48 protein-coding genes (1 of these 48 cut by a window edge) are annotated in these 57309 nt (G+C 67.2%); 26 read left to right on the forward strand and 22 right to left on the reverse strand.

The genetic code is table 11. The features are described 5' to 3' along the window. Positions 1 to 248 precede the first annotated feature (248 nt). Positions 249 to 1034: a histidinol-phosphatase gene (hisN, locus tag AC6HZP_RS20810; RefSeq protein ID WP_497524375.1), complete on the forward strand. Its 786-nt coding sequence runs from the start codon at positions 249 to 251 to the stop codon at positions 1032 to 1034. A 378-nt stretch (positions 1035 to 1412) separates the two neighbouring features. Here the strand turns inward: hisN and AC6HZP_RS20815 are convergent, their stop codons facing one another. The 3 genes from AC6HZP_RS20815 to AC6HZP_RS20825 all read right to left on the reverse strand — a co-directional run bounded on the left by AC6HZP_RS20815 (position 1413) and on the right by AC6HZP_RS20825 (position 3772). After that, complete coding sequence (locus AC6HZP_RS20815; protein WP_497524376.1) at positions 1413 to 2150, reverse strand: SDR family oxidoreductase; 738 nt, start codon at positions 2148 to 2150, stop codon at positions 1413 to 1415. Positions 2151 to 2249: 99 nt separating this feature from the next. Continuing rightward, entirely contained in the window at positions 2250 to 3194 is a 945-nt protein-coding gene (locus AC6HZP_RS20820; protein ID WP_497524377.1) for an alpha/beta fold hydrolase, read from the reverse strand. A gap of 185 nt (positions 3195 to 3379) precedes the next feature. Next, a complete protein-coding gene (locus tag AC6HZP_RS20825; protein ID WP_201400841.1) occupies positions 3380 to 3772 on the reverse strand; it encodes a hypothetical protein in 393 nt (130 codons plus the stop codon). 319 nt (positions 3773 to 4091) lie between these two features. Between AC6HZP_RS20825 and AC6HZP_RS20830 the strand changes: the two genes are divergently transcribed. Further along, on the forward strand, positions 4092 to 4556 hold the full coding sequence (locus tag AC6HZP_RS20830) for an Hsp20 family protein (RefSeq protein ID WP_497524378.1): 465 nt from the start codon (positions 4092 to 4094) through the stop codon (positions 4554 to 4556). A 60-nt stretch (positions 4557 to 4616) separates the two neighbouring features. Here the strand turns inward: AC6HZP_RS20830 and AC6HZP_RS20835 are convergent, their stop codons facing one another. After that, entirely contained in the window at positions 4617 to 5678 is a 1062-nt protein-coding gene (locus AC6HZP_RS20835; RefSeq protein WP_497524379.1) for a threonine aldolase family protein, read from the reverse strand. Positions 5679 to 6263: 585 nt separating this feature from the next. On the opposite strand from AC6HZP_RS20835, the gene gltB reads away from it, so the two are divergent. Together gltB and AC6HZP_RS20845 are read left to right on the forward strand one after the other, a co-directional pair. Beyond that, a complete protein-coding gene (gltB, locus tag AC6HZP_RS20840; RefSeq protein WP_497524380.1) occupies positions 6264 to 10982 on the forward strand; it encodes a glutamate synthase large subunit in 4719 nt (1572 codons plus the stop codon). Between the two features lie 10 nt (positions 10983 to 10992). Further along, a complete protein-coding gene (locus AC6HZP_RS20845; RefSeq protein WP_497524381.1) occupies positions 10993 to 12414 on the forward strand; it encodes a glutamate synthase subunit beta in 1422 nt (473 codons plus the stop codon). Between the two features lie 320 nt (positions 12415 to 12734). On the opposite strand, the gene AC6HZP_RS20850 is transcribed toward AC6HZP_RS20845, so the two are convergent. The 3 genes from AC6HZP_RS20850 to galE all read right to left on the reverse strand — a co-directional run bounded on the left by AC6HZP_RS20850 (position 12735) and on the right by galE (position 16406). Then, positions 12735 to 14021 (reverse strand): SGNH/GDSL hydrolase family protein, encoded by a 1287-nt coding sequence (locus AC6HZP_RS20850; protein ID WP_497524382.1) that lies wholly within the window; start codon positions 14019 to 14021, stop codon positions 12735 to 12737. Positions 14022 to 14080: 59 nt separating this feature from the next. Continuing rightward, positions 14081 to 15334 (reverse strand): lytic murein transglycosylase, encoded by a 1254-nt coding sequence (locus tag AC6HZP_RS20855; protein WP_497524383.1) that lies wholly within the window; start codon positions 15332 to 15334, stop codon positions 14081 to 14083. A 79-nt stretch (positions 15335 to 15413) separates the two neighbouring features. Then, positions 15414 to 16406 (reverse strand): UDP-glucose 4-epimerase GalE, encoded by a 993-nt coding sequence (gene galE / locus AC6HZP_RS20860; RefSeq protein WP_497524384.1) that lies wholly within the window; start codon positions 16404 to 16406, stop codon positions 15414 to 15416. Positions 16407 to 16554: 148 nt separating this feature from the next. On the opposite strand from galE, the gene galU reads away from it, so the two are divergent. Beyond that, positions 16555 to 17433: a UTP--glucose-1-phosphate uridylyltransferase GalU gene (galU, locus tag AC6HZP_RS20865; RefSeq protein ID WP_201400849.1), complete on the forward strand. Its 879-nt coding sequence runs from the start codon at positions 16555 to 16557 to the stop codon at positions 17431 to 17433. 374 nt (positions 17434 to 17807) lie between these two features. Here galU and AC6HZP_RS20870 read toward each other — a convergent pair whose 3' ends face one another. The 6 genes from AC6HZP_RS20870 to AC6HZP_RS20895 all read right to left on the reverse strand — a co-directional run bounded on the left by AC6HZP_RS20870 (position 17808) and on the right by AC6HZP_RS20895 (position 24015). Then, complete coding sequence (locus AC6HZP_RS20870; RefSeq protein WP_497524385.1) at positions 17808 to 18395, reverse strand: NAD(P)H-dependent oxidoreductase; 588 nt, start codon at positions 18393 to 18395, stop codon at positions 17808 to 17810. Between the two features lie 55 nt (positions 18396 to 18450). Beyond that, entirely contained in the window at positions 18451 to 19866 is a 1416-nt protein-coding gene (locus AC6HZP_RS20875) for an FAD-binding oxidoreductase (protein WP_497524386.1), read from the reverse strand. Positions 19867 to 19868: 2 nt separating this feature from the next. Beyond that, the gene (locus tag AC6HZP_RS20880) at positions 19869 to 21182 is read right to left on the reverse strand and encodes a cytosine deaminase (protein WP_497524387.1); all 1314 of its coding nucleotides are present in this window, start codon (positions 21180 to 21182) and stop codon (positions 19869 to 19871) included. A 1-nt stretch (position 21183) separates the two neighbouring features. Then, positions 21184 to 21975: an ABC transporter permease gene (locus AC6HZP_RS20885; RefSeq protein WP_244670003.1), complete on the reverse strand. Its 792-nt coding sequence runs from the start codon at positions 21973 to 21975 to the stop codon at positions 21184 to 21186. 83 nt (positions 21976 to 22058) lie between these two features. Further along, positions 22059 to 22880: an ABC transporter ATP-binding protein gene (locus tag AC6HZP_RS20890; RefSeq protein ID WP_201400856.1), complete on the reverse strand. Its 822-nt coding sequence runs from the start codon at positions 22878 to 22880 to the stop codon at positions 22059 to 22061. Positions 22881 to 23007: 127 nt separating this feature from the next. Further along, positions 23008 to 24015 carry an ABC transporter substrate-binding protein gene (locus AC6HZP_RS20895; protein ID WP_244669587.1) on the reverse strand — a complete coding sequence of 336 codons (1008 nt, stop codon included), beginning with the start codon at positions 24013 to 24015 and terminating at the stop codon, positions 23008 to 23010. A 364-nt stretch (positions 24016 to 24379) separates the two neighbouring features. Between AC6HZP_RS20895 and AC6HZP_RS20900 the strand changes: the two genes are divergently transcribed. The 9 genes from AC6HZP_RS20900 (at position 24380) to AC6HZP_RS20940 (ending at position 33949) form a co-directional block, all read left to right on the forward strand. Further along, positions 24380 to 24769, forward strand: a complete 390-nt coding sequence (locus tag AC6HZP_RS20900; protein WP_201400857.1) for a RidA family protein — start codon at positions 24380 to 24382, stop codon at positions 24767 to 24769. Between the two features lie 17 nt (positions 24770 to 24786). Further along, a complete protein-coding gene (locus tag AC6HZP_RS20905; RefSeq protein WP_497524388.1) occupies positions 24787 to 26169 on the forward strand; it encodes an 8-oxoguanine deaminase in 1383 nt (460 codons plus the stop codon). Between the two features lie 193 nt (positions 26170 to 26362). Continuing rightward, on the forward strand, positions 26363 to 27169 hold the full coding sequence (locus AC6HZP_RS20910) for a creatininase family protein (RefSeq protein WP_244669588.1): 807 nt from the start codon (positions 26363 to 26365) through the stop codon (positions 27167 to 27169). 104 nt (positions 27170 to 27273) lie between these two features. Then, positions 27274 to 28200, forward strand: coding sequence for an NAD(P)-dependent oxidoreductase (locus tag AC6HZP_RS20915; protein WP_497524389.1), 927 nt, complete (start codon positions 27274 to 27276; stop codon positions 28198 to 28200). A 142-nt stretch (positions 28201 to 28342) separates the two neighbouring features. After that, positions 28343 to 29932: an ABC transporter substrate-binding protein gene (locus tag AC6HZP_RS20920; protein ID WP_497524390.1), complete on the forward strand. Its 1590-nt coding sequence runs from the start codon at positions 28343 to 28345 to the stop codon at positions 29930 to 29932. Positions 29933 to 30044: 112 nt separating this feature from the next. Then, complete coding sequence (locus AC6HZP_RS20925; RefSeq protein WP_497524391.1) at positions 30045 to 31055, forward strand: ABC transporter permease subunit; 1011 nt, start codon at positions 30045 to 30047, stop codon at positions 31053 to 31055. Then, on the forward strand, positions 31045 to 31956 hold the full coding sequence (locus AC6HZP_RS20930) for an ABC transporter permease subunit (protein ID WP_201400862.1): 912 nt from the start codon (positions 31045 to 31047) through the stop codon (positions 31954 to 31956). Before AC6HZP_RS20925 ends, AC6HZP_RS20930 begins: the two co-directional genes overlap by 11 nt. A 2-nt stretch (positions 31957 to 31958) precedes the next feature. Then, positions 31959 to 32966 carry an ABC transporter ATP-binding protein gene (locus AC6HZP_RS20935; RefSeq protein WP_497524392.1) on the forward strand — a complete coding sequence of 336 codons (1008 nt, stop codon included), beginning with the start codon at positions 31959 to 31961 and terminating at the stop codon, positions 32964 to 32966. Next, positions 32963 to 33949: a dipeptide ABC transporter ATP-binding protein gene (locus AC6HZP_RS20940; protein WP_497524393.1), complete on the forward strand. Its 987-nt coding sequence runs from the start codon at positions 32963 to 32965 to the stop codon at positions 33947 to 33949. The genes AC6HZP_RS20935 and AC6HZP_RS20940 overlap by 4 nt, the downstream gene beginning before the upstream one ends. A 15-nt stretch (positions 33950 to 33964) precedes the next feature. Here AC6HZP_RS20940 and AC6HZP_RS20945 read toward each other — a convergent pair whose 3' ends face one another. After that, on the reverse strand, positions 33965 to 34468 hold the full coding sequence (locus AC6HZP_RS20945; protein WP_497524394.1) for a cytochrome b: 504 nt from the start codon (positions 34466 to 34468) through the stop codon (positions 33965 to 33967). A 187-nt stretch (positions 34469 to 34655) separates the two neighbouring features. On the opposite strand from AC6HZP_RS20945, the gene AC6HZP_RS20950 reads away from it, so the two are divergent. Further along, positions 34656 to 35732: a CobW family GTP-binding protein gene (locus AC6HZP_RS20950; RefSeq protein WP_497524395.1), complete on the forward strand. Its 1077-nt coding sequence runs from the start codon at positions 34656 to 34658 to the stop codon at positions 35730 to 35732. A 117-nt stretch (positions 35733 to 35849) separates the two neighbouring features. Beyond that, positions 35850 to 36833: a WD40 repeat domain-containing protein gene (locus AC6HZP_RS20955; RefSeq protein ID WP_497524396.1), complete on the forward strand. Its 984-nt coding sequence runs from the start codon at positions 35850 to 35852 to the stop codon at positions 36831 to 36833. A 113-nt stretch (positions 36834 to 36946) separates the two neighbouring features. Here AC6HZP_RS20955 and AC6HZP_RS20960 read toward each other — a convergent pair whose 3' ends face one another. The 5 genes from AC6HZP_RS20960 to AC6HZP_RS20980 all read right to left on the reverse strand — a co-directional run bounded on the left by AC6HZP_RS20960 (position 36947) and on the right by AC6HZP_RS20980 (position 41567). Further along, entirely contained in the window at positions 36947 to 37327 is a 381-nt protein-coding gene (locus AC6HZP_RS20960) for a hypothetical protein (RefSeq protein WP_201400868.1), read from the reverse strand. 391 nt (positions 37328 to 37718) lie between these two features. Beyond that, positions 37719 to 37871, reverse strand: coding sequence for a DUF1127 domain-containing protein (locus AC6HZP_RS20965; protein WP_201400869.1), 153 nt, complete (start codon positions 37869 to 37871; stop codon positions 37719 to 37721). A 415-nt stretch (positions 37872 to 38286) separates the two neighbouring features. Then, positions 38287 to 39726, reverse strand: a complete 1440-nt coding sequence (locus tag AC6HZP_RS20970) for a homospermidine synthase (RefSeq protein WP_201400870.1) — start codon at positions 39724 to 39726, stop codon at positions 38287 to 38289. 125 nt (positions 39727 to 39851) lie between these two features. Then, entirely contained in the window at positions 39852 to 40424 is a 573-nt protein-coding gene (locus AC6HZP_RS20975; RefSeq protein WP_497524397.1) for a GNAT family N-acetyltransferase, read from the reverse strand. 12 nt (positions 40425 to 40436) lie between these two features. Next, a complete protein-coding gene (locus AC6HZP_RS20980; RefSeq protein ID WP_497524398.1) occupies positions 40437 to 41567 on the reverse strand; it encodes a type III PLP-dependent enzyme in 1131 nt (376 codons plus the stop codon). Positions 41568 to 42309: 742 nt separating this feature from the next. Between AC6HZP_RS20980 and AC6HZP_RS20985 the strand changes: the two genes are divergently transcribed. From AC6HZP_RS20985 to AC6HZP_RS21005, 5 genes are all read left to right on the forward strand, one after another. Next, complete coding sequence (locus AC6HZP_RS20985) at positions 42310 to 43899, forward strand: gamma-glutamyltransferase family protein (RefSeq protein WP_497524399.1); 1590 nt, start codon at positions 42310 to 42312, stop codon at positions 43897 to 43899. A 111-nt stretch (positions 43900 to 44010) separates the two neighbouring features. Continuing rightward, on the forward strand, positions 44011 to 45195 hold the full coding sequence (locus AC6HZP_RS20990) for an amidase (RefSeq protein ID WP_497524400.1): 1185 nt from the start codon (positions 44011 to 44013) through the stop codon (positions 45193 to 45195). Between the two features lie 111 nt (positions 45196 to 45306). Then, positions 45307 to 46215: a LysR family transcriptional regulator gene (locus tag AC6HZP_RS20995; RefSeq protein ID WP_497524401.1), complete on the forward strand. Its 909-nt coding sequence runs from the start codon at positions 45307 to 45309 to the stop codon at positions 46213 to 46215. 125 nt (positions 46216 to 46340) lie between these two features. Further along, positions 46341 to 46985 carry a DUF1007 family protein gene (locus AC6HZP_RS21000; RefSeq protein WP_201400876.1) on the forward strand — a complete coding sequence of 215 codons (645 nt, stop codon included), beginning with the start codon at positions 46341 to 46343 and terminating at the stop codon, positions 46983 to 46985. Beyond that, positions 46985 to 48070 carry a nickel/cobalt transporter gene (locus AC6HZP_RS21005; RefSeq protein ID WP_497524402.1) on the forward strand — a complete coding sequence of 362 codons (1086 nt, stop codon included), beginning with the start codon at positions 46985 to 46987 and terminating at the stop codon, positions 48068 to 48070. Before AC6HZP_RS21000 ends, AC6HZP_RS21005 begins: the two co-directional genes overlap by 1 nt. Before the next feature lie 326 nt (positions 48071 to 48396). Here the strand turns inward: AC6HZP_RS21005 and AC6HZP_RS21010 are convergent, their stop codons facing one another. Next, on the reverse strand, positions 48397 to 49182 hold the full coding sequence (locus tag AC6HZP_RS21010; protein ID WP_497524403.1) for a gamma-glutamyl-gamma-aminobutyrate hydrolase family protein: 786 nt from the start codon (positions 49180 to 49182) through the stop codon (positions 48397 to 48399). A gap of 249 nt (positions 49183 to 49431) precedes the next feature. Between AC6HZP_RS21010 and AC6HZP_RS21015 the strand changes: the two genes are divergently transcribed. Then, positions 49432 to 50568 (forward strand): TRAP transporter substrate-binding protein, encoded by a 1137-nt coding sequence (locus AC6HZP_RS21015; protein WP_497524404.1) that lies wholly within the window; start codon positions 49432 to 49434, stop codon positions 50566 to 50568. A 272-nt stretch (positions 50569 to 50840) separates the two neighbouring features. Here AC6HZP_RS21015 and AC6HZP_RS21020 read toward each other — a convergent pair whose 3' ends face one another. Continuing rightward, positions 50841 to 52343: a bifunctional metallophosphatase/5'-nucleotidase gene (locus AC6HZP_RS21020; protein WP_497524405.1), complete on the reverse strand. Its 1503-nt coding sequence runs from the start codon at positions 52341 to 52343 to the stop codon at positions 50841 to 50843. 182 nt (positions 52344 to 52525) lie between these two features. On the opposite strand from AC6HZP_RS21020, the gene hemH reads away from it, so the two are divergent. Next, positions 52526 to 53572: a ferrochelatase gene (gene hemH, locus AC6HZP_RS21025; RefSeq protein ID WP_497524406.1), complete on the forward strand. Its 1047-nt coding sequence runs from the start codon at positions 52526 to 52528 to the stop codon at positions 53570 to 53572. Positions 53573 to 53826: 254 nt separating this feature from the next. Here the strand turns inward: hemH and AC6HZP_RS21030 are convergent, their stop codons facing one another. Continuing rightward, a complete protein-coding gene (locus tag AC6HZP_RS21030; RefSeq protein WP_497524407.1) occupies positions 53827 to 54825 on the reverse strand; it encodes a KpsF/GutQ family sugar-phosphate isomerase in 999 nt (332 codons plus the stop codon). A 188-nt stretch (positions 54826 to 55013) separates the two neighbouring features. Here AC6HZP_RS21030 and AC6HZP_RS21035 point away from each other — a divergent pair, with 188 nt between their 5' ends. The 3 genes from AC6HZP_RS21035 to AC6HZP_RS21045 all read left to right on the forward strand — a co-directional run. After that, the gene (locus AC6HZP_RS21035; protein ID WP_497524408.1) at positions 55014 to 56459 is read left to right on the forward strand and encodes an outer membrane beta-barrel protein; all 1446 of its coding nucleotides are present in this window, start codon (positions 55014 to 55016) and stop codon (positions 56457 to 56459) included. 53 nt (positions 56460 to 56512) lie between these two features. Further along, complete coding sequence (locus tag AC6HZP_RS21040) at positions 56513 to 57037, forward strand: MarR family winged helix-turn-helix transcriptional regulator (protein ID WP_201400884.1); 525 nt, start codon at positions 56513 to 56515, stop codon at positions 57035 to 57037. A 90-nt stretch (positions 57038 to 57127) separates the two neighbouring features. Then, positions 57128 to 57309, forward strand: the 5' end (the start) of a protein-coding gene (locus AC6HZP_RS21045; RefSeq protein ID WP_497524409.1) for a DMT family transporter. Its footprint extends 718 nt past the window's final position; the window shows 182 of its 900 coding nt (coding positions 1–182); the start codon lies at positions 57128 to 57130; its stop codon lies beyond the right edge, outside the window.

Consider the following 57309-nt stretch of genomic DNA (forward strand, 5'->3'; position numbering starts at 1 on the left):
ATCGACGCCAATCGACGTACCGCACCGCAATAAATTGCGCTTGCAGTGCAAAAAGATCAAGACCTCTTTCCCCATCCGGCCTTTCCCCGCGACAATTCGGCAACATCCGACGAAATCGCCCCGATGCCGCCTTCAGGGCAGATAAAAATAGACTTTTAAAATCAACCTGTTAGATAGCCACCTCTGAACGGGACGGAGGCATGCACAGAATGCATGCCCCGCATGCAGAAGCCTCTGGAGCCGCCATCATGACCGATTCCGCCCTGATCGCCTTCCTCGACCAGCTGGCCGATTCTGCCGGAAAAGCGATCATGCCGCATTTTCGGGCACTCGACGCGGTGGAGAACAAGGCGGCGTCCGGCTTCGATCCGGTGACGGTGGCGGACCGGGCTTCGGAACAGGCGCTGCGGGCGCTGATCAACGAGCATTATCCGGATCACGGCATCCTGGGCGAAGAATTCGGCGACGAGAACACCGAAGCCGAGAATGTCTGGATCCTCGACCCGATCGACGGCACCCGCGCCTTCATTTCCGGCCTGCCGGTCTGGGGCACGCTGATCGGCCTCGTCTCCGGCGGCAAGCCCGCGCTCGGCATGATGGCGCAGCCCTTCACCCGCGAGCGCTACGCCGGCGACGGCAGCCGCGCCTGGTATACGGGGCCGGACGGCGACCGGGCGCTCAAGACGCGCGCCTGCGCCGAGATCGCCGACGCGGTGCTGTTCACCACCACGCCGGCGTTGTTCAAGGGCGCCGATCGCGAGGCCTATGACCGGGTCGAGAGCCAGGTCCGGCTCGTCCGCTATGGCTGCGATTGCTACGCCTATTGCATGGTCGCCGCCGGCTTCGTCGATGCCGTCATCGAGGTCGGCCTGCACCCCTACGACATCGTCGCGCTGATCCCGGTGATCGAGGGCGCCGGCGGCCGCGTCACCAACTGGGAAGGCGGCCCGGCCACCAGCGGCGGCCGCGTGGTGGCGACCGGCGACGCCCGCCTGCACGAGAAGATACTCGAGACGCTGAACCGCTCCGCCTGACGGCGACGACCGCCGCTCGCTCGCGTCTCCCTGAGTGTCTGGCTCATGAGTCACTGTGGTTGAGATAGGTGTAGGGGCGGCACAGCCATCATCCTGAGGTGCCCGGCGCAGCCGGGCCTCGAAGGAGGGTCCAGTGAATGCCGTGAATGGACACTGCGGGCCGGATCTCGCCCGACTTCGTATGCAAACTGGAGTACTTCGCTGGATCCTCCTTCGAGGCTTCGCTGACGCGAAGCACCTCAGGATGATGGCGGAGCCTTAAGGCAGGAGTATCGGCAACACCGCCTGCGTGCTTCGAGACGGCCCTTCGGGCCTCCTCAGCATGTTGAGAGCGGTGTTGCGGCGCGATCTCCCGCCGGGATGAGGCGAAAGCCGCACTCAGATCGACTGCAACAAACCGCCGTCGACGGCGATCGCCTGGCCGGTGATGTAGCTGGCGCGCTCCGAGGCGAGGAAGGCGGCGAGTGCGGCGAACTCTTCCGGCTCGCCGATCCGGCCGGCCGGGATCTTCGGGCCGACCGTGGCGCTGGTGACGCCCAGCTCGGCCATGCGGTCGGTATTGGTGAAGCCCGGCAGCAGCGCATTGACGGTGATGCCGGCCGCCGCGACGTCGCGGCTCAGCGCGTTGACGAGACCGAGCAGGCCGGCGCGCAGGCCGTTCGAGACGACGAGGCCGGGCATCGGCTCCCGCGCCGCGACCGAGGTGACCGCCAGGATGCGGCCGAAACCCTTGGCGCGCATGGCCGGCAGGGCGGCGCCGACGCTCTCGACGAAGCTCATCCAGAGGTTGTCGAAGCCGGCCTGCCAGGCGGCATCCGTGATCGCTTCGAAATTGCCGGGCGCCGGGCCGCCGGTATTGGTGACCAGGATGTCCGGGCCGCCGCCGAGAAGCTCGGCCGCCTGCTGCACCAGTACGCGGCTCGATCCCGGCTTCGAGACGTCGCCGGCGAGGCCGATCGCGCCGATCTCCGCCGCCACCTTTTCCACCCGCGCCGCGTCGCGCGCGACGATGACGACCTTGGCGCCCTCGGCCGCCAGTTCCGCCGCGACCGCCCGGCCGAGGCCGCGCGATCCGCCGAAGACGAGTGCGGTCTTGTCGTTGAGTTTCAGATCCATGGCGATGCCCTGTTGTTCGAGGATGGCGGAGGCTCGCAAATCCCCCGGAGAAAAACCAGCCGTCGAAACAGAGACTTGGGGCGGCGAGCGTCGGGAGGTCTAGTCGTTCGAGCCCGGAATGAAGGCGTCGAAGGCGGCCCAGAACAGCCCGCGGATCGGATCGCGCTCCATCAGGATCTCGTGCCGCGATCCCGGAATGACGATCTGCGCGCCGATCCGCATCTCGCGGGCGAAGCGCTCGATCGCGAGCGGCGACACCACGCGGTCCTCGCCGGCCGCGATCAACAGCGTCGGAATGCGGATGCCGGCGGCGAAGGCCGGATTGGCGGCCTCGTTCATCGCCCGGCAGGCGGCATGTAGCCAGGCGATCGTCGGCGCGCCGACCCCGAGTTCGGGCTGCGCCTTGCTGACGGCGAGGGTGCGGGCGAAACGGCGGGGATCGCTGGTCAGCGGATTGCCGGTGAAACCGCGCTCCTCGACCTGCGCGATCTTGGCGCCCGGCGGGAAGGCATCGCCGAGGCCGAGCAGCGAGAAGGCGCCGGCGGTGAAATTGATCACCCGGCGCGACGGCGCGAAGCCGCCGAAATCGAGCAGTGGCGCGGCGAGCACCATGCGCGAGAAGACCTGGCGCGAGCGGCGCGCGACGCGCAGGCAGACGAGACCGCCGGTCGAATGCGCCAGGGCGAAATAGGGCGGCGGGCAATCCGGCAGCGCGACCTGCTGCATGAACGCCTCGAGATCGCGCTCATATTCGGAGAAATCGTCGACATGGCCCTTGAGAGGGTTCGGAAGCCGGCGCTCGGACCCGCCCTGCCCGCGCCAGTCGAAGGTCGCGACGGCAAAGCCGCGCGCCAGCAGTTCGCCGACCACCTCGTAGTATTTTTCGATCGCCTCGGCCCGGCCGTGAACGAGACAGACCGTGCCCTTGCGCTGGCCCGACGGCCGCCAGACCGCGGCCCGCAGGCGGACGCCGTCCTCGGTCGTCACCGTCTGCTCGACCGCGCCGGCCGGAATCGGATTTTCGGAAAGGGTGATCAGGCTCATCCGCCGCGCAGGTCCGCTTTCGAGGGTCTTTCGGGTTTAACCGAGCCGCCCGGGGGCCACAAGCAAAGCGAGCAAATGAAAAGCCGGCGGCACCTTGCGATGCCACCGGCTGTCGGGCCGTTCTCGTGCGGGGGGCGGATCGAGACCGGCCGACGGTCGAAAGCCGAGGGAACCCGGCGATACGACTACCAGCGGCGCCAGTCGTCGCCCCAGCCGCCATGCCAGCCGCGATCGCCGCGCCAGCCATTGTCGACCACACGGCGGCGGAGGATGTCGCCGCTATAGGCATCGACCACCAGGATGAAGTCGCGGCCGCGCGCCGAGGCGCGGACGATCGACACGTCGCGCCGGTCGCGGATGATGTTGACGTCGTAATAGCCCTGCGAGCGGACCGCGCGGAAGATCTGGCGCGGGCTGAGCGGATAGCGCCGGTCGTCGCGATAGACCGGACGCGGGCCGCCGCGTCCATCCTCGTAGCCGCCGCGGCCGCCTTCGAATCGGTAGTCCTGGGCCTGCGCCGCCATCGGGGCGGCGAGCGATCCGATCAGGACTGTCGTGGCGAGAAGGACCTTGATCATGTTCTGTCTCCGGGGTGGGCCGCACGACCAGGTCATAAAGACCAAGTCATCGCCGGCATTGAGGTGAGCTTGCCACCGGGCGCCTGAACACCATCCGAATTGGTCGTTCATGTGGCGTTCAGCGAGCCGGCGCACCGAATTCCGGGCGGGCCGAGGCCGGCGCCGGCGCGGGGCCGCCTAGCCTCTTGAAGACGTGACGGAAGGTTCCCACATCCAGTCTGCGGATGCCGATAGCGGGTCCGCGAGACGCGTGATGCCGGCCGGAAATGGCGGCAATGCGTGAGTTTCGATCCTATGTCGCTCTGAAGGAGGACACCCCATGCGTACGTTTGATCTGAGCCCCCTGTATCGCTCCACCGTCGGTTTCGACCGTCTCTTTTCGCTGCTCGACCAGACCACCGGCGTCGAAGGCGGCGTGCCCGGCTATCCGCCCTACAATATCGAGCGCACCGGCGAGAACGCCTACCGCATCACCATGGCGGTCGCCGGCTTCAACGACAGCGAACTCTCGATCGAGTCGCGTGAGAACACGCTGACCGTCAAGGGCGAGAAGAAGGTCGAGGACGGCCAGGACTCCGAGGTGCTGTATCGCGGCATCGCCGCGCGCTCCTTCGAGCGCCGGTTCCAGCTCGCCGACCATGTCGAGGTGAAAGGCGCCCGACTCGAAAACGGACTTCTCCACGTCGAACTCGTCCGCGAGATTCCGGAAGCGATGAAGCCGCGCACCATCGCGATCACCAGCGGCAAGTCCGGCGGCCAGCAGATCGAGGCGAAAGCCGCCTGACCCGACTTGGCGATACAAGCCTGTTGATGGGGCGCCCCACGAAAGTGGGGCGCCTATTTTCTAGGCGTCGACTGCTGAAATTATTCGCACGAAATTCTCGACTTCCTCGACACGGGTCCGGAAGCTGGTGACCAGGCGAATGGCGACGAATTCGCCGCGCCGGTCGCGCTCGACCAGCCCTTCCGGCGACCACTCGTAATAGATGGCCCCGGCCGCCCGCAGCCGCGCGTCCAGTTCGCGCGGGATCACCACGAACAGCTCGTTGCCGTCCGGCTCGAAGGCGAGCGAGGCTCCCGGCGTCGCCGTGATGCCGGCCGCCAGCCGGCTCGCCATCGCATTGGCGTGCGCCGCGAGTTCGAGCCAGTGACCGTCGGCGAGATAGGCGGAGAACTGGGCGGAGACGAAGCCGCTCTTCGAGAACAGGTGGCCGGCCCGCTTGCGGTGGAATTCGAAGCCGCGCGCCTGCGCCTTGTCGAAGAAGATCACGGCCTCGGCGGCGAAGCAGCCATTCTTCGAGCCGCCGAAGGAGAGCACGTCGACGCCGGCACGCCAGCTGGCCTCCGCGGGCGAGACGCCGAGCCCGGCGATCGCATTGCCGAAGCGCGCGCCGTCCATGTGCAGCGGCAGGCCCGCGCCGTGCGCGACGGCCGCCAAAGCGGCGATTTCCGTGGGTTCGTAGGCGGTGCCGGCCTCGGTCAGCTGGCTAATCGAGACCGCCACCGGCTGGCCGTGATGCACCGCCTCGGCGGGATAGAGCGCGATCGCCGCGGCGAGATCCGCCGGGTGCAGCTTGCCGTCGGCGCCGTCGATCCGGTGCAGGCGGGCGCCATTGCCGAAGAACTCCGGCGCCCCGCCCTCGTCAACCGCGATGTGGGCGTCGCGGTGGCAGAAGACCACCCCGCCCGGCCGGCCGAACTGCGCCAGCGCCAGCGCGTTGGCGGCGGTTCCCGTCGCCACGAAGAAGACGGCGACGTCGCGCTCGAAGACGCGCGCGAAGGCCGCTTCCACCGACGCCGTCAGCGGATCGTTTCCATAGGCCGGCGCGCGGGCGCCGGCGGCTTCGACGAGGGCGGCCGCCACGCGGTCGGAGGCCCCTGTCCAGTTATCGCTTGCGAAGATCATCGCGCCATATCGCGGCGGAGCGGCACGAAGCGCAAGCCCCCTTATGCGGCGAAGTGGCTCGAATGGCGCCGCCTATTTCCACGGCGACCGATGCCTAAAAATGCAGCAAGAAATGCGCCCAAATCGACCAATCCGATGACGCAGCGTCAGACACACGTTTCGCAATTTTGTTACGTTCGGGGCCGACATTCATCAACGAAACTGTGATGGCCACGTACCTTTCGAAACAAACATAATGCGTGATCATCAGCGCGCTTGCCGTGGGGAAAGAGTTCTGGCATTTTGGCGCGCCGTCAATTAGGACAGCCTTACTGTCCCATTATCGAGTGCAACGCCAAGCGATCATGGGCATTGGGAGACGGGGCAAGCGGGGGTCGGAATGAACCTTGCTTGCGACACGGACGCGGCCCGGAAGGGTCGTCGTCGCGCCCCTTCCGGCGCGGCGGAGGATTTGGACGCGAAGCGTCTCAAGTATCGAATGCGGCGGGTACGCCGGTTGGTCATCCAAACGTCCCAAGGGACGGGCGGGAGAGCGGCCGGTCGAGACGTCGAATGATGAACCATAGAGGATGAGAGGGCACTCAGATGCCGAAGGTCTTACGCGAAGCGGAAATGCAGATGGCAGCAGCGGCAACGGCCCGCGCGGCCAAAAGCACGGCCGCCCGCAATAAGGCCGGCGGAATCGGCGCCCAGGGCCTTTATGATCCGCGCAACGAGCACGACGCCTGCGGCGTCGGCTTCATCGCGAACCTGAAGAACGAGAAGTCGCACCGCATCGTCCAGAGCGGCCTGCAGATCGTCCGCAACCTCGAGCATCGCGGCGCGGTCGGCGCGGATCCGCTGATGGGCGACGGCGCGGGCATGCTCGTGCAGATCCCGCATCGCTTCTTCGCCGAGGAAGCGACCCGGCTCGGCTTCGCCGTCGGCGAGCCCGGCTCCTATGCCGTCGGCTTCCTCTTCCTGCCGCAGGACGCGGAAGTCCGCGCCGGCATGGAGAAGATCGTCGAGGAAGTCGTCGCCTCCGAGGGCCAGGAGCTGCTCGGCTGGCGCAACGTGCCGGTCGACAACTCGTCGCTTTCCAAGGCGCCCGAGATCGCGGCGACCGAACCGCACCATCGCCAGGTCTTCATCGGCCGCGGCAAGGGCATCGCCAACGAGGCCGAGTTCGAGCGGCGGCTGTTCATCATCCGCAAGGTGATCTCCAACCGCATCTACGCGGCCTATTCCGGCCTCGACAACGACTTCTACGTCGTGTCGCTGTCGGCGCGGACGATCGTCTACAAGGGCATGTTCCTGGCGGAGCAGCTCGGCGCCTATTATCTCGACTTCCACGACGAGCGCTTCGAAAGCGCGATCGCGCTCGTTCACCAGCGCTTCTCGACTAACACCTTCCCGTCCTGGCGGCTGGCCCACCCCTACCGCATGGTCGCGCATAACGGCGAGATCAACACGGTTCGCGGCAACGTCAACTGGATGGCGGCGCGGCAGGCCTCGGTCGACAGTGAGCTCTACGGCAACGACATCTCGAAGCTGTGGCCGATCTCCTATGAGGGGCAGTCGGACACCGCCTGCTTCGACAACGCGCTCGAATTCCTGGTCCAGGGCGGCTATTCGCTGCCGCACGCGGCCATGATGCTGATCCCCGAGGCCTGGGCGGGCAACCCGCTCATGGACGAGCAGCGGCGCGCCTTCTACGAGTATCATGCCGCCCTGATGGAGCCCTGGGACGGGCCGGCCGCCGTCGCCTTCACCGACGGCGTACGGATCGGCGCGACGCTCGACCGCAACGGCCTGCGGCCCGCGCGCTACCTCGTCACCGAGGATGGCGACGTGCTGCTGTCGTCCGAATCCGGCGTGCTGCCGATCCCCGAAGAGAAGATCATCACCAAGTGGCGGCTGCAGCCCGGCCGCATGCTGCTGATCGACCTCGAGCAGGGCCGCATCGTCTCCGACGAGGAGATCAAGACCGAGCTCGCCACCAAGCTCCCCTACCAGGAGTGGCTGGCGCGCACCCAGATCGTGCTGGAAGACCTGCCGCCGGTGCCGCCGCGCGCGCCGCGCACCGACGTGACGCTGCTCGATCGCCAGCAGGCCTTCGGCTACACCACCGAGGACCTGAAGCTCCTGATGGCGCCGATGGCCACCACCGGCCAGGAAGCGGTCGGCTCGATGGGCACGGACACGCCGATCTCGGTGCTCTCCGACAAGTCGAAGCTGCTCTACACCTACTTCAAGCAGAACTTCGCCCAGGTGACGAACCCGCCGATCGATCCGATCCGCGAGGAGCTCGTCATGAGCCTCGTCTCGTTCATCGGGCCGCGGCCGAACCTGTTCGACCTGTCGGGTGCCGGCCGCCGCAAGCGGCTGGAAGTGCGGCAGCCGATCCTGGAGAACCCGGATCTCGAGAAGATCCGCGCCATCGGCGAGCTGGACGACAACCCGTTCCAGTCGAAGACGCTCGACATCACCTATGCGATCGCACAGGGCGCCGAAGGCATGGCCGACGCGCTGGAGCGGCTCTGCGAGCGCGCCGAGGCGGCCGTCCATGGCGGCTACAACATCATCATCCTGTCGGATCGCATGATCGGGCCGGACCGGATCCCGATCCCTGCCCTGCTCGCCACCGCCGGCGTGCACCATCACCTGATCCGCAAGGGTCTCAGGACCTCGGTCGGTCTAGTCATCGAGACGGGCGAGGCGCGCGAGGTGCATCATTTCTGCGTGCTGGCCGGCTTCGGTGCCGAGGCGATCAACCCCTATCTCGCCTTCGAGACCCTGACCGACATGAAGAAGGACTTCCCCGAGGAGGTCGACGACGAAGAGATCGTGCATCGCTACGTCAAGTCGATCGACAAGGGCATTCTGAAGGTCATGTCCAAGATGGGCATCTCGACCTACCAGTCCTATTGCGGCGCGCAGATCTTCGACGCGATCGGTCTCGCTTCGGAATTCGTCGACCGCTACTTCTTCGGCACCGCCACCACCATCGAGGGCGTCGGCCTCAAGGAGATCGCGGAAGAGACGGTCCGCCGCCACGCCGCCGCCTTTGGCGACGGCGCGATCCTGCGCAACACGCTCGATATCGGCGGCGAGTACAACTACCGCATCCGCGGGGAGAAGCACGCCTGGTCGCCGGACTCGGTGGCGACCCTGCAGCATGCCGTCCGCACCGGTTCGTGGGAGCGCTACGACGACTTCGCCAAGGCGATGAACGAGCAGTCCAAGGCGCTCTTGACGCTGCGCGGCCTGTTCGAGATCAAGATGGCGGAGGATGTCGGCCTGACGCCGGTGCCGCTCGACGAAGTCGAGCCGGCGGCGGACATCGTCAAGCGCTTCGCCACCGGCGCCATGTCGTTCGGCTCGATCTCGCGCGAGGCGCACACCACGCTCGCCATCGCCATGAACCGGATCGGCGGCAAGTCGAACACCGGCGAGGGCGGCGAGGAGGCCGAGCGCTTCGTGCCGCTGCCGAACGGCGACTCGATGCGTTCGTCGATCAAGCAGATCGCTTCCGGCCGCTTCGGCGTGACGACGGAATATCTCGTCAACTCCGACGTGATGCAGATCAAGGTGGCGCAGGGTGCCAAGCCCGGCGAAGGCGGACAGCTGCCCGGCCACAAGGTCGACGCGACCATCGCCAAGGTCCGGCATTCGACGCCGGGCGTCGGCCTGATCTCGCCGCCGCCGCACCATGACATCTACTCGATCGAGGATCTGGCCCAGCTGATCTTCGATTTGAAGAACGTCAACCCGGAAGCCGACGTCTCGGTCAAGCTCGTCTCGGAAGTCGGCGTCGGCACGGTCGCCGCCGGCGTCGCCAAGGCGCGCGCCGACCACATCACGGTCTCCGGCTTCGAGGGTGGCACCGGCGCGTCGCCGCTGACCTCGCTCAAGCATGCCGGCAGCCCGTGGGAGATCGGCCTCGCCGAGACCCAGCAGACGCTGGTACTGAACGGCCTGCGCTCGCGCATCGCCCTGCAGGTCGATGGCGGCTTCCGCACCGGTCGCGACGTCATCATCGGCGCGCTGCTCGGCGCGGACGAGTTCGCCTTCTCGACGGCACCGCTGATCGCGGCCGGCTGCATCATGATGCGCAAGTGCCATCTGAACACCTGCCCGGTCGGCGTCGCCACGCAGGACCCCGTCCTGCGCAAGCGCTTCAAGGGCGAGCCGGAGCACGTCATCAACTACTTCTTCTTCGTCGCCGAGGAAGTGCGTCAGTTGATGGCGGCGATGGGCGCGCGCAGCCTCGAAGAGCTGATCGGCCAGTCCGACCGGCTCGACAAGGTAGCGGCGGTCAATCACTGGAAGGCGTCAGGTCTCGACTTCACCAAGCTGTTCCACAAGGTCGAGGCGGGCCCGGACGAAATTCGGCACACGCAGCGGCAGAAGCACCCGATCGAACATGTGCTCGATCGCAAGCTGATCGCCGAGGCCCAGCCGGCGCTTGCCACCGGCAAGCCGGTCCAGATCGAGGCCGCGATCCACAACACCGACCGCTCGGCCGGCGCCATGCTCTCGGGCGAAGTCGCCAAGCGCTATGGCAATGACGGCCTGCCGGACGACACGATCGCGATCACGCTGCGCGGCACCGCCGGGCAGAGCTTCGCGGCGTTCCTGGCGCGGGGCGTCTCGATCGACCTGATCGGCGAAGGCAACGACTATGTCGGCAAGGGCCTTTCCGGCGGCCGCATCGTCGTGCGCCCGGCCGAGAACAGCCGCATCGTGCCGGAGAAGTCGATCATCGTCGGCAACACCGTTCTCTACGGTGCGACCGAGGGCGAGGCCTATTTCCGCGGCGTCGCCGGCGAGCGCTTCTCCGTCCGCAACTCGGGCGCGATCGCCGTCGTCGAAGGCTGCGGCGACCATGGCTGCGAATACATGACCGGCGGCATCGTCGTCGTCATCGGCAAGACCGGCCGCAACTTCGCGGCCGGCATGTCCGGCGGCATCGCCTATGTGCTCGACGAGGACGAGACCTTCGCCGAACGCTGCAACCTGTCGATGGTCGAGATCCAGCCCGTCCAGGAAGAGGACGACCTGCTCGAGAAGCTGCACCACCATGGCGGCGACATCGAGCACAAGGGCCGGATCGACATCACGTCGAACATGAACCGCTTCGATGACGAGCGCCTGCACCGCCTGATCTCGCAGCATCTCCACTACACCGGCTCGAGCCGGGCCAAGGAGATCCTGGAGCACTGGGAAAGCTATCGTCCGAAATTCCGCAAGGTCATGCCGGTCGAGTATCGGCGCGCACTGATCGAGATGGAACGCGCGCGCTACGGCGTGGCGGCGGAGTGAGGGGAATAAAATGGGTAAGGTAACGGGCTTCCTCGAAATCGACCGCCAGGACCAGAAGTACCAGCCGGCTGCGGACCGCATCCGGCACTTCCGGGAATTCACCCTGCCGCTCAGCGACCAGGACGTGTCGCGGCAGGCGGCGCGCTGCATGGATTGCGGCGTTCCCTTCTGCCATGGCGACACCGGCTGTCCGGTGCACAACCAGATCCCGGACTGGAACGACCTCGTCTATTCCGGCGATTGGCAGGAGGCCGCGCGCAACCTGCATTCGACCAACAACTTCCCGGAGTTCACCGGCCGCATCTGCCCCGCCCCGTGCGAGGAAGCCTGCACGCTGAACCTCGAGAACATTCCGGTCGCCATCAAGTCGGTCGAGCAGTCGATCGCCGACAAGGCGTGGGATCAGGGCTGGATCAAGCCCGAGATCGCCGCCGTCAAGACCGGCAAGCGGGTCGCGGTCGTCGGCTCCGGCCCGGCGGGCCTGGCCGCCGCGCAGCAGCTCGCCCGCGCCGGCCATGACGTCCATGTCTTCGAGCGCGAGCCGAAGGCCGGCGGCCTGCTGCGCTACGGCATTCCGGACTTCAAGATGGAGAAGCACTTCATCGACCGGCGCGTCGCGCAGATCGAGGCCGAGGGCGCGACCTTCCACTACGGCCAGAACATCGGCGTCACCAGGAAGATGGCCGAGCTGGTCGCCGATCACGACGCCGTCCTGCTGACGGGCGGCGCCGAGGCGCCGCGCGATCCGAAGCTGCCGGGCGCGGAACTGGAGGGCGTGCACTACGCCATGCCGTTCCTGGTCCAGCAGAACCGCCGCGTCGGCCGCGAGGAGATCCACGAGGAGCCGATCATCGCGACCGGCAAGCGCGTGGTGGTCATCGGCGGCGGCGACACCGCGTCGGACTGCGTCGGCACCTCGTTCCGCCAGGGCGCCCTCGCCGTCACCCAGCTCGACATCCGCCCGATGCCGCCGCTGCAGGAAGACAAGCTCGCGGTCTGGCCCTACTGGCCGACCAAGTTCCGCACGTCTTCCTCGCAGGCCGAGGGCGCCGAGCGCGAGTTCGCCTGCGCGACGCTCGGCGTCGTCGGCAAGAACGGCAAGGTCACGGGCGTCCAGTGCGCCCGCGTCGACGAGAAGCGCCGGCCGATCGAGGGCACGGAGTTCATCATCCGCGCCGACTTGGTCTTCCTGGCGATCGGCTTCGCCCATCCGCTGCACGAGGGCATGCTGACCGAACTCGGCGCCGATCTCGACAAGCGCGGCAACCTCGCGGCCAACACCCGCGACTACCGCACCTCGGTCGACAAGGTGTTCGCCGCCGGCGACATGCGCCGTGGCCAGTCGCTGGTCGTCTGGGCGATCCGCGAGGGTCGCCAGGCCGCCCACTCGATCGACAAGCACCTGATGGGCGCGACCAACCTCGCCTGGTAGGCGCGTTCCTGAAACGAAGAAGCCCCCGCCGGTCGCCGGCGGGGGCTTTTTTCATGTCCGAGGGGCGCCGAGAACCTCTCTCCCCGACTGCATTCGCAAAGCTCGACCATCATCCTGAGGTGCCCGGCGCAGCCGGGCCTCGAAGGAGGGTCCAAGAAGCTCCCTTCGGGGGCAAACGGCCATGCGCGGGAGTTTCGGAGCTCCACTGGATCCTCCTTCGAGGCTTCGCTGACGCGAAGCACCTCAGGATGATGGCGGAGCCGATCGATGGGCTTGGAAGGGCTGTCTGGCGGCTCCTCACCCTACCCAGCCAAACCGCCCTATCGCAGCGCCGGCGCCAATTGCGGCACGCCGGCGGTCGGGGCCGGCAGGATGACGATGCCGTCGACGATGCTGCCCGGCGCGTCGGCCGTTTCGTCCTCGGCATGCGGCGGCTTCCAGGCGAAATCGTCGACGCGGCCCGGCTGGGCGGCGGGCGACTTGCCCTCGACGGTCAGCTTGTACTGGAGACTGTCCGCCGCCGGCCCCGGCACGGTCTGGTCGCGCGCGCCGATCAGCTTGCCGTCGGCCGCGCCCGGCTCCGGATCGGTCAGCGAGATCACCGGGCCGACCTGGCGCTCCTTGCCGTCCGGGCCGATCTCCATCGTCGCGTTCGGATTGGTCGGTGTCACCGAGCTCATCGGCAGGCCGAAGCCGCTGCCCTGACGGATGTCGCGCTCGACGAAAAAGGCGAGCTTGCGCCGTCCCGCCTTGGTGAAATTGATGCCGTCGCTGCCGCGCAGCGTCCGCGTCTGGCCTTCGACATCCGGCCCGCGCGCGACGAACTGGCCGCTCTCGTCGGCGAACCCGTCCCAGATGTCGATGAAACTGCCGCCGACGGCCTCGACCCGGCCCTTGAACAGCGTGTTGAGGAAGGCCATGTCGGCCGAGGCGTCCTTCGAGCGCATCGGCGGCACGCCGACCCAGTAGACCGGCTTGCCATAGGCCTGCAGCGCCAGCAGGAAGCGCTCGACGCGCTGCTGGTAGGCCTTCTGCCATTCGTCCGAACGCGGCGCGAAGCGGCCGTCCTTGGTCCGGATCTGCTGGCGGTCATTGGTTCCCATCAGCACGACCACCATGTCCGGCTTGTCGGCGACGAGCATCTCCGAAATCTTGCCGGCCCAGTCGAAATGATCGTCGCGGACGAAGCCGGACGGACCGTCCGAGCGGTCGACGACGGCGAGGCGCGGTTCCTCGGCGAAGGCCTGGTCGAGCCCCCAGGCGAGGCCGCCGGCGACGAAATCGCCGACGACAAGCACCTTCTTGGCGTCCGGGTTCTTGGGCTGGATCTCCAGCGCCGGATAGACCGGCTCGGCCGGCGCGGCCGGCCGCTTCTTGCGCGGCTGCTCGTCGCGCGGCGCCCTCTGGGCGGAGGGCGGCCGCTGACGGCCGATCTCGCCCGGCGGCACGGGGTAAGCCCCCGGCGGTGGCGGCCGCTCGATGCCGAACAGGCGATCGAGAAAGCCGGCGGGGCCCCTAAACTGTGCCGAGGCCGGCTCCATCACGCCAACCAGGGCAAAGGAAACCAGCAGGACGACGGCGACGGCGCGGAAGAGACGAACCAGCATGGCGATATCCGGCGGGAAGGACCGCCTGCCCTCGGCGGCCTTCCCTTGAGGAAAGGATCTTAACTGCCGGAGCGCAGGCGCTGCAACAGCCCCGTTGAGGCATAGCCGTCCGGGATCATGCCGGCCGACGCCTGGTAGGAGCGGATCGCCCGCTTGGTCCCGGCGCCGATCTTGCCGTCAACCGCGCCGGAATAATAGCCGTGCCGGCCGAGCAGCGACTGCAGTTCGGCCCGCTCGGACGCCTGCAGCGGCCGTGCGTCGCGCGGCCAGCCGGAGACGAAATCATTGCCGCCGCGCAGCCGGTCCGACAGGTGGCCGACCGCGAGCGCATAGGCATCGGCGTTGTTGTAGCGCTTGATGACGCGGAAATTCTGCAGGAGCAGGAAGGCCGGGCCGCCGGCGCCCGCCGGCGCATAAAGCCGCGCCGGCTCGGTCGAGGCCGGGAACGGCCGGCCGGCGACGCGGTGCAGGCCGAGCTTGCGCCACTGGTCGAGCGACAGCGTCTCGCCGGAATCGGCATGGCGCCAGTCGAAACCGGCCGGAAGCTCGACCTCGTAGCCCCAGGTCTGGCCGTGCCGCCAGCCCATCTTGGCGAGATAGTTCGCCGTCGAGGCGAGCGCGTCGACCTCCGAGGTCCAGATGTTGCGCTTGCCGTCGCCGTCGAAATCGACCGCATAGGCCTGGTAGGTGGTCGGGATGAACTGGGTGTGGCCCATCGCGCCGGCCCAGGAGCCGACCATGCCGCGCGGCGTCACGTCGCCGTTCTGGATGATCTTCAGCGCCGCGATCAGCTGCTGGCGGCCGTACTTGGCACGCGAGCCGCCCTGATAGGCGAGCGTCGCCAGCGAGCGGATGGTGTTCTTGACGATCTTGTCGTTGGTCAGCACCTGGCCATAGGAGGATTCCATCCCCCAGATCGCCACCACGACGCTGCGGTCGACGCCGAAGGCCTGCTCGATCTGGCGCAGCTGCCGGTCATATTGCTTGAGCATGTCGCGGCCGTTCTCCAGCCGCTTGGCCGAGACGGCGCCGTCCAGATATTCCCAGAGCGGCTTGACGAATTCGGCCTGCGACTGCGCCTTGGCCAGGACGTCGGGGTCGGGCGTGAAATTGCCGAGGGCGGCGTTGTAGACGCTGCGCGAGATGCCGGCCTTCTGCGCCGTCGGCCAGAAGCTCGCCACCCAGCGCTGTCCGGCGGCGTCCGCCATGGCCGGCAACAATCCGGCCAACAGCATCAAGACCAGCAGGAAGGCGCGGGTTCCGGCAGCGCGGATCGGCTGCATCGCGGAAACGGGCGGGCTCCAAAATGCCATGTCGCAGAATTCTCCTCAGGTTCGCTTGCTATCCGCTCCGGATCGGGGGGACCGGAGCGCTCCACGCCGGGGGGCGCGTTCAATCGCGCTGGTTTCGTCTTCCCAGCGCCTCTTCCCATGCCAGCGCCGTCGCGACGCACTGGTCGAGGTCGTCATGTTCGGGTCGCCAGCCGAGCTTTGACCGGGCGCGTGTCGAATTTGCGACAACCGCAGGCACGTCACCTGCGCGTCGCTCGCGCGTCGTCACTTCGAAGTCGCGGCCGGAAACCCGGCGCACGGCGTCGATCACCTCGCGGACGCTATAGCCATGGCCATAGCCGCAATTGGCAACCAGGCTGTCGCCGCCGGCACGCAGATAGGCGAGCGCGTCGGCATGCGCGTTGGCGAGGTCGGAAACGTGGATGTAGTCGCGCACGCAGGTGCCGTCGGCGGTGTCATAGTCGGTGCCGAAGATCTCGATCCGCTCGCGCTTGCCGAGCGCGGTCTCGCAGGCGACCTTGATCAGATGCGTGGCGCCCTTGGTCGACTGGCCGGTACGGCCGCGCGGATCGGCGCCGGCGACGTTGAAATAGCGCAGCGCCACATAGCGGAAGTCATGCGCGCGCGACGCATCCTCCAGCATCATCTCGGTCATCAGCTTGGAGCGGCCATAGGGCGACAGCGGCGAGAGCGGCGCGCCCTCCTCGACCGGCTCGGTGCCGGTATCGCCATAGACGGCGGCGGTCGAGGAGAAGATGAAATGCTTGACGCCGGCGCGGATCACCGCCGCCATCAGCGCGCGCGATTTGACCGTATTGTTGAGATAATAGCCAAGCGGGTCGGCGACGGAGTCCGGCACGACGATCGAACCGGCGAAGTGGATGACCGCATCGATGGCATGTTCCGCCACCAGCCGCTCGACCAGCGCCTCGTCGGCAATGTCGCCTTCAACAAACACCGCCTCGGGCGCCACGGCCCACTGGAAACCGGTGGACAGGCGATCAAGAACGACAACGGCCTCATGAGCGTCAACAAGACGCCACACCATGTGGCTACCGATATAGCCAGCACCGCCCGTCACCAGAACAGCCACTTTGAAACTCCCAACAGATTCGTATTGTTAATGAACTATGAATAGGTGAACGAAGTCTTGATGCGGCCGAAATTCACACTTTTCCATTAGCGTTATCGATAGAAATCTGCCGATATGCTCCCCGTACCGATGCATCCGTGAGGCGTCTATGAACCCGAAGATTCGCAAGGCCGTTTTCCCCGTCGCCGGTCTTGGCACCCGCTTCCTGCCTGCGACCAAAGCCATGCCGAAGGAAATGCTGACGGTCGTCGATCGTCCGCTGATCCAGTACGCCGTCGACGAGGCGCGCGAAGCCGGTATCGAACACCTGATCTTCGTCACCGGCCGCAACAAGGCGGTCATCGAGGATCATTTCGACGTCCAGTACGAACTCGAAGCCACGCTCACGGATCGCGGCAAGAAGGAGGCGCTCAGCCTCCTCGCCAAGGATCTGCCGAAGCCGGGCTCGACCTCCTTCACCCGCCAGCAGGTGCCGCTCGGTCTCGGCCACGCCGTCTGGTGCGCGCGCGAGATGATCGGCAACGAGCCCTTCGCCGTGCTGCTGCCGGACATGGTGATGAAGGGCGAGCCGGGCTGTCTGAAGCAGATGGTCAAGGTCTATGAGGAATGGGGCGGCAACGTGCTCGCAGTCGAGGAATGCGACCCGGCGCAGACGCACCAGTACGGCATCGTCGGCATCGGCGCCGAGATCGGCGGCCCGGCCTTCCGCATCAACGCCATGGTCGAGAAGCCGAAGCCGGAAGTGGCGCCTTCCAACCTCTACATCAACGGCCGCTACATCCTGCAGCCGCAGATCTTCGATCTGCTCTCGAAGCAGGAGCGCGGCGCCGGCAACGAGATCCAGCTGACCGACGCCATGCTGCGCCTGATGGACCGCCAGTATTTCTACGGCTGCCGCTTCGACGGCCAGACCTATGACTGCGGCAACAAGGTCGGCTTCCTGGCGGCGAACGTCGCCTTCGCGCTCGACCGCCCGGATATCGCCGACGAGTTCCGCCCCGAGCTCGAAAAGCTGCTGGCGCGCTGAGGCAAGCCCGTCCGGACAACCAAACGGCGGCTCCAAGGGGCCGCCGTTTCTTTTTTGGCGGACGGTGCTTCGCCCCTGCTGCCCCTTGTGGGGAGGGAATGCTTCTCGTCCCGATGCCGGCAAGCAGCCCACCTCCCCCCGGGAAGTGTCCGTTGTCGTGTCGAAGGCGCTTGGATCAGGACGCTCCGTCATCCCGGGCGGAGACCCGGGATCCATTCCGCCGGGTTGCCCGGTTTCCCGCGGCGAGGCTTCGGCGGCATGGATCCCCGCCTGCGCGGGGATGACGGCGAGCTTGGAGCAGCGCTGGCGCCCCCACTCATTGTTGGGTCGCGTTCTCTGAAAGCGAACCGGTAGCCGCTTCGCTCGGAGGTGAGCTACAGCCTGCCGATCTTGCGGCGGACCTTGGCCAGATAGCGCGCCCGGCTTTCGGGCGTCGAGCTGTCCATCTTGTAGTGCGCGAGATAGAGCGTGCGGCAGAACGGATGGCAGAGCGAGCGAATGCCGCGTAGCAAGATCCGCCGGCCCGGCTCGCCGATGAACTTCGACAGGATCCAGCTGGCGCCGCAGCTCGTCACCACGGCGAGCTTGCGGATGTTCTGCATGGCCGGCCGCGAGCCGCGCGTCGCCGTCGGCATGACGAAGGTCGCATGCGGCACCCAGACCCGCTCCAGCCAGCCCTTCAGCATGGCCGGCGGGCTGAACCACCAGGTCGGATAGACGAAGACGAGGATCTCGCACCATTTGATCAGCGCGAGATGCTCGGCGATCGGGATCTCGTTGACCACCGGCTCGTTGTAGACGCGCCGTTCGTCGGCGCGCATGACGGGATCGAAGCCGGAGGCGTAGAGGTCGAGCAGCCTGACCTCATGCCCCGAGGCGCGGAGCGCCTCGAGGGTGGTGTCGCGGAGCGCGGCGCCGAAACTCTCCGGCACGGGATGAGCGTAGACCACAAGCGCGCGCATGGCTCAGCGCGCCGCCGTGATCATGTGAAAAAGCGAGAGGCCCCCCCGAGCCATCTCAGCCGACTGCCCGGATGCCGGGGAACAGGAAGGTCTTGGTCGACGTGAAGTCGAAATCGGGATCCTCCCAGGCGATCATCTTGCCGGGGTTGAGCAGGCCGTTCGGATCCGCCTCGCGCTTGAAGGCGAGCTGGGCGAGATCGGTCTGCTTCATGCCGCCCTCCTCCAGCGTGTAGCGATGCGGATTGAAGATCGGGCAGCCATGCTCCTCATGGATGCGGATGATCTCGTCCAGGCGCTCTTCCGTCGTGTAGCGCACCATCGGCAGGCCCATCGGCGTGATCTTGCCGTCGAAGCGGACGAATTCGAGATGGCCGGGCACCTCGTCGCCGAACAGCTTCGTCAGCGTCTCGATCTTCTCGATATGGTGCGGCGGCGGATACATCGACTGCAGATAGGTGATCGACGGGTCGACGCGGATGGCGCGCAGCGTGGTGTGGTTCCAGCCGAGCTCGTAGTTCGGCGGGATGCCCTTCAGATCCTCGGCCGTATCGGAACGGAACACCACCTCGCCCTTGCTGCGCGAGGTCAGCGCCAGGAAGGCGTCGACCGCATGCGCCGCGACCGTGACGATCGCCAGCGACTGGCCGGGCTTCAGGAATTTCTGGTGGCGCAGGAAATAGTCGTACGGGATCGGCGCCGCGACGGTCGCGAGCTCCTTGATCAGCAGGCCGTCGGAATTGCCGACGCTGTCGGCATAGCGGACCGCGTCCATGTAGTCGTCGAAGCCGACCAGGATGTCGACCCAGTCATAGGCTGTGGTCAGCGGCATCTCGACTTCGGTGATGATGCCGTTGGTGCCATAGGCGTGCATCACCTTGTGCAGTTCCCAGCCGGTGAGCTCGAGGATGCGCGGCTCGGCCTCCATGGTGACGACGCGCAGGCGCAGCACGTTGCCGATGTCGCGCAGGCCGCCCCAGCGGATCGAGCCGACGCCGCCGGAACCGCCGGCGATGAAGCCGCCGATCGTCGCGGTCTTGGCGGTCGAGGGATGCAGGCGCAGTTCCTGGCCGGAATGGGCGCGCGTCTCGGCGTCGAGCTGGGCGATGACGGCGCCGGGCTCGGCGATGACGCGGCCGGGATGGATCGCCTTGACCTTGTTCATCTCGGCGAGGTTGAGGATCAGGCCGCCGGAGAGCGGCATCGCCTGGCCGTAATTGCCGGTGCCGGTGCCGCGCGGGGTCACCGGGACGTCATGCTTGAAGGCGGCCTTCAGGATGCGGATCACCTCCGCCTCGTCCTTCGGCGTCGCGACCAGGTCCGCGGTGACGTGGTCGAGCTGGGCCTTCAGGACCGGCGAATACCAGAAGAAGTCGCGGCTCTTCTGCTTCACCAAAGCCGGATTGTCTTCGAGCGCGATGCCGTCGAGCTCGGCCCTCAGCGCTTCGAAGTCGTTTCTGAATTGATGAGCCATGATCAGTGTCCAAACAGGGAATCGAGTTCACGATAATCGGGCAATGTCCGGTCGATCGCCTTGCCCTGGCGCAAAACGATGCGGTCGGATTGCGGGCGCGACAGGAATTCGGACCAGCTGCGGGCCCGGAACAACACCAGATCGGCGGGATCGCCAGCCCGGATCCGCCCGAGATCGGAGCGGCGCAGGATGGCGGCGGGGTTGGTGGTGACGACGCGCGCGGCGCCGTCGAGCGGGTGGTCGAGATGCAGGATCCGAACCGCCTCGCGAAAAACCTCGACGGCGTCGAGGTCGCCATAGGCGTAGAACGGGTCGCGCGTATTGTCGGAGGCGACCGCCACGCGGATGCCGCGCTCCTCCATCTCGGAGAGCAGCGTCACGCCGCGCCAGCGCGGCGTGCGGCCGGGATGGCGGTCCTGCAGATAGAGATTGCACATCGGCAGCGAGACGACGGCGAGACCCGCCTCGGCGACGAGATCCATCGTCCGGTCCGCCTCGCTCTCGTCCTGGCGGGCGAGCGAGCAGCAATGGCCGACCGTGACCTGCCCCTCATAGGAGGTGCGGATCGCCGCGTTGGCGATCGCCGCCAGCGAGCGGGCGTTGGGATCGGCGGTTTCGTCGACATGCAGGTCGATGTCGAAGCCGTTTTCCGACGCCATGGCGAAGAGATGGTCGAGCGCGGTGTCGAGGCCCGGCGTCATGTAGGTGAAGCCGCCGAGTACGCCGCCATAGGAGGCGACGACATTGGTGAGCCGCGCGCGCACCGTCTCGTCGAGATAGAGCTCGATCGGCGACAGCGCCACGCCCTGCAGGTCGACACGGCCGGCCCAGGCGTCGCGCGCCTCGGCGAAGGCCGGCCAGGACGCGGGAAACTGCGGCGGCACGCAGTCGATATGGGTGCGGATCAGCCTTGTGCCATGCGCATAGGCCGAGCGGAGCGAGAACTCCATCCGCGCGCGAACATCTTCCGTCGTCCAGTGCGCCTCGCGGTCGGCGTCGACCGCGGCGAGCGCGTCCGCGAAGCTGCCGGTCGGGTTCTCGCGCCGCGCCCAGATATGGCCCTTGTCGAGATGGGTGTGCATGTCGACGAAGCAGGGCCAGACCTGGCCGGCATCGAGATCGAAGACGGGTGCGTCGTCGACGCTGCCGGCAGGCCGCAGCGCCTCGATCTTGCCGTTGGCGACGACGATGTCGGCCCGCATCAGCCCCTCGCCGACGTCGCGGCCGTCGAAGCCGTCGACGGTCACGGCGGGCAAGGTGGCGTTGGCGAGCACATAGCGATCCGCATCCGGAAGCGCAGCAAAACCCTTCGTCATCTCAATTCTCCCGCCGGATCGCGCTTTCGTGCCAGCGGCGCAGCAGCAGATGCGAGATCAGGCTGGTCGCGCCATAGATCACGACGCCGGTGGCGCAGAGCAGGATCAGCGCGGCGAACAGGCGGGGGATGTTGAGACGGTACTGCGATTCGAGCAGGCGGAAGGCGAGGCCCGAGCCCGCGCCGGCGGAGCCCGCGGCGAATTCGGCGACGACGGCCGCGATCAGCGCGAGACCGCCGGCGATCCGGAGACCGGCGAGAAAATAGGGCAGCGCTGCCGGCAGCTTCAGGTGGATCATCGTCTGCCAGCGGCTGGCGCCGTAGAGCTCGAACAGGTTGAGCAGATTATGGTCGGTGCTCTTCAGGCCCTGCGTCGTGTTGGAGAGCACGGGGAAGAAGGCGACGATCCAGGCGCAGATCAGAAGCGCCGACTGCGTCGACGGCGCATAGATGAGGATGAGCGGCGCGATGGCGACGACCGGCGTCACCTGCAGGATGACCATGTAGGGCGACAGCGCCAGCTCGATCCATTTCGACTGGGTGAGCAGGATGGCGAGCGCGACGCCGCCGACCAGCGCGATGGCGAGCGCCAGGAAGGTGATCTTCAGCGTCACCAGCAGCGCCGTGCCGAGGATCGGCCAGTCCTTGATCAGCGACTGCGCGACGAGATCGGGCCCGGGCAGGATGTATTTCGGGATGTTGTAGGCGGCGACATACCAGGCCCAGAGGCCGATCAGCATGGCCAGCATCACCAGCGGGATGAGGACGCGGAGGATGCGCTCGCTGACGGGCATGGTCGGGATCGGCGCGGGCGGCGTGTCTTCATGGGCGGCGGCCTGCGCGGTCGGGGTCGCGGCGGGGCCCTGGTCGATGCTGGTCATAGGTGGTCTGCCGCTCCGATGGCGGAAAGAAGGGATTCCGAAGTCCGGCGGCAATACTCGCCATAGGCCTGCGAGGTGCGGAAGCCGATGCCGCGCGGATGCGGCGCATCGACCTCGATCTCGTCGATGACGCGGCCGGGGCGCGCGGCCATGACGACGATCCGGCTCGACAGGTAGACGGATTCGAAAACCGAATGGGTGACGAAGACGATCGTCCAGCCGAACTGCTCCCAGAGCCGGAGCAGGTCGTCGTTGAGCTTCTGGCGGGTGATCTCGTCGAGCGCCGCGAAGGGCTCGTCCATCAAGAGGATGCGCGGCCGCGTCACCAGCGCGCGGGCGATCGAGACGCGCATCTTCATGCCGCCGGAAAGCTCGCGCGGATAGGAATCGACGAACTTGTCGAGGCCGACCATCTCGAGCGCTTCCATGACGCGCGGCCGCGCTTCGGCCTGCGAGACGCCCTTCAGACGCAGCGGCAGCCAGACATTCTTGAACACCGTCGCCCACGGCATCAGCGTCGGCTCCTGGAACACGAAGCCGATCTCGCCCTCGCTGCCCTTCTTCGCCGCCTTCGCGCCCTCGTCCGGCCAGACGATGCTGCCCGAGGACGGCTCGCCGAGGCCGGCCAGCATCCTGAGCGCGGTCGACTTGCCGCAACCCGACGGACCGAGAAGGCTGATGAACTCGCCGCCGCGGATCGTCAGCGACATGTCCTTCAGCGCGATCGTCCCGTTCGAAAACGTCTTCGAGATGTGTTCGAGACGAACGATGGGCCGTCCGGACGCGGCGGATGGCGGGCTACTGGTTGCGAGAGACAAGAAATCCGTTTCCTCAACTTAAGTGGCGAAACGCGCCATCAAACTGGCGATGGCCAAATGGGCGATGGCCAATCAGGCAATGGCATTGCCGGGCCGGAGCCCGGCAATGCCTGGAGGCGTGACGCCCTTACTTCTTCAGTTCCTTGCCGACGCCCTTGCAGGTGAACTTGGTCGTGTAGACCTTCGACAGGTCGAGATCGGCCTTGGTGACCTTGGCCTTGACCATCTTCTCGTAGAAATCCTTGACCCGCGCGTCGGTGATGCAGCCGATGCCCTTGTCGAGCGTGTCGCCGGAATCGACCAGGCCATAGTCCTTCATGGTCTGGATCGTGTAGGCAATCTGCTCATCCGTGATTTCCGGATTATCCTTCTTGATCAGGTCGTTGGCAGCCTTGTTGTCGCCGTACAGGTAGTTGTACCAGCCGACAATCGAGGCATCGACGAAGCGCTGCACGATGTCGGGATTGGCGTCGGCATATTCCTGCGTCGCCTCGATCAGGGTCGAATAGGTGCTGAAGCCTTCATCGGCGAGGAGGAACAGCTTCGGCTTGAAATCGGCCTGCTTGGCGATCTCGAACGGCTCGGAGGTGATGTAGCCCTGCTGCGCCGACTTCGGATCGGCAAGGAACGGCGCCGGGTTGAAGGTGTAGGGCTTGAACTGCTCGTCGCGGAAGCCCGGGAAAGCCTCCTTCATCCACTGGAAGTAGGAGGCGTAGCCGTCCTTCGACAGAAGCAGCGTGTCGAGCTTGGCCAGATCCTCGAACTTCTCGACGTCCGGATGGGCGATGATGACCTGCGGTTCCTTCTGGAAGATCGCGGCGACCTCGACCAGCGGAATGCCCTCGTCGGCGGCGGCGAAGGTCTCAACCAGGTTGCCGGCCATGTTGAACTGCGTCTTGCCGGCGAGCATCAGCTGGCGGTTGGCCGCCTGCGGTCCGCCCTGCACGATCGTCACCTTGAGGCCGTACTTCTCGTAGGTGCCGTCGGCGACGGCCTGGTAGAAGCCGCCATGCTCGGCCTGGGCCAGCCAGTTGGTGCCGAAGGAGACCTCATCGAGCGCGAAGGCCTGGCCGGAAAAAGCCACTGCCGCCGCGCCGGCCGCCATGCCGATGAACCTTGTCTTGAGCGATGTCATGTCGTCTACGCCTTCCCCTTGTCGCGACAGCCTCGGCGGTCGCCCCCAGTTTTTTCCCCGAACCGATGCGCCCCGGTTCCTTGCTTCCCGGCGCTTCGACCGGCCTTCGTCGTCGCAAAACGCATGCCACGCCGGCCGCTTGTGCGCCTGCGCCGATAGTGCCGTCCGCTCAGACGTCGGGAAGTGCCCGCATATTATGCGACGAAGCCTGCCCAAGATAGCGGCAGAGGCCGAGAAATTGAGCGCTTCCGTCGAAACGTCGCGGTGGAACATGCGCTACCGGCGAAGCGGCATGGCCTTGCCAGCGATGCTATCGCCCCCCTACCCTTTCCATTCCCTTACGCCGAACCGGAGCCCCGCGCGGATGAACGATTCCCTGACCCCGAAGACCATCCGCCCGCCCTTCGGCCGCTACAGCCACGGCGTCCAGGCGCCGGCGGGAAGCCGGTTCATCTTCACCTCCGGCCAGCTCGGCATCCGAAGCGACGACAGCGTGCCGGAGGACATCGAGGAGCAGGCGGAGATCTGCTTCGAGAACATCCGCGCGATCCTCGCCGAGGGCGGCATGGATCTTTCCGACATCGTCCGCCTCAATGCCTTCGTCACGCGGCGCGAGGACATGCGCCGCTACATGAACGTGCGCGACCGCTATGTCGTCGAGCCGCTGCCCGCCTCGACGCTCTACATCGTCTCGGGCTTCACCCGGCCGGAATTCCTGGTCGAGATCGAAGCCGTCGCCGCCAGGGTCGACTGAGAAGGACGGAAGCGGTCATGAGCAATACCGCGACGAACGCCGGGCGGGTCTGGCTCCGCGATCCGATCGCCGTGCTGGCGGACGGCGCCGAACGCGGCGTCGTCATCGCGGACGGCCGGATCGTCGAGCTCGTCGGCAAGGGCGCCGAGCCGCTGCACCCGGTGCAGAAGATCTTCGACGCCTCGCGCCACGTCGTGACGCCCGGCCTCGTCAACACGCATCATCACTTCTTCCAGACGATGACGCGGGCGCATCCGGCCGGGATCAACAAGTCGCTCTGGCCCTGGATCACATCGCTCTATCCGATCTGGACCAAACATGTGAACGCCGACAATTTCCGCCTCGCCGCCCGCCTCGCGGCGACCGAGCTGATGCTGTCGGGCTGCACCTGCGCCTCCGATCACCACTACATGTTCCCGGCCGGGCTCGAGCATGCGCTCGACATCGAGGCGGAGGAAGCCGCCGCCGTCGGCCTTCGGATGACGCTTTCGCGCGGCGCGCTCGACGTCGTCGGCGATACGGCCGAGGCCGACAGCCAGGCGGTCGCGCCCGGCGGCGCCATCCAGGACACCGACGCCATCCTCGCCGATTGCGAGCGCGTCATCGCCCGCTATCACGACCGCGCCGACGGTGCGATGACCCGCGTTGCGCTCGCCCCCTGCGCCCCCTTCGACGTCTCGCTGCGGCTGATGCGGGAGACGGCGGCGCTGGCCGAAAAGCATGATTGCCGGCTGCACACCCATCTCGTCGAGACGAAGCAGGAAGCGGACTTCGCCCGCGAGAAGCACGGCATGTCGGCGGTCGACTATCTCGAGGAATGCCACTGGCTCTCGGACCGGACCTGGCTGGCGCATGGCATCCATTTCGACGATGCCGAGGTGAAAAAGCTCGGCCGGCACGGCGTCGGCATCTGCCATTGCCCGACCTCCAACATGGTGCTCGCCTCCGGCATCTGCCGGACCAAGGAGCTGGAAGCGGCGGGATGCCCGGTCGGCCTCGGCGTCGACGGCTCCGCCTCCAACGACAATTCGAACCTGATCGAAGCCGCGCGCCACGCGCTGATGATCGGGAGGCTCCGCTACGACGCCGAGGCGGTGACGGATCGCGACGTGCTGCGCTGGGCGACGGAGGGCTCCGCCCGCTGCCTCGGCCGCGACGACATCGGCGCCATCGCCGTCGGCAAGCAGGCCGATTTCGCCTTCTGGAACCTCGACGAACTGCGCTTTTCCGGCGCCGGCGACCCGATCGCCGCCCTCGTGCTCTGCGGCGCGCATGCCGCCGACCGCGTCATGGTCCAGGGCGAATGGCGGGTCGAGGACGGCCAGCCGGTCGGCGTCGACCTGGCGCGCCTCCGTCACGAACACCACCAGGCCTCCAAACAGTTCCTGGAGGCTCTCTAAAGCCGAGGAAGGCGCAGGCGGATTCCCTTCCCCTTGTGGGGAGGGTTAGGGAGGGGGTACCTCCTCCCCCCTTGAAAGACTGACCTGCGCTTGCTCAGTATCGCCAACGCCCGAGGCCGGCGCTGGTACCCCCACCCCGCCCTCCCCACAAGGGGGAGGGAGCAGAACAAGCCACCGAGAAAAGAGACTTCCGATGTCCCTTCCCCGCCCCTACTGGCATGAAATGCAGGCGCCCGACTTCCTGGGCGGCGACAAGGACTGGATCGCGGTCCTGCCGATCTGCGCCATCGAGCAGCACGGCCCGCATCTGCCCGTCTTCACCGACGCCTGCATCGGCGAAGGCATGGTCAAGCGCGTCGTCGAGCTGCTGCCCGAGGGCCTGCCGGCGACCTTCCTGCCGGTGCAGTCGATCGGCAAGTCGAACGAGCACATCTCGTCGCCGGGCACGCTCACCTTCACCTGGGAAACCGTCATCCGCATGTGGCTGGAGATCGGCGACAGCATCGCCCGGGCCGGCGTGAAGAAGCTCGTCCTCGTCACCTCGCATGGCGGTAACATCCCGGCCTCCGAGATCATCGCCCGCGAGCTGCGCATCAAGTACGGCATGCTGGTGGTCTCGACCGGCTGGACCGCCGTCGGCGAGCCGGAGGGCCTGGTGCCGGAGGAGGAATATCTCTACGGCATCCATGGCGGCGACGTCGAAACCTCGATCATGCTGCATTTCCGGCCCGACCTCGTGAAGATGGACAAGGCCGAGGATTTCCGCTCGACCCAGCTCGATTTGCTGAAGGAATTCAAGCGCCTGCGCTTCCACGGCGCCCCGGCGCGCGCCGCCTGGAAGGCGCAGGACCTGAACCCGCATGGCGCCGTCGGCAACGCCTCGCGGGCCACCGCCGAGCGCGGCAAGCTGATGGTCGACTACCAGGCCGCCGCCTTCGTCGAGCTGCTCGAGGAGATGGCGCGCTTCGACCTCGGCCGGCTCTGGACTTCGCCTGCCTGACCGGTCGGCAGCCTTTCGGAAAACGCTTGGGAAAGCCGGCCGTCTGTTGCTAGCATGCGGGGCATTGCGACAGCATTGGCCTGAGCGCATGTCCGGGGGCGGGCGTGGTCGACATCGTAATTTCCGAGTTCATGCACAAAAACGCGGTCGCGGATCTCTCCCGCGACTTCGAGGTCCTGTACGAGCCGACGCTGGGGATGGACCCGCCCGGCCTGACGAAGGTCATCCGTCAGGCCAAGGCGCTGCTGATCCGCGACCGGACGGTCGTCGACATTCCGCTGCTCGCCAAGGCGGCCGATTTGCGCGTGATCGGGCAGATCGGCGCCGTCTCCGACAATATCGATCTTCTCGGCTGCGAGGCGCGCGGCGTCTCGATCGTCCGCTCGCCCGACATGATGGCCGACGCCATCGGCGAGTATGTGATCGCCAGCGCCATGATGCTGGTGCGCGGCGCCTTCTTCTCGGCGCGTGACGTGATGGCCGGCAAGTGGCCGCGCGGCCATCTCGTCGGCCGCGAGATCGGCGGCCGCACGCTCGGCCTCGTCGGCCTCGATTTCGGCGCCCGCGCCGCGGCGACGCGGGCGCGCGCGCTGGGCATGCGGGTCATCGCCTGGGACCCGTTCCTGAAGCCGACCCATCCGGCCTGGAACGACATCGAGCGGGTGGAGTTTGAGCCGCTCCTCGCCGAGGCCGACGTCGTCAGCGTGCATCTGCCGGCGCGGCCGGAATTCATCGGCAAGCTCGGCACGACGGCGCTGTCGCGGTTGAAGTCCGGAGCCGTGCTGATCTCGGTCGGCGGCGGCGGCATCGTCGACGAGGCGGCCGTCGCCAACATGCTGTCGATCGACCGCCTGCGCGGCGCCGCCTTCGACGGCTTCGAGACCGAGCCGTTGACCTTCGAGGCCGGCTCGATCTTCGCCGCCGTCCCCAATTTATTGCTGACGCCGCGCATCGCCGACCTGACGCTCGAATCCCACCACCGCTCCTCGGCGGCGATCGTCGCCAAGGTGCGCGGCGCGCTCAATCTTTGATCAACCGGCAAAAATCCCTCTTGCAATAGCGCTTCGGCTCGGCTCGACTGTGGCTTTCCGCCCACGAGAGGTTCCAGCAAGGAATCCAGCTGCGGGGCGGGCTTAAAGCGCTTTGGAAAGCGCAAGCCAGGGGAGTTCCGGAATGAAGAATTATGTCCGCCTGTTGGCGGCGACCATGCTTGTCACGGGTCTCGCTTCCGCCGCCGGGGCCAAGACTTTGGTCTACTGTTCGGAAGGCAGCCCGGAGAACTTCAATCCGCAGATCAATACGACCGGCACCTCGCTCGACGCGGCGCGGCCGGCCTTCAACCAGCTGGTCCAGTTCGAGCCCGGCACGACGAATGTCGTCCCGGCGCTGGCCGAGAGCTGGGACATCTCGCCCGACGGCACGGAAGTCACCTTCCACCTGCGCAAGGGCGTCAAGTTCCACTCGACCAAGACCTTCACGCCGACGCGCGACTTCAACGCCGACGACGTGCTGTTCTCGTTCGAGCGCCAGTGGAAGACGGACAACCCGTACCACAAGGTCTCCGGCGGCGCGTATGACTACTTCAACGACATGGGCATGCCGGACCTGCTGAAGTCGATCGAGAAGGTCGACGACCACACGGTCAAGTTCACGCTGAGCCGCCCCGAGGCACCCTTCCTCGCCAATCTGGCGATGGATTTCGCCACCATCTTCTCGGCCGAGTTCGCCGACGCGATGCTGAAGGCGGGCACGCCGGAACAGCTCGACCAGGTGCCGGTCGGCACCGGTCCCTTCTCCTTCGTCACCTATCAGAAGGATTCCGTGATCCGCTTCAAGGCGTTCGCCGACTATTGGGGTGGCCAGCCCAAGATCGACGGCCTCGTCTTCGCGATCACCAAGGATCCGACGGCGCGCTGGTCGAAGCTGCAGAAGGGCGAATGCCAGATCATGGCCTATCCGAACCCTGCCGACCTGGAGGCGATCGGCAAGGACCCGAACGTCAACCTGTTGCAGCAGGCCGGCCTCAACATCGGCTACCTCGCCTTCAACGTGCAGAAGAAGCCGTTCGACGACAAGCGCGTCCGCCTGGCGATGGCGCATGCCATCGACAAGGACACGATCCTCAAGGACGTCTATCTCGGCGCCGGCCAGTCGGCCAAGAACCTGATCCCGCCGACGATCTGGAGCTACAACGACAAGGTCGTCGACTACGACTACGATCCGGAAAAGGCCAAGGCGCTCCTGAAGGAAGCCGGCCTCGAGGGCGGCTTCGAGACGGATCTCTGGTGGATGCCGGTGCAGCGTCCGTACAACCCGAACGCCAAGCGCGTCGCCGAGATCATCCAGGCCGACCTCGCCAAGCTGAACATCAAGGCCAATCTGGTCTCCTATGAATGGGGCGAGTACCGCAAGCGCATGCAGGCGGGCGAACACCAGATGGGCCAGCTCGGCTGGACCGGCGACAATGGCGATCCCGACAACTTCTTCTTCCTGCTCTCCTGCGAGGCGGCGCGCCCCGGCGGCCAGAACCTCTCCAAGTGGTGCAACAAGGAGTTCGACGACCGGCTGAACAAGGCCAAGACCCTGTTCGACAAGGCCGAACGCACCAAGCTCTATGAAGAGATGCAGGTCATCCAGCACGATGACTATCCGGTGATGCCGATCGCCCACTCGGTCGTGTTCGAACCGACGCGCAAGGAGGTCAGCGGCTACAAGGTGAGCCCGCTCGGCCGGCACGAGTTCACGGATGTCGAGCTGAAGTAACGGCTCTCAGGCGATACCGGAGCGGGCGGCGGCGACACCGCCCTCCGCTTCGGTCATCTGTTTCTGGACCAGGCGGCGCAGTCTCTGCGCTCGCCCACCACGGGTCCCCAAAATGCTCGGTTTCATTGTTCGACGGGTTCTGCTCGTCATCCCGACCTTCATCGCGATCGCGTTCCTGACCTTCATCGCCATCCGCCTGGTTCCCGGCGACCCGATCGAGGTCCGCACCGGCGAGCGTGGCATCTCGCCGGAACGGCTCGCCCAGTTCCGCCACGAGCTCGGCCTCGACCAGCCGGTCTGGAAGCAGTTTCTCGATTATCTCTGGCAGCTCGCGCACGGCAATTTCGGCACCTCGACCTCGACCCACGCGCCGGTCCTGACCGAGTTCCTGACGCTGTTCCCGGCGACGCTGGAGCTCGCCATCAGCGCCATGCTGTTCGCCACCATCCTCGGCATCCCGGCCGGCGTCATCGCCGCGACAAGGCGGGGCACCGTCGTCGACTACGGGCTGATGGGCGCGGCGCTGACCGGCTTCTCCATGCCGGTGTTCTGGTGGGGCCTGCTGCTGATCCTGCTGTTCTCGGTCAATCTCGGCTGGACCCCGGTCTCCGGCCGCATCGACCTGCTCTATTATTTCGAGCCCGTCACCGGCTTCATGCTGATCGACAGCTGGCTCTCCGGCGAGGAAGGCGCGTTCAGCTCGGCGGTGTCGCATCTGATCCTGCCGACCATCGTGCTCGGCACCATCCCGCTCGCCACCATCGCCCGCATGACCCGCTCGGCCATGCTGGAAATCCTCGGCGAGGACTATGTCCGCACGGCCCGCGCCAAGGGACTGTCGCCGTTCCGCGTTGTTGGCGTGCATGCGCTCCGCAACGCGCTGATCCCGGTCGTCACGGTGATCGGCCTGCAGGTCGGAGCGCTGATGGCCGGCGCGGTGCTGACCGAATACATCTTCTCCTGGCCCGGCGTCGGCTCCTGGCTGATCGAATCCATCAACCGCCGCGACTATCCGGTGCTGCAGGGCGGCATCCTGCTCGTCTCCGGCATCGTCATCCTGATCAACATTCTCGTCGATCTGCTCTACGGCGTGCTCAATCCGAGGATCCGCCATGCCCGCTGACAGCACCGCGACCGCCGCCGCGCCGCGGCCAAAAGCGCCGCCCGGCCCGTTCGTCTCGTTCTTCCGCGACTTCTCCGAAAACCGCGCCGCGCTGGTCGGGCTGATCCTGCTGTCGCTGCTCGTCTTCGTCGCGATCTTCGCCAATGTGATCGCGCCCTATTCGCCCTACGAGCAGTTCCGCGAATTCACCCGCATCCCGCCGGCCTGGGCCGAGGGGGGCAACCGCGCCTTCCTGCTGGGCACCGACGAAATCGGCCGCGACATGCTCTCGCGCCTGATCTTCGGCGCGCGGCTGTCGCTGTTCATCGGCCTCTCGGTCGTCGTCGCCTCGATGGCGGCCGGCATCGCGCTCGGCCTCGTCGCGGCCTTCGCGCCCGGCTGGCCGTCGATCGTCATCATGCGGGCGATGGACGTCATCCTGTCGGTGCCGAGCCTGCTGCTCGCCATCGTCATCGTCGCCATCATCGGCCCGAGCCTGACCAACACGATCATCGCCATCACGGTGGTCTACCTGCCCTATTACGTCCGCCTGGTCCGCGCCTCGGCGCTGCAGGAGAAGACGCGCGACTATGTGACGGCGGCCCGCGTCGGCGGCGCCGGCACGTTCCGCATCATGTTCCGCACCGTGCTGCCCAACTGCATGGCGCCGATCATCGTGCAGGCGGCGCTGACCATCTCGAACGCCATCCTCGAGGCGGCGGCGCTGGGCTTCCTCGGCCTCGGCGCCCAGCCGCCCTCGCCCGAATGGGGCGCGATGCTCGCCTCGGCGCGCGAATTCCTGCAATCGGCGCCCTGGATCGTCACCGAGCCCGGCCTCGCCATCCTGATCACCGTGCTCGCGATCAACCTCGTCGGCGACGGCCTGCGCGACGCGCTCGACCCGAAGATGCGGAGGAGCTGACCATGCCGCTTCTCGAAATCAACGACCTGACCGTCGACTTCCGCACCGGCTCCGGCCAGTTCCGCGCCGTCGACGGCGTCTCGCTCAGCGTCGATCGCGGCGAGATCCTCGCCATCGTCGGCGAGAGCGGATCCGGCAAGTCGGTCGCCATGCTGGCCGTGATGGGGCTGCTGCCCTGGACCGCCACCGTCACGGCGAAGACCCTCGCCTTCGATGGCCGGGACCTGCTGACGCTGACGCCGCGCGAGCGGCGCAAGGTGATCGGCAAGGACATGGCGATGATCTTCCAGGAGCCGATGTCGAGCCTCAACCCGTGCTTCACGGTCGGCTACCAGATCGGCGAGAGCCTGAAGACGCATCTCGGCCTCACCAAGCGCGAGCGCCGCGAACGCTCGATCGAGCTCCTGAACGCCGTCGGCATTCCCGATCCCGAGCGCCGGCTCTCCGCCTTCCCGCACCAACTCTCCGGCGGCATGAGCCAGCGCGTGATGATCGCCATCGCCCTCGCCTGCCGGCCGAAGCTGATCATCGCCGACGAGCCGACGACCGCGCTCGACGTCACCATCCAGGCGCAGATCCTCGAACTCCTCGTCTCGCTGCAGCGCGAGACCGAAACCGGCCTCGTCCTCATCACGCACGACATGGGCGTCGTCGCCGAGACGGCCGAGCGCGTCTCGGTGCATTATGCCGGGCAGAAGATTGAGGAGCAGCCAGTCGGCCCGCTCTTCGCCGATCCGCATCACCCCTATACGGCGGTGCTGCTGGCCGCCCTGCCGGAGCGCGCCAGGGGCAAGCTCCTGCCCTCGATTCCCGGCGTCGTGCCGGGGCAGTTCGACCGGCCGCCGGCCTGCCTGTTCGAGCCACGCTGCCGCTTCGCCACCGACCGCTGCCGCACCAAGGTGCCGCCGCGCCAGGGCGCGATCGCCGGCTTCGCGCTCTGCCACTATCCGCTGACGCATGGCCGGCCGATCGGCCATCCCCACCCCGAAGGCAGGGAGGTCGCAGCATGAACGCGCCCGTCGTCCTCGAGGCGAGCCATCTGGCGCGCTTCTATTCGGTGAGTCGTGGCGCCTTCAAGCCGGCCGCCACCGTCCGGGCGCTGGCCGAGGCGAGCTTCACGCTCGAGGAAGGCAAGACGCTCGCCGTCGTCGGTGAATCCGGCTGCGGCAAGTCGACCCTCGCGCGCCTCGTGACGATGATCGAGGAGCCGAGCGAAGGCCGGCTCGTCATCGGCGACACCGACATCGTCACCGCCGACAAGGCGGCGCTGAAGAAGCTGCGCTCGGAAGTGCAGATCGTCTTCCAGAACCCCTACGGCTCACTCAATCCGCGCCAGAAAATCCTCGACGCGCTGGCCGAGCCGCTGGTGATCAACCGCCGGGATATGAGTGCCGCCGACCGCAAGGCGGCCGTGCTCGACATGCTGAAGCGCGTCGGCCTCCGCCCCGAGCACGCCAACCGCTATCCGCACATGTTCTCCGGCGGCCAACGCCAGCGCATCGCGATTGCCCGCGCGCTGATGCTGCGGCCCAAGATCCTCGTGCTCGACGAGCCGGTCTCGGCGCTCGACGTCTCGGTGCAGGCGCAGGTGCTGAACCTGCTGGTCGAATTGCAGGAGAGCCTCGGCCTCTCCTATCTCTTCATCTCGCACGGTCTCTCGGTGGTGCGTCACATGGCCGACGAGATCCTGGTCATGTATCTCGGCCGCGTCGTCGAACGCGCGCCCCGTGAAAAGCTGTTCGAGCAGCCGCTGCATCCCTATACGCAGGCGCTGCTCTCGGCGACGCCGATGGCGGATCCCGAGCGCCAGCGCGAGCGCATCCGCCTGAAGGGCGAGCTGCCTTCCCCGTTCAATCCACCGCGCGGCTGCGCCTTTCATCCGCGCTGCCCGCGCGCCTTCGACAAATGCCGCGTCGACCGGCCGGAACTTCGCTGGCACGGCGAGACGGAGGTCGCCTGCTGGGCGGTCGAGCGCGACGACCCGGTGTCCTAGACGGCTCGGAAGTCGTCAGGGCGCGCCGGGGACGACCATCCGGCGCAGCGTGCCGTCGCGCAGCCAGAACTGATGATAGAGCGCGGCGGCGGCATGCAGCGCGATCAGGACGATGAACGCCGGCTTGCCGAGTTCGTGGATGCCTCCAAACGACCGCGAGACATAGATCGCGAGAAGCCCGGTGACCGGTACGGCGACGAGGAGGACGTAGAAGGCGACGTGGGCGGCGCTCGCCAGCCGGGCGGCCAGGCGCCCCGCCGTTTCCAGCGGGCGCGGCGTGCTTCGGGTCAGCCGAAGGGCGAGCCGGAGCAGGACGAGAATCAGGATCGCGATCCCGACCCAGTAATGCGCCGTCGCGAGCGCCGCATCCGAGGCGGAGACGGGCGTGCCGCGCAGGGCAGCGCGCTGGGCGTGGCTCATGCTCTCGCCGAAGACGAGCTGGAACAGAACCAGCAGGGCTATGACCCAATGCAGGCCCACCTGCAGGGGCGAATAGCCACGAATATCGGAACGAGTCATGCGTCTCTCTCCAGGCGGGCCGGCGGGCGGCCGGCGGCGCAACCAGATCAAGATTAGATTCGTTCTAAATTAAGGCGCGAAGCGCCCGAGCGCTGACCCATCGCAATCGGCGCCGACATCCCTTATATCAGGCGGCAACCCATTCCCCCCTTTTGCGCGGGCTGATGCTCCGCGCCGGAGATCTCTCATGACGGAAACCCAGATCCCGGTCACCGTGCTCACCGGCTATCTCGGCGCCGGCAAGACGACGCTTCTGAACCGCATCCTGTCGGAAAACCACGGCAAGAAATACGCCGTCGTCGTCAACGAGTTCGGCGAGATCGGCATCGACAACGACCTCATCGTCGAGAGCGACGAAGAGATCTACGAGATGAACAATGGCTGCGTCTGCTGCACGGTGCGCGGCGATCTGATCCGCGTCGTCGAGGGCCTGATGAAGCGCCCCGGCGGCTTCGACGGCATCCTGGTCGAGACGACCGGCCTCGCCAATCCGGCCCCCGTCGCGCAGACCTTCTTCATGGATGACGACGTGCGCGCCAAGTCGCGCCTCGACGCGGTCGTCACCGTCGCCGACGCGATGAACCTTCTGACCCGGCTCGACGACGCGCCGGAAGCCGAAGAGCAGATCGCCTTCGCCGACGTCATCCTCCTGAACAAGACCGACCTCGTCTCGGCCGAGCAGTTGGCCGCCGTCGAGCGCCGCATCCGCGACATCAACCCGCACGCGACGATCCACCGGACCGAGCGCTGCGCCATCGACCTCTCCAAGGTGCTCGATCGCGGCGCCTTCGACCTCGACCGCATCCTGACGCTCGATCCGGAATTCCTCGAGGGCGAGGATCACGAGCACGTCCATGACGAGAATTGCGGCCATGACCACCATGGCCACGATCACCATCATCATGACCATGATCACCACGATCATGATCACGACCATCACCACCACCATCCGCGCCACGATGAATCGGTGTTCAGCGTCTCGCTGCGCGGCGGCGAGCTCGACCCGAACAAGTTCTTCCCCTGGATCCAGGAAGTGACGCAGGTCGAAGGTCCGAACATCCTGCGCCTCAAGGGCATCCTGGCGATGGATCGCGATCCCGACCGCTACGTGCTGCAAGGCGTGCACATGATCATCGAGGGCACGCACCAGCGTCCGTGGGCGGAAGGCGAGAAGCGCGAGAGCCGCCTCGTCTTCATCGGCCGCAAGCTGAACGAGGAAGCCCTGCGCAAGAGCTTCGAAGCCTGCCTGATGCCGGCGGCCTGACGGCCGCATTCCTCCCGAACGCAGCGCTCCGGCCCCGGCCGGGGCGATCGACGACCTAGCTGGCCGGCATTTTCCTCGCGCGAAAATGCCCTGCACGACATCGACCGGAAGAGCCTCTTGCCCACCATCCAGTCCTTTCCTCTCGACGCCTATGTCGTCGCGGCGCAGTTTCTCGGTGCCGAGCCCGTCTTCGCGCTCGGCGATGGCGCCGTCGCGCGGGTCGACGGCCCCTCGGCCGAAAAGCTCAGCGTTCATTCCGGCGGCCTGCTCGCCGCTGCCCGCACCCAGGACGGCGCGCGGCTGATCACCACCGGCGATGACGGCCGCGTCTGCGCCATCGACGCCGACGGCAAGGTCACGGAACTGGCGAGCCAGCCGAAGAAGTGGATCGACCAGGTCGCCTGCGGCCCGGACGGCGTCATCGCCTATGCCAGCGGCCGCCAGGTCTTCGTCCGTTTCGCCGACGGGCGCGAGCGCGTGCTCGAGCACGAGCGCACCGCCGCCGGCCTCGCCTTCGCGCCGAAGGGGCTCCGACTCGCGGTCGCGCGCTACAACGGCGTCTCGCTCTGGTGGATCGGCACCGACGCCAAGCCGATCGATTTCGAATGGAAGGGCTCGCATCTCGGCGTCACCTTCTCGCCGGACGGCAAGAGCGTGATCACGTCGATGCAGGAGAATTCGCTGCATGGCTGGCGCGTCGCCGATGGCGGCGGCCACATGCGGATGTCGGGCTATCCCGGCAAGGTGAAGTCGATGTCGTGGTCGCCCAAGGGCCGCTTCCTGGCGACCTCGGGCGCGGAGATGGCCGTGCTCTGGCCGTTCCACTTCAAGGACGGCCCGATGGGCAAGCAGCCGCTGCAGCTTGGCACCCGCGACCAGGTCGTCACCTTCGTCGCCTGCCACCCGACCGAAGAGGTCGTGGCGATCGGCTACAAGGACGGCATGGTGCTGGCGGTCCGCTTCGCCGACAGCGACGAGGCGATCCTGCGCAAGCCCGGCGAAGGCGGCGCGGTCAGCGCGCTCGCCTGGGACAAGAAGGGCGTCCGCCTCGCCTTCGGCACCGAAGGCGGCGAAGCCGGCGTGATCGATCTCGCCGGCTGATCTTCTCCCGAAAACTCGACCATCATCCTGAGGTGCCCGGCAAAGCCGGGCCTCGAAGGAGGGTCCAGGGAACGCCTTCCCTCACCTCTCTGGGGGAGAGGTGAAAGAGAGCCTCAAGCCCGGCTTGGCGTGCGGCCGAAGATGGCGACGGCGAACAGCACCATGCCGAGCAGCGTGATGATCGAGCCGGCGATGACGATCGGTTCTCCCGACGGCGCGCCGCGCAGCGTCAGCACCAGGCCGGGGATCATGATCCAGAGGCCGATGGTCGAGACCCAGAACTGGATCGTCGCCAGCCGGCTCGCCGCCTTGGCGGGATTGGCGTTGTAATAGAAGCCCATCAGGGCGAGCGACACCCAGCCGATCAGGTTGAGATGGGCATGCGCGGGAGCGAGCGAGAAGTCCTGCTGCGCGCCCATGATGATGCCGCCGATCATGCCGACGATGACATAGATCACGGCCGTTCCGATGAACCACTGACTGATTTTCGGCATGTCGTCCCTCCAGACGGACAGGGGCCGACTCAGCCCCGCGAGCGCCCCTCGGCTCCGCGGTACGACGTTACGTAAGGTGAGTCAAAATCATTCTAAACTGCGGCTGTGACAGGCGTCACAAGCGGGCGCGATCGGAGCGCCGGGCCGGAAAACCGGCCCTGAAATGAGCGACGCCGGCGCGCGACCGGGAGCTGTACGAGAGCTCGACACGGTCGCGTCTGCCGGCGTCTTACGCGGTTCGCGCGGAAAAGAAAAACGCCCGTCGGGGAGGAGGTCGACGGGCGTTTAGAGGGTGGCGCGTTGTCGGGGAGGAGGTCGACGCGGCGCCAATCGCAGAGAACGGAGGGAGGAGGGGATGTCCTCTGCGAATTCCTTGAAGTCTTTAGAAGTCTTAGTAACCGACGGCCTGCTTGGCGACCCGCTCGATTTCGCCGCGGTGGATGCCGAGGTCAGCAAGCTCGCGGTTGTTCAGGCGGGAGAGCTCGTTGTAGGTCTCGCGGAACTTGCGCCAGGTCTTGTAGGAAGCGAGGATATTGAGAGCCATTTTCGGATGTCCTTTGAATTCGGTCTGATCTCTGTCGAACTAGCGCCGGATTTCTCTGTCGCCGTTCTTGTTGACGTTGATATAGGCGGTTGCCAGCGAATTGAGCACTGCGAAAAAGCTCATGCCAGCGATGCGCCTAACGCAGAGCAGCATTAATTCTGGCGTCATATTGCAGCGCAGCATTAAGGGATACGGCCGGATTGCGGCGGATCGGCGGGGATCAGGTCGCGATTGCGGCCGCCACCGGGCCGAGACATGACGCTGATGCATGTCGAGGCGGCGAAGCGCCCTGCCCAATCCTTCGACAGCATCCGGCGCGGCGCCCTGCCCCGCGCCGCCCTCCCCCGCGAATGCATAAAAAAAGACCGGGCCAGGGGCCCGGTCTCGATGATCTTCCGACAGGAAGCAGCCGACGTCAGCCGAGCTGGTGCACCAGCACGTTGCGGAACTGCCAGGGATCGCTCTCGTCGATGTCTTCCGGGAAGAATCCGGGACGGTCGGTGAGCGGCGTCCAGTCGGTGTAGATGCCCTCGACGGTGCCGAGATACGGCTTCTGCACCCGGAGGCACAGGTGGTAGTCCATCTCGTCCGCCTCGACGATGCCGCGATCCGGATGCGCCAGCGCCCAGGCCATGCCGGCGACGACGGCCGAGGTGACCTGCATGCCGGTGGCGTTCTGGTAGGGCGCGTTCTCGCGCGCCTCGTCGATGGTGAGGCGCGAGCCGTACCAGTAGGCGTTCTTGGCATGGCCGTAGAGCAGCACGCCGAGCTCGTCGCGGCCGGCGATGATCTCGTCCTCGGAGAGGATGTGGATCTTCGACTGCCGCTTGCCGGCGCGGCCGAACATCTCGTGCAGCGACAGCATCGCGTCGTTCGACGGATGGTAGGCGTAGTGGCAGGTCGGCCGGTAGATCACCTCGCCGCCCTCGCGCAGCGTGAAGTGATCGGCGATCGAGATCGCCTCGTTATGCGTCACGAGATAGCCGAGCTGCGGGCCGGGCGTCGGGCACCAGGAACGCACGCGCGTATCGGCGCCGGGGCCGAGCAGGAAGATCGCAGCGCCGCTGCCGGTGTCATGCGTGCGGGCATGCGCCGGGATCCAGTTCTCGTGCGTGCCCCAGCCGAGCTCGGCCGGCTGCAGCGCCTCGGAGATGAAGCCCTCGACCGACCAGGTGTTGACGAAGGTATCGAGCTGCTTGGCGACGCGGGCGCGCTGGGTGTCGCGCTCGGCGATATGGATGCCCTTGACGCCGGTCGCGTGCATCAGCGCCGCCCATTCGCGCCTTGTCGTCGGCTCGTCATGCTCGATGCCGAGGTCGCGGGCGATGTCGAGCAGCGCCTGCTTGACGAACCACGAGACCATGCCGGGATTGGCGCCGGAGCAGGAGACGGCGGTCGGGCCGCCGGGATGGGCGCGCTTCTCGGCCAGCAGTTCCTCGCGCAGCGCATAGTTGGAGCGCGACGCCGGATCGGCCTTGTGGTCGTAATAGAAGCCGGGCCATGGCTCGATCACGGTGTCGATGTAGAGGCTGCCGAGCTCGCGGGCCAGCTTCATGATGTCGAGCGACGACGTATCGACCGAGAGGTTGACGCAGAAGCCCTGGCCGGACTCGCTCGTCAGAAGCGGCGTCAGGACTTCCCGGTAATTCTCACGCGTGAGTGCGACCTTGACGTGTTTGACGCCGAAAGTGGCCATCAGGCCGGCGTTTTCGTCGGTCGGCTCGATGATCGTGATCTGGGGTTGGTCCAGGGCGAAATGGCGCTTCAGCAGCGGGAGAAATCCGCGTCCGATCGAACCGAAGCCTATGATGACCACGGGGCCGGAGATGCGACCGTAGACAGGCCAATTCGTCATTGCGAGACACTCCTCAAGGTCGAAATCAACAAGTGGGGTACCGTACCCTTCCTTCATGACAAACAAAAAGCCGTGGATGGAGGGGCATATGCCCTTCCATCCACGACCGGTTTGGTGCGGGGAACCTAGCGGCTTGCGTCGACGAGGTCGAGCCCGGAAGGGCTTGCAACCATCGGAAAGTCCGGCCCGGCGAGCGGCGGGGCCGACCAGTCGCCTGTCGCGACCAGCATTCCGGCGGCGCCGTCGAGCGCGCCTTCCCGGAGTTCCAGGGCCAGGAACCGCTTGCGGTCGACCGGCCCGGGCATCATCAGGCGCTGCGTCGCCGCGGTCGAAAAACCGAAGCGCGCATAGTATTCGGCGTCGCCAACCAGGATGACGGCGGCATGGCCGAACATCGCGGCGCGGTTCAGCGCCGCCCGCATCAGCTTGCCGCCGAGGCCCTCGCTCTGGCGCTCCGGCGCGACCGCGAGCGGGCCGAGCAGCAGCGCGTCGCGGCCGCCGGCCTGGACGTTCCAGAGCCGGACGGTGCCGACGATCTCGTCGCCGTCGCGGGCGACGAGCGCGAGCCCGGAGGCCGGCAGGCGGTTCTCGCGCAGCCGCTCCGAGGACTTCAGATGGCGATCCGGGCCCATGGTCCGGTCAAGCAGCAGCTCTCGGGCGCCGGCTTCGCCCGGCGCCTCCACGTCGATATGGATCATCGGTGAAGTCCTTCAGATCACGAAGGCTTCGAGCGGCTTGAAGCCGTTGAAGGCGACGGCCGAATAGGTCGTCGTGTAGGCGCCGGTGCCTTCGATCAGCACTTCGTCGCCGATCGAGAGCGATACCGGCAGGTGATACGGCGTCTTCTCGTAGAGAACGTCGGCGGAATCGCAGGTCGGGCCGGCGAGCACGCAGGGCGTCTTCTCGTCGTGGTCGTGCGCGGTGCGGATCGGGTAGCGGATCGATTCGTCCATCGTCTCGGCGAGGCCGCCGAACTTGCCGATGTCGAGATAGACCCAGCGGATGTCGTCCGTGTCGTTCTTCTTCGAGATCAGCACGACTTCCGTCTTGATGATGCCGGCATTGCCGACCATGCCGCGGCCCGGCTCGATGATCGTCTCCGGGATGCGGTTGCCGAAATGGCGCTTCAGCGCGGCGTCGATCGACGAGGCATAGTTCTCCACGCCCGGGATCTCCTTGAGATACCGAGTCGGGAAGCCGCCGCCGAGATTGACCATCTGAAGCTGGATGCCCCGCTCGGCGAGCGTGTGGAAAATGCCGGCGGCCGACGCCAGCGCGCTGTCCCAGGCCTCGGTGTTCGCCTGCTGCGAACCGACATGGAACGACACGCCATAGGCGCGCAGACCCTGACGATGCGCATGCTCGAGCACGCCGACGGCCATTTCGGGCTCGCAGCCGAACTTGCGCGACAGCGGCCATTCCGCGCCGGCGCCGTCGCAGAGGATGCGGCAGAACACGCGGGTGCCGGGAGCGGCGCGGGCGACCTTCTCGACTTCCGCCTCGCAGTCGACCGCATAGAGGTCGATGCCGCGGGCGAAGGCGGCGGCGACGTCGCGCTCCTTCTTGATCGTGTTGCCGAAGGAGATGCGGTCGGGGGTCGCGCCGGCGGCCAGCGCCATGTCGATCTCGGCGACCGAGGCGCAGTCGAAGTTCGAGCCGAGCGAGGCGAGCAGCGACAGCACTTCCGGCGCCGGGTTGGCCTTCACCGCGTAGAAGACGCGGGTGTCGGGCAGCGCATGCGCGAAGGCGAGATAATTTTCCCGCACGACATCGAGATCGACCACGAGGCAGGGGCCGTCGGGACGTCGGGTGTTGAGGAAGTCGATGATGCGTGCGGTCATTTGGAGGGTCTCCCCGTCGGCCGGCCAGGGCCAAAAAGCGTTGCGAAAGCGATGACGAAACCGGAGCGCAGCCCTCGCGCCAATCGCTATGGACGCGATCGGAACGGTGACGACGAGCCGTTTTTGCCGGGGTGAGCCGGCAGTTTTCGCGGGTAGCAGTCGCTTGGACGAACGGGAGCGTTCATCGTGAGCGCTGCCTTCGCTTGGAACGGGAGACCCGATCCGCACGCCCGGCAAGGATGTAGTGCCTCTTCAGTGACCACGGCCTTTGGAGAGCCGGCAGAGACCAAAAAAGCCCGCTACGTCGTTGCTTCAAGTCGCGTCCTCCGCGGAGACGGAGTTCACCGGTTTCGCTTTCCGGCTGCCGACCTTTCTCGGGATTGCTCCCGAACTCCTGGGACCCTCTTGCGGAGGATCTTGGGCGTCGCTTCGGCCTCTTGTCCGAAGCCCCACCGGTCGGCACGCAACCACAGGCACGTGCGATAATTGGGCGAGGAGGTACGTATGCTTAACCCGCTTCACATTCAAGCGGATTTTACGCCTCGGGCACAAATTTCATGCATGGGCCGCCTGCATATACGGCATGGTTCCGAAACCCGGCAATTCTGCCACATTTTTGCAGGTTTGGCTGCCCCTGCCGCCGCCGCCGAGACGGTCCGCAACGCCGCTTTCCGCCTCTGATTCGCGCTTCCGGCCACCTGCCGTTTCGCCTATGCAGGAATGGCAAACAGGAGAGACACGCGTGAGCGAAACCATCGTCGGCGAAAAGGGTATGGTTGTGGCCCCGCACCGGGCCGCCGCGGAGGCCGGCGCCGAGATTCTCCGGGCCGGCGGCAACGCCATCGAGGCGGCGATCGCCGCCGCCGCCGCCATCGCCGTCGTCTATCCGCACATGAACGGCATCGGCGGCGACGGCTTCTGGCTGATTCGCGAGCCGGGCAAGGAGCCACGCTATCTGGAGGCCTGCGGCGCGGCCGGATCCGGCGCCACCATCAAGGCCTATCGCGGCAAGGGTTACGACACGATCCCGACGCGCGGCCCCGACTCGGCGCTGACGGTCGCCGGCGCGATCTCGGGCTGGCATACGGCCTACGAACTGTCGCAGAGCCTCGGCGGCCGGCTCGACCGCCCCACCCTGCTCGCCAACGCCATCGCCCACGCGCGAGACGGCATCACCGTCACCCGCTCGCAGGCGCGGCTGACCGCCACGCACCACGCCGTGCTTTCCGAACAGCCGGGCTTCGGCGACGTCTTCCTCGTCGACGGCAAGGCGCCGGAGACAGGCGCCCAACTCCGCCAGGAACGCCTCGCCGACACGCTCGACCATCTCGCCCGCGCTGGCTTCCTCGATTTTTATCGCGGCGATGTTGCCGGCGAGATCGCGAGCGACCTGCAGCGCGTCGGCAGCGCGGTGACGCGCGAGGATCTGGAGCGGCACGAGGCGCGCCTGCGCGCGCCGCTCTCGGTCCGGCTGCAGCAGGGCACCGTCTACAATTCGCCGCCGCCGACCCAGGGCCTCGCCTCGCTCCTGATCCTCGGCATCTTCGAGCGCCTCGGCGTCAAGCGCGGCGAAAGCTTCGAGCATGTGCACGGGCTGATCGAGGCGACCAAGCGCGCCTTCCTCAAGCGCGACCAGCACGTCACCGACCCGATCTTCGCCGGCGACCTCTCGATGCATCTTTCGCCGCGCATGCTCGAGCGCGAGGCGGCCCAGATCGACATGAACCGCGCCGCGCCCTGGCCGCAACCGGCGAAGAAGGGCGACACGGTCTGGATCGGCGCCATCGACGCTTCCGGCCTCACCGTCTCCTATATCCAGTCGATCTTCTGGGAGTTCGGCTCCGGCGTCGTGCTGCCGGCGACCGGCATCACCTGGCAGAACCGCGGCGCCAGCTTCTCGCTCGATCCGCGCGCGCTGAACCCGCTAGAGCCCGGCCGCAAGCCGTTCCACACGCTGAACCCCGCCATCGCCCGCTTCGACGACGGCCGGATCATGAGCTACGGCACGATGGGCGGCGACGGCCAGCCGCAGACCCAGGGCGCGGTCTTCACCCGCCACGCCCTCTTCGGCATGGAGCTCGGCGAGGCGATCGCCGCGCCGCGCTGGCTGCTCGGCCGCACCTGGGGCTCCGACCACACCAATTTGCGCGTCGAGAACCGGCTCGATCCCGACATCATCCTGGCGCTGGAGCGGGCCGGCCACGAGGTCGAGGTGCTGGACGAGGCCTATTCCGACACAATGGGCCATGCCGGCGCGCTCGTCCGCCGCAAGGACGGCTGCATCTTCGGCACCAGCGATCCGCGCTCCGACGGCGCGGCGGTCGCCGCCTGAGCCGGCGCCGCCGGATTTTGGCAAAGGCGGCGGAATAGCGTTATGAATCGGGAGAACGCGGTGCCCGCCGGCGCCGAGCCGATGTCCCTCCACAGGAAATCGATAGAGCCCATGCTTCTCGCCCAAGATCCGGTCAACGCGTTTCTCGACTATCCCGCCATCGAAGTGCCGTCGGCGGCGACCGGCCCGCTCGCCGGGCTCACCATGGCGGTCAAGGATCTCTATGACGTCGCCGGCTATCCGACCGGCGTCGGCCATCCGCTGAAGCGGGCCGAGAGCGACATCAAGACGGTGAGCGCGCCGGCCGTGCAGGTGCTGCTCGATGCCGGCGCCCGCTTCGTCGGCAAGGTGCACACGGACGAGTTCGCCTATTCGATGAACGGCGAGAATTTCCACTACGGCACGCCGATCAATGTGCGCGCGCCGGGCCGCATCCCGGGCGGCTCCTCGTCCGGCTCGGCCGCCGCCGTCAGCGCCGGCCTGGTCGATTTCGCGCTCGGCACCGACACGGGCGGCTCGGTCCGCGCGCCCGCCTCCTATAACGGCCTGATCGGCCTGCGCCCGACGCATGGCCGGATCGACATCTCGCGCGTCGCGCCCCTCGCCGAAAGCTTCGACACGGTCGGCTGGTTCGCGCGCGACATCGACACCTTCACCCGCGTCGGCGACGTGCTGCTCGGCGAGGACGTGGCAGGGCCGCCGCTGACGCGCTTCCTCGTCGGCGACGACATCCACGCGCTGCTGCTCGGCGAGCTGGAAGAGGCCGCCGTCCGCTCGGCGACGCCCCGCATCGCCGCCCACCTGACGCCGGCCGGCGCCGTCATCGTCTCGCCGGACGGCCTCGCCGCCTGGCGGATGATCTTCCGCACCATGCAGGCCTATGAGGCCTGGCAGGCGAACGGCGAATGGATCACCAGCCGCAACCCCGTCTTCGGTCCCGGCGTGCGCGAGCGCTTCGAATGGGCGAGCCACGTCTCTCGGGAGGACTATGAGGCGGCGGCGCAGCGCCGCGCCCAGGTGCGCGAGCGCCTGGACGGCCTGCTCGGCGACGATACCGTGCTCGCCATCCCGACCACGCCGGGCATCGCGCCGGAGCGCGGCCGCGACGGCGACGAGCTCGAATCCTACCGCAACCGCGCCCTCGCCATGACCTGCACGGCGAGCTTGACCGGCCTGCCGCAGATCAGCCTGCCGCTGGCCGAGCACGAGGGCTGCCCGCTCGGCGTCTCGCTGATCGCGCCCAGGGGCCGCGACAAGGCCCTGATCGAGCTTGCAGCCAGGATCCTGGCCGGCTAAGGCGCTTCATCATTTCGCGAAAACGATGAAATGCTCTAGGTCTTTGTTCTATCGCGTTTTCTTCACGCGAACCGACTTTCCACTTCGCTCGAAAACGCTCTAGGCGGCAGTATGGACACGCTCACCCGAATGAAGACCTTCGTCGAGGTCGTCGAGGCCGGCGGCTTCTCCGCCGCGGCGCGCAAGATGGGCCGCTCGAAGGCCCTGATCTCGAAATATGTGCGCGAGCTCGAGGACGAGCTCGGCGCCCGCCTGCTCAACCGGACGACGCGGACGCTGTCGCTGACCGAAGTCGGCCAGGGCTACGCACGCGACGCCACCGAGATCCTGCAGCGGATCGAGGATCTGCAATCCTCGGTCGGCGACGCGCACGCCGCGCCGCGCGGCCGCCTCAAGGTCTCGGCGCCGCGCACCTTCGGCGACGGCGAACTCGGCCGCGCCATCATGGAGTTCGTCGTGAGCGAGCCGGAAATCTCGCTGGAGCTGCATCTGGAAGACCGCTTCGTCGATCTGGTCGACGAGGGCTTCGACGTGGCGATCCGCATCTCGACGCTCACCGATTCGAGCCTGATCGCCCGCCGCCTGTCCTCGTTCCGCATCGCCATCGTCGTCAGCCCGGAACTCCTGGAGCAATATGGCCGGCCGGAAACCCCGGAGGATCTCTCCGGCAAGCCCTGCGTCATCGATTCCAACGTCGCCTACCGCACCAACTGGCCGTTCATGATCGACGGCGAGCGGATCTCGGTGCCGGTGAAGGGCCGCGTCGAGGTCGACAGCCCGAACGCGGCGCGCCAGGCGGCGCTCGCCGGCCTCGGCTTCGCCATCGTGCCGCATCTGGTGGTGAAGGACGACCTCGAGGCGGGCCGGCTGATCGCCGTGCTGGAGCCCTACGAGCCCGCCAGCGCCGCCATCCACGCCGTCTATCCGCATCGGCGCCATCTCTCCGGCAAGGTCCGCAGCTTCATCGACTTCCTGGTGAAGTGGTTCGACAAGAAGACGTCCGAGGGAAACCCCTGCTAGCCGCGCAGCGCTGGGCGGTGCGACCTTGCGCCGCCTTCCGGCACCCCCGATCGGCGCGAGCCGACACGATCTGGCCGTACTTGTCTGGCCCCCTCTGGCTCCGTCCGCCGCAAAGACCCATCATCATGATCCGAGCTCTGGTCGCCTTCGTCTTCTGCGCGCTCGTCGCGACCGCCGCCGAGGCGCATCCGCACGTCTTCGTCGACGCCAAGGAAGAAATCGTGTTCGACGCGACCGGCAAGATGACGGCGATCCGCCACATCTGGCAGTTCGACCCGGCCTTCACCGCCTTCGCCGTGCAGGGCCTCGACAAGAACGGCGACGGCAAGCTCTCCGACGACGAGCTGCAGCCGCTCGCCAAGGTGAACGTCGAGTCGCTGAAAGATTTCCACTATTTCACCCGGCTCAAGGTGAATGGCGTGCGCGCGCCGGTCGAGGCGCCGGACGAATACTGGCTCGACTTCCACGACGCCCGGCTGACGCTGTTCTACACCTTGCCGCTGAAGACGCCGACGGCGGTCGGACCGAACACGACGCTGGAAGTCTTCGATCCCGAGTATTTCGTGGCCTTCAACTTCATCCCGCAGCACGCGATCACGCTCACGGGCGCGCCGGCGGGCTGCAAGGGCCACTACACGCCCCCCAAGGAACTGGACGAGAAGACGATGTCCCTGCTCGCGGCCGTCCCCGCCGATCAGCCCAACCTCCCGGATGACCTCGCCGATATCGCGGCGACGCTTGCCAGCGTCATCTCGATCCGGTGCCATTGATGCGTCGCCTTGCCTGCCTGTGGGCGGGAGCGCTCGTCGCGCTTGCGCCCGCCGTCGCGCTCGCCGCGCCGAGCCCGTTCGGCATCGCGACGCCCGACGGCTCCGGCTCGACTGCCTGGGCCGGCCCGTTCGCGCCGATCTTCGTCTGGATCGCCCGCCAGCAATCCGTGTTCTACCGCGACCTGACCTCGGCGCTCATGCAGCTGACGCAGAGCGGCCACGCCGCGACGGTGCTGATCGGGCTCTCCTTTCTCTACGGCATCTTCCACGCCGTCGGCCCCGGCCATGGCAAGGCGGTCATCTCATCCTATCTGCTCGCGACCGGCGACCGGCTGAAGCGCGGCGTCGTCATCTCCTTCGCCTCCGCCCTTGCCCAGGCCGTCACCGCCATCCTCGTGGTGTCGATCGGCACGCTGGTGCTGAACGTCACGGCGGTCACCATGACGCGGGCGACCGACGCGCTGGAGATCGCCAGCTACGCGCTGATCACGCTCTGCGGCGCCTGGCTGCTCTGGACCAAGCTGACCGGTCGCGGCCACAGCCATGGCGGACATGACCATGCCGGACACGACCATGCGGGCCATGACCATGCGAGCCATGATCACGCCGGGCACAGCCACGCGGCGCACAGCCACGGCCACCACGACCATTCGCATGGTGACCATGCTCATCATGATCACGATCACCACAATCACGAGCATGGCCTGACCTGCGACTGCGGCCATTCGCATGCGCCGGATCCGGCGACGCTCGACAAGCCGCTGACCCTCGCCCGCGCCTGGACGGCGATCCTCGCCGTCGGCGTGCGGCCCTGCTCGGGCGCCGTCATCGTCCTGGTCTTCGCCGTATCGCAAAAACTCTACTGGGCCGGCATCCTGTCGGTGCTGGTGATGGCGCTCGGCACCGGCATCACGGTCTCGGCGCTGGCGATCTTCGCCGTCAAGGCGAAGGACATCGCGCTGCGCTTTTCCGGCGGCGAGAGCCGCGCCCAGGTGCGGATCGTCAACGGCCTGCAGATCGTCGCGGCCAGCGGCATCCTGATCTTCGGCCTGCTGATGCTCGGCGGCGCCATGGCGATGGCGTAGCGGCTCCTTCACCTCTCCCTGAGGGAGAGGTCGGAGCGAAGCTCCGGGTGAGGGTCTACGGCGTCGAAGTATTGCCTCGCAGCCAGCCCCACGCTCGCCGTCATCCCGGCCTCCGAGCCGGGATCCATTTCCGCCGGCTTGCCAACCGTCTAGGTCCAGCGCGGCGGAGGCATGGATCCCTGCTTTCGCAGGGATGACGGCGGAGGGTTCTGCGGCGGGGGCCAGCGTAACGACCCGTCTCGAAGGCGGCACAACGGGCAAGCCGTGCCCCCCTCCTCAGCTCAGCGCGAGGAAGAAGGCGCCAAGCCGCCGGAAGCGACCCGCCCCTACTCCGCCGCGACGCGCTGCGTCTGAGCCGCGGCGCGGGCGCGCATCGCCTCGCCGAAGGCGCGGAACAGGCGCGCCGACGGCGCGTCGGTCGTCACCCAGTATTCGGGATGCCACTGCACGCCGACCGCGAAGCCCGGCGCATCGCGGACGCTGACCGCCTCGATCGTGCCGTCGGCCGCGACCGCCTCGATGTCGAGGCCCTCCGCCAGCTGGCCGATCGCCTGCCGGTGCAGCGAATTGACCGCGATCGTGTCGCGATCGAGGATCCGCGCGAAGCAGCCGCCGGGGACGATCTCGACCGGATGGCGGATGGCGAAGCGCTCCTCCTGGATCTCCGAGGCCGGCGACCGGTGGTCGTCCCGGCCGGGCAGGTCCTGGATCTCCGAGGCCAGCGTGCCGCCGAGCGCGACGTTCAGCTCCTGCTGGCCACGGCAGATGGCGAGCAGCGGCACGCCGTTGCGGATGGCGGCGCGGATCAGCGGCAGCGTGGTCGAGTCGCGCGCGGGATCATAGGGTTCGGTGCGCGCGTCGACCGCCGCGCCATAGAGCGCGGGGTGGACGTTGGAGCGGCTGCCGGTCACCAGCACGCCGTCGACGCGGGCGAGCAGCGCCTCGATATCGAGCGCCTCGCCGAGCGACGGCACGATGACCGGAATGCCGCCGGCGCCGGTCAGCACGGCCTTCACATAGGTCTCGGAAGCCGCGTGCCAGCGATAGCCGTCGGCGTCGCGCACGTCGGCCGTCACGGCGACGAGGGGCGAAAAACTCTTCGGGTCGGTCATGGTCCAGATCGCATTCTGTCGGGCGACAGGAACGTCGCCACCTTCGCGGGCAGGATACCGCCGCCGCTCCGCCGATGTCACGGCCTTTCACGGACGGGATGGATCCTCCCGGGCGTATCGTTGCCCGCTTGCAACCAAGCCCGACGCTGCGTCATCTTGACCATGGAAGAGCGGAAAATCGCGTTGACACTGTCACCGTGCATGCGATTGGTCAGGCCCCGGCAATCGCGGACAGGAAGGTGTCTAACCATGCGCTCGGATCTCCTGAACCGGCGACGCTTCCTGCGCTCGGCCGGGCTGCGCTCCGGGACGGCCCTGGCGGGCGCCGCGCTCGGCGCGCCGGTCCTGGCGACGCCCGCGCTGGCGCAGGTGCTGCCGACGGTGCAATGGCGACTGCAATCGGATTTCCCGCGCGCGATCGGCGCCACCTATCGCGGCGCCACCGGCATCGCCCGGACCGTCGCCAGCCTGACCGACGGCCGCTTCCAGATCGAGATCCGCACCGCCGACGACGTCGACGGCGACCCGGCGCGGACGTTCGACGCCGTCGAGGCCGGCGCCATCGAGGCCTGCCACACCCTCTCCGCCTACAATATCCGGCGCGACCCGGCCTTCGCCTTCGGCACGGCGCTGCCCTTCGGGCTCAATGCACGCATGCAGAATGCCTGGATCGCCGAGGGCGGCGGCCAGTCGCTGCTCGACGATTTCTACGCCAGCTACAATCTGGTCTCCTTCGCCGCCGGCAATACCGGGGCGCAGATGGGCGGCTGGTTCCGCAAGGAGATCAAGAGCCTGCCGGAAATCGCCGGCATGAAGATGCGGATCGCCGGGCTCGGCGCGCTGGTGATGAACCGGCTCGGCGTCGAGACGCAGACCCTGTCGCCCGACGAGGCCCGCAAGGCGCTCGAGAGCGGCGCAATCGACGCGGCCGAATTCGCGGGACCGGCGGCCGATGAGGCTTTCGGCTTCCACGAGGTCGCGCCCTATTACTACTATCCGGGCTGGTGGGAAGGCGGGCCGTCGCTGCATCTGTTCGCCAACAAGCCCGCCTTCGAGGCGCTGCCGCCGAGCTACCAGGCGGCGCTCCGGGCCGCCGCCGCGCAGGCCAACGTGACGATCCCGGCCCGCTTCGACATCCAGAACAACGCCGCCGTCCGCCGCCTCGTCGCCGACGGCGTGCGGCTGCGGCCGTTCCCGCAGGATCTGCTCGACGCCGCCTACAGGGCGTCGTTCGAGCTCTATGCCGAATTGTCGGCCAAGAGCCCGAGCTTCAAGACGATTTACGGACCCTGGAAGAGTTTTCGCGACGAGATGTACCAATGGTACCGCGTCGCCGAGCACGCCTTCGACTCGTTCGGCTTCGCCCAGCAGTCGCGGGGGCTGTGAGCTCTCGTCCTTACCTGTCCCGGAGGAGACTGGCCCATAATGTTTGGGCGCCCGGACACTCTGCCGAACTGCATTCCCAAAACTCGACCATCATCCTGAGGTGCCCGGCGAAGCCGGGCCTCGAAGGAGGGTCCAGGGAACGCCCCGGATGAAGACTGCGCGGCGGAATTCGTCTGCAAACAGCAATGCCCTACTGGATCCTCCTTCGAGGCTTCGCTCCGCGAAGCACCTCAGGATGATGGTGGAGGCTCGATCCCCTCGCCCACACTCCGCTAGTTGAACAGGATCCGGCCCTCGACCTTGGGCGCGATCGTCTTCGCCGTCGTGACGTAGTCGATCACGTCGCTCGCCATCAGCTTCGCGTCGACCGGGCTGATCAGGCGCGCCGCGTCCTTGAAGGCGAGATAGCCGTCGCCGCCGCCGGCGAGATAGTCGTTGGTGGCCACCGTATATTTGCGCTCGGGATCGAGCGGCGCGCCGTTCACCAGCACGCTGCGGACGCGCATGCCCGGCAGCTTGGCGAGATCGACCTCGACGACGAGGCCCGAGACCTGCGGGAAGCGGCCGGCGGCCGCCTCGGTCAGGCTGAAGCCGCTCTCCAGCGCCTGTCGCAGCTTCTCGCCGGTGACGACCAGCTTCACCGTCTTGTTGCCGAAGGGGAGCTCGGCGAAGACGTCGGCGCGGGTCAGCGTGGCGCCGGCGGCATACTCGCGGTCGGCGCGGATGCCGCCGCCATTGGTGATCGCCACCTCGGCGTCGACGGCGTGGCGCATCGCGTCGGCGATCAGATTGCCGATCGCCGCCTCCTCGCCGCGCACCGTGGCGCGGCGGCTGTCGAGCGCCGTCTCACTCGTGCCGATCGCGACCTTCAGCTCGGCGTCGAGCTTGTCCTGGTAGGATTTCACCACGGCGGCGATCTCCGGATCCGGCGTCACGGTCGCGCTGTCGACGATCTCGAAATGCGGCCGCCAGTGGACGGTCGTCTTGCCGTCCTTCTCCTGCTTGTCGACGGTGACGCGGGTAATCACGATGTTTTCGGCCTGCGCGCCCGATTCCGTCAGCACCGTCTTGCCGTCATAGAAGGCGAGCAGATGCTCGTCATGGCCGGAGAAGACGAGGTCGGCGGCCCGGTTGCGCACCAGCGCCATGTCGACCGAAAGCGGCGTGTGCACCACCGCGACGACGAGATCGGCGCCGGCGGCGCGCAGCGCCTCGCCCTTCGCCTTGCCGGTCTCGATCGACGAGTTGAAGATCGTGTCGCCAGGCGAGGCGACGGTGCGCGTGTCCTCGGTGGTCAGGCCGTAAATGCCGATCTTGACGCCCTCGATCTCGACGATCCTCTCGTCGACCGTGTTCTTCGGCTGGCTGCCGTCCGGCTCGCGGATGTTCGACGTCACGACCGGGAAGGTCGCCTCGCCGATCCGGGCATGGAAGACGTCGGGGCCGAAATCGAACTCGTGATTGCCTGGCGTCAGGATGTCGAGCTTCATCCGGTTCAGGATGTCGATGATGTGGGCACCCTTGTCGATGCCGGAGAGCAGCGACGGCGAGATGGTGTCGCCGGAATGGACGAAGAGCGTCGGCCCCTTGGCCCGCTCGGCCGCGACGACGGCGGCGAGGCGGGCGAAGCCGCCGCGACCGTCCAGATCCTCCATGCGGTCGATGTCGTTGGTCTGGACGAAGGAAATGGTCACCGGCTCGGCGAGCAGCGGCCCGGTGGCCAGCGTCGCGAGAAGGAAGAGACCCAGTCCCAGGCTGCGCGTGCGTCCGATCATGCGAGCGATCTCCCTATGGATGTCCCGGCCAGTATGCCCGTGAATTGCTGCATCGGGATAACATCGAACGAGAAACGCCGAAACGGCGCCGCCGCTGCGACAACGCGCAACGGCCGAAAATGCACCCGGCCCCTTCGCGGCGGCGCGGGGAACCGCTAAGTTCCGGCACGATGACCAGCCAGATGACCGCCTCCAATACGCCCGATCCCGACAGCAAGCCCGCCGGCCATCCGCCGGTCGCGCCCGCGAAGGTCGGTGTCCTCCTCATCAATCTCGGGACACCCGACGCGACCGACTACTGGTCGATGCGGCGCTATCTCAAGGAATTCCTCTCCGATCCCCGCGTCATCGAGATTCCGAAGCTCGCCTGGTGGCCGATCCTGAACGGCATCATCCTGACGACGCGGCCGTCGAAGTCGGGCAAGAACTACGCCTCGATCTGGAACAACGAGCGCAACGAATCGCCGCTCCGCACCATCACGCGCGCGCAGTCGGAAAAGCTCGCCGCCGCCTTCGCCGGCGAGAGCAAGATCGTCGTCGACTGGGGCATGCGCTATGGCACGCCCTCGATCGCCGAGAAGATCGACGGCCTGAAGCGCGCCGGCTGCGACAGGATCCTGATCGCGCCGCTCTATCCGCAATATTCCGCGACGACGACGGCGACGGCGAACGACAAGGCCTTCGACAAGCTGAAGACGATGCGCTGGCAGCCGGCCGTGCGCACGCTTCCCGCCTATCACGACGATCCCGTCTATATCGCCGCGCTCGCCACCTCGGTCGAGCGCTCGATCGCGGCGCTCGATTTCGAGCCGGAGATCGTGCTCGCCTCCTTCCACGGCCTGCCCAAGCGCAATCTGGAGCTCGGCGACCCCTATCACTGCCATTGCCTGAAGACGGCGCGGCTGCTGCGCGAGCAGCTCGGCTGGCCAGAGGGGAAGCTGCGCGCCACCTTCCAGTCGCGCTTCGGCAAGGCCGAATGGCTGCAGCCCTATACCGACAAGACGGTCGAGGCGCTGGCGAAGAGCGGCGTCAAGCGCATCGCCGCGGTGATGCCCGGCTTCTCGGCCGATTGCGTCGAGACGCTGGAAGAGATCGCCGGCGAGAACGCCGAGATCTTCCGCCACAATGGCGGCGAGCATTTCGCCGCCCTCCCCTGCCTGAACGACAGCCCGGAAGGCATGGCGGTGATCGAACACATCGTCCGCCGGGAACTGCTCGGCTGGGTGTGAGGCCGGAGGCCGGCGCCCCTTACCTCTCTGAGGAGGCTCCGCATCTCCAGCCGTCATGCGGGGCTCGACTTCCATCATCCTGAGGTGCCCGAGCGCAGCTCGGGCCTCGAAGGACGCACGATCTCGGTGCAGCCCATCGATGGCACAGCGGCCCTGCGTGCTTCGAGACGGCCCTGCGGGCCCCTCAGCATGATGAGGGTGGTGTCCTGCAAAAGCCCCTCAAGGAGAGGGTAAGGAACCGGCCAATCGGCCCCTCACGCCACGCCGATGCGCAGCAGGTCGTGCATGTGCAGCACGCCGACCGGCTTGCCGGCTTCGACGACGAAGAGCACCGTGATCTTGGCGCCGTTCAGCCGATCGATCGCCGCGCCCACCAGCATGTCGGGCGGGATCGTCTTCGGCGCGCGCGTCATCACCTCGTCGACATTGCGCGAGAGCAGATCCGGGCCGATGTGACGGCGGAGGTCGCCGTCGGTGATCATGCCGATCAGCGCGCCGTCGCCGTCGACGACGCCGAGACAGCCGAGCCCCTTCGCCGTCATGGTGACGATCGCCTCGGTCATGGGCGAACCGGACGAAGCGACCGGCATCGAGGCGCCCTGGTGCATGATATCGCGCACGAAATGCAGGCTGGCGCCGAGCTTGCCGCCGGGGTGGAACAGGCGGAAATCCTGCGCCGTGAAGCCGCGCGTCTCGAGCAGCGCGATGGCGAGCGCGTCGCCCAGCGCCAGCTGCATCACGGCAGACGTCGTCGGCGCCAGGCCGTGCGGGCAGGCCTCCTCCGCGCGTGGCAAGGTCAGCACATGCGTCGCCTGGCGGCCGAGCGCGCTGTCGGCGTTCGAGGTGACCGCAATCAGCGGCGTGCGAAAACGGCTCGCATATTCGACCACGGGGCGCAGCTCCGCCGTCTCGCCCGACCAGGAGAGCGCCAGGATGATGTCGTCGCGACCGACCATGCCGAGATCGCCATGGCTCGCCTCGGCGGCATGGACGAAGAAGGCCGGCGTGCCGGTCGAGGCGAGCGTCGCGGCGATCTTGACGCCGACATGGCCGCTCTTGCCGACGCCGGTGACGACGACGCGGCCGGCATGCTCGCGGATCAGGCGCACGACGTCGCCGAACGGGGCGGCGAGCGGCCCGGCGAGCGCGCCGGCGAGCGCATCGAGGCCGGCGCGTTCGCTCGCGAGCGTCCTGAGCGCCGATTCGACCGACTGGTTCGCGCGTTCCGCGTCCGGCTCGTCCTGAACCCGCATCGTTTACTCCAAAACTGTTTGCGCGCGGGCTTTTAGCACGAGCGCGCCGCCATCGTCGCTCGAAAATGCCGCCGGACAAACCGGGCCACGACAACGATCCCTTAACCAAGCCCGTTTACGGTTCGGAAACCATAGGGTCCGGCGCGCCGGATCCAGGCTTCAACATGCAAGGGTCACGGCAAGCGGCAATGCAATTTCCTGTCCGGCTCCTCCTGTCGGCGGCGCTCCTCGCAGCGCTGGCTCCGATGACGGTTGCCGTCGCGCAGGACGCCACTGCGCCGGTCGGGCCGTTCGACGCCGATGCCGATTTCGGGCGCCTGCGCGGCAGCGACGGGCAGGAAGCCGTCGACCTGTTCAACACGACGCTCACGAACCAGCCGCTGCCGACCGAGACGCCGGAGGCCGGACGCGCCCAGCGCGGCGAGCGCCTGGCGCCGACGATCGCGCAGGAGGACGAGGCGCCGCTCCGCCCGCGCGCCCGCACCGCCGACGCCCGCGACGCCTCCGCCTATGACCCGCTCGGCATCCGCGTCGGCAGCTTCGTCGTGCTCCCCTCGATCGAGATGCGCGGCGGCTACACCACCAACGCCGCCGGCTCCTCGACCGGCGGGCCGTCCGCCGTCTGGACGCTGGTGCCGGATTTGACGGTGCGCTCCGACTGGAGCCGGCACGAGCTCGGCTTCGTCCTGCACGGCACCTACGACTATTTCTCCGATACGTCGGTGGCGCCGCTGCCGACCGTCAACGCCGAGGCCAACGCCCGCATCGACCTGCCGCGCGACTGGGCGCTGCGGCTCCGGGGCAACTACAATTACCAGACCCAGTCGATCTCGAGCCTCGACTATCCGACCGGGGTCGAGAAGCCGCCGGGCATCAACACCTATGTCGGCGGCGCGACGCTCGACGGCAGCGTCGGGCGCACCGTGCTGCAGCTGCGCGGCAACGTCGCCTATTCGCAATATAATGATGGCCATGTCGGCGACATCGTCGTGCCGCAGGGCGACCGCGACAACACGCTGGTGAGCGGCGCAGCCCGCGTCGGCTACGAGGTGACGCCGGCCTTCACGCCCTTCGTCGAGGCGGAGCTTTCGGATCGCAGCTTCAAGCAGAAGATCGACAACAACGGCTTCAACCGCGCTAGCCAGGGCGTGACGCTGCGCGGCGGCATCGCCTATTCCGCGGCGCCCGTCCTCACGGGCGAAGTCGCGCTCGGCTGGCACCACGAGCGCTATGACGACGCGGTGTTCAAGCCGTTCGACGCGATGACGGTCGACGCCTCGGTGATCTGGTCGCCGACGCCGCTCACCAACTTCACGCTGCGCGCCGCCACCTTCGTCAATCCGACCACCGATCCGAACTCGGCCGGCTCGATCGTCTACGACGCCGGCATCCGCGCCGAGCACGCGCTCCGCCGCAACCTGACGCTCGAGGGCGACCTCGGCTGGCGGCGCGAATATTACGAAGGAATCAACGTCGCCGACGTCACCTACCAAGCCGGCTTCGGGGTGACGTGGAAGCTCAACCGCGAGGCCTGGGTAGTCGGCCGCTTCTCGCAGGAATACTATGACAGCGCCGTGCCGGGCGGCAGCTATCCGACGACTACGGTCAGTGTCGGACTCCGGCTCCAGCGCTGACGATCGTTTGCCGTGTCATCAACCCGACACGTTTACCCGGTATGCGGAGCATCATGGCTTTTAACCACCGCAAAACGATCACCTTCCGCCTCGCCCAGTCAGCTCGCGCTGCCCGCGCGCGCTCGGGCGGTCACCTCATGCGGATCGGCCTTCACCCCGGCCAGGAGAGCGTGCTGAAGGCGCTCGCCGAGCAGGACGGGCTGTCGATGAGCCAGCTGGCACAGGCCCTGTCTGTGCAGCCCCCTACCGTCACCAAGATGGTGAGCCGTCTCGCCGCCCAGGGCTATGTCGAGCGCAAGGCCTCGAAGGGCGACGGCCGCCAGGCCCATGTGCACCTGACCGAGCAGGGACGCGGCACGCTTGTCGACATCGACAAGGGCTGGAAGCGCCTCGAGCGGGAAGCGCTGGAAGGGCTCGACGACAAGGACGTCAAGAAGCTGCGCAAGCTCTTGCGCCAGATCGAGCGCAATCTCTCCGCCTCGTTCGACGACAGCGCCGAGCCGGGCGACGAGGATGCCGAGCCCGAGACCGAAACGCCGGCGGCCGAGCCGGTGGAGAGCGTCGCTCCCACGACTTGAGCGACGCGGTGCAATCTGATTGAGTACAGGCGGCCCGATCTTCCGATAGCGCCTGCCCTCTGGGCAATTTCCTGATTTCCCGGAGTGCGGATGTCCCCGTTGCCGACCGCGGATGCGGAGGCTCAGCAGCGCCTGCGCGGCATCGGGCTTTATTGCCTGGCCATGCTCTGCTTCACCATGCTCGACGCCAGCGCGAAATACGCCAGCCAGTTCATACCGGTGCTGTCGATCGTCTGGGTCCGCTTCGCCGTCCACGCGCTGCTCGCGCTCGT

The sequence above is a fragment of the Kaistia sp. SLG-1 genome (assembly GCF_059699055.1).

Excerpts from the sequence above, each read along its gene's own strand:
- hemH (WP_497524406.1), top strand. The coding sequence starts at position 52,526 with ATGACCGCCTCCAATACGCCCGATCCCGACAGCAAGCCCGCCGGCCAT.
- AC6HZP_RS20830 (WP_497524378.1), top strand. The coding sequence starts at position 4,092 with ATGCGTACGTTTGATCTGAGCCCCCTGTATCGCTCCACCGTCGGTTTC.
- galU (WP_201400849.1), top strand. The coding sequence starts at position 16,555 with ATGAACCCGAAGATTCGCAAGGCCGTTTTCCCCGTCGCCGGTCTTGGC.
- AC6HZP_RS21010 (WP_497524403.1), bottom strand. The coding sequence starts at position 49,182 with ATGACCGACCCGAAGAGTTTTTCGCCCCTCGTCGCCGTGACGGCCGAC.
- AC6HZP_RS21005 (WP_497524402.1), top strand. The coding sequence starts at position 46,985 with ATGCGTCGCCTTGCCTGCCTGTGGGCGGGAGCGCTCGTCGCGCTTGCG.
- AC6HZP_RS20900 (WP_201400857.1), top strand. The coding sequence starts at position 24,380 with ATGAACGATTCCCTGACCCCGAAGACCATCCGCCCGCCCTTCGGCCGC.
- AC6HZP_RS21015 (WP_497524404.1), top strand. The coding sequence starts at position 49,432 with ATGCGCTCGGATCTCCTGAACCGGCGACGCTTCCTGCGCTCGGCCGGG.
- AC6HZP_RS20975 (WP_497524397.1), bottom strand. The coding sequence starts at position 40,424 with ATGATCCATATCGACGTGGAGGCGCCGGGCGAAGCCGGCGCCCGAGAG.
- AC6HZP_RS21000 (WP_201400876.1), top strand. The coding sequence starts at position 46,341 with ATGATCCGAGCTCTGGTCGCCTTCGTCTTCTGCGCGCTCGTCGCGACC.
- AC6HZP_RS20885 (WP_244670003.1), bottom strand. The coding sequence starts at position 21,975 with ATGCCCGTCAGCGAGCGCATCCTCCGCGTCCTCATCCCGCTGGTGATG.
- gltB (WP_497524380.1), top strand. The coding sequence starts at position 6,264 with ATGCCGAAGGTCTTACGCGAAGCGGAAATGCAGATGGCAGCAGCGGCA.
- AC6HZP_RS20970 (WP_201400870.1), bottom strand. The coding sequence starts at position 39,726 with ATGACGAATTGGCCTGTCTACGGTCGCATCTCCGGCCCCGTGGTCATC.
- AC6HZP_RS20815 (WP_497524376.1), bottom strand. The coding sequence starts at position 2,150 with ATGGATCTGAAACTCAACGACAAGACCGCACTCGTCTTCGGCGGATCG.
- AC6HZP_RS20910 (WP_244669588.1), top strand. The coding sequence starts at position 26,363 with ATGTCCCTTCCCCGCCCCTACTGGCATGAAATGCAGGCGCCCGACTTC.
- AC6HZP_RS20820 (WP_497524377.1), bottom strand. The coding sequence starts at position 3,194 with ATGAGCCTGATCACCCTTTCCGAAAATCCGATTCCGGCCGGCGCGGTC.
- AC6HZP_RS20925 (WP_497524391.1), top strand. The coding sequence starts at position 30,045 with ATGCTCGGTTTCATTGTTCGACGGGTTCTGCTCGTCATCCCGACCTTC.
- AC6HZP_RS20980 (WP_497524398.1), bottom strand. The coding sequence starts at position 41,567 with ATGACCGCACGCATCATCGACTTCCTCAACACCCGACGTCCCGACGGC.
- AC6HZP_RS20940 (WP_497524393.1), top strand. The coding sequence starts at position 32,963 with ATGAACGCGCCCGTCGTCCTCGAGGCGAGCCATCTGGCGCGCTTCTAT.
- AC6HZP_RS20945 (WP_497524394.1), bottom strand. The coding sequence starts at position 34,468 with ATGACTCGTTCCGATATTCGTGGCTATTCGCCCCTGCAGGTGGGCCTG.
- hisN (WP_497524375.1), top strand. The coding sequence starts at position 249 with ATGACCGATTCCGCCCTGATCGCCTTCCTCGACCAGCTGGCCGATTCT.
- AC6HZP_RS20950 (WP_497524395.1), top strand. The coding sequence starts at position 34,656 with ATGACGGAAACCCAGATCCCGGTCACCGTGCTCACCGGCTATCTCGGC.
- AC6HZP_RS21035 (WP_497524408.1), top strand. The coding sequence starts at position 55,014 with ATGCAATTTCCTGTCCGGCTCCTCCTGTCGGCGGCGCTCCTCGCAGCG.
- AC6HZP_RS20935 (WP_497524392.1), top strand. The coding sequence starts at position 31,959 with ATGCCGCTTCTCGAAATCAACGACCTGACCGTCGACTTCCGCACCGGC.
- AC6HZP_RS20960 (WP_201400868.1), bottom strand. The coding sequence starts at position 37,327 with ATGCCGAAAATCAGTCAGTGGTTCATCGGAACGGCCGTGATCTATGTC.
- AC6HZP_RS20855 (WP_497524383.1), bottom strand. The coding sequence starts at position 15,334 with ATGGCATTTTGGAGCCCGCCCGTTTCCGCGATGCAGCCGATCCGCGCT.
- AC6HZP_RS20930 (WP_201400862.1), top strand. The coding sequence starts at position 31,045 with ATGCCCGCTGACAGCACCGCGACCGCCGCCGCGCCGCGGCCAAAAGCG.
- AC6HZP_RS20920 (WP_497524390.1), top strand. The coding sequence starts at position 28,343 with ATGAAGAATTATGTCCGCCTGTTGGCGGCGACCATGCTTGTCACGGGT.
- AC6HZP_RS20905 (WP_497524388.1), top strand. The coding sequence starts at position 24,787 with ATGAGCAATACCGCGACGAACGCCGGGCGGGTCTGGCTCCGCGATCCG.
- AC6HZP_RS20850 (WP_497524382.1), bottom strand. The coding sequence starts at position 14,021 with ATGCTGGTTCGTCTCTTCCGCGCCGTCGCCGTCGTCCTGCTGGTTTCC.
- AC6HZP_RS20825 (WP_201400841.1), bottom strand. The coding sequence starts at position 3,772 with ATGATCAAGGTCCTTCTCGCCACGACAGTCCTGATCGGATCGCTCGCC.
- AC6HZP_RS20845 (WP_497524381.1), top strand. The coding sequence starts at position 10,993 with ATGGGTAAGGTAACGGGCTTCCTCGAAATCGACCGCCAGGACCAGAAG.
- AC6HZP_RS21030 (WP_497524407.1), bottom strand. The coding sequence starts at position 54,825 with ATGCGGGTTCAGGACGAGCCGGACGCGGAACGCGCGAACCAGTCGGTC.
- AC6HZP_RS21020 (WP_497524405.1), bottom strand. The coding sequence starts at position 52,343 with ATGATCGGACGCACGCGCAGCCTGGGACTGGGTCTCTTCCTTCTCGCG.
- AC6HZP_RS20990 (WP_497524400.1), top strand. The coding sequence starts at position 44,011 with ATGCTTCTCGCCCAAGATCCGGTCAACGCGTTTCTCGACTATCCCGCC.
- AC6HZP_RS20965 (WP_201400869.1), bottom strand. The coding sequence starts at position 37,871 with ATGGCTCTCAATATCCTCGCTTCCTACAAGACCTGGCGCAAGTTCCGC.
- AC6HZP_RS20880 (WP_497524387.1), bottom strand. The coding sequence starts at position 21,182 with ATGACGAAGGGTTTTGCTGCGCTTCCGGATGCGGATCGCTATGTGCTC.
- AC6HZP_RS20870 (WP_497524385.1), bottom strand. The coding sequence starts at position 18,395 with ATGCGCGCGCTTGTGGTCTACGCTCATCCCGTGCCGGAGAGTTTCGGC.
- AC6HZP_RS20875 (WP_497524386.1), bottom strand. The coding sequence starts at position 19,866 with ATGGCTCATCAATTCAGAAACGACTTCGAAGCGCTGAGGGCCGAGCTC.
- AC6HZP_RS21040 (WP_201400884.1), top strand. The coding sequence starts at position 56,513 with ATGGCTTTTAACCACCGCAAAACGATCACCTTCCGCCTCGCCCAGTCA.
- AC6HZP_RS20835 (WP_497524379.1), bottom strand. The coding sequence starts at position 5,678 with ATGATCTTCGCAAGCGATAACTGGACAGGGGCCTCCGACCGCGTGGCG.
- AC6HZP_RS20895 (WP_244669587.1), bottom strand. The coding sequence starts at position 24,015 with ATGACATCGCTCAAGACAAGGTTCATCGGCATGGCGGCCGGCGCGGCG.
- AC6HZP_RS20995 (WP_497524401.1), top strand. The coding sequence starts at position 45,307 with ATGGACACGCTCACCCGAATGAAGACCTTCGTCGAGGTCGTCGAGGCC.